This is a genomic window from Stenotrophomonas sp. YJH_SMC_37 (genome assembly GCF_059370035.1).
The window spans coordinates 110347-166752 of record NZ_JCAFTG010000001.1 but is presented as its reverse complement, the minus strand read 5'-3'; the positions used below and the strand labels follow the sequence as shown (position 1 = coordinate 166752).

The window sequence follows — 56406 nt, the reverse complement described above, 5'->3', positions numbered from 1 at the left end:
TCAAGGTCACCTTCGCCGACGTCGCCGGCTGCGACGAGGCCAAGGAAGAAGTGGGCGAGCTGGTCGACTTCCTGCGCGACCCGTCCAAGTTCACCAAGCTGGGCGGCAAGATTCCGCGCGGCGTGCTGATGGTGGGCCCGCCGGGTACCGGCAAGACGCTGCTGGCCAAGGCCATTGCCGGCGAAGCCAAGGTGCCGTTCTTCTCGATCTCCGGTTCGGACTTCGTGGAAATGTTCGTCGGCGTCGGCGCCAGCCGCGTGCGCGACATGTTCGAGCAGGCCAAGAAGCATGCCCCGTGCATCATCTTCATCGATGAAATCGACGCTGTCGGCCGCCACCGTGGCGCCGGCCTGGGCGGCGGCCACGACGAGCGCGAGCAGACCCTGAACCAGCTGCTGGTCGAGATGGACGGTTTTGAAGGCGGCGAAGGCGTGATCGTGATCGCCGCGACCAACCGTCCGGACGTGCTGGACCCGGCGCTGCTGCGCCCGGGCCGTTTCGACCGCCAGGTCGTGGTCGGCCTGCCGGACGTGAAGGGCCGCGAGCACATCCTGAAGGTCCACATGCGCAAGCTGCCGCTGGCCGACGACGTCGAGCCGATGGTGATCGCGCGCGGTACCCCGGGCTTCTCCGGCGCCGACCTGGCCAACCTCTGCAACGAGGCCGCCTTGTTCGCTGCGCGTGGCAACGAGAAGGAAGTCCGCATGGACCACTTCGACCGTGCCCGCGACAAGATCCTGATGGGCGCCGAGCGCCGCTCGATGGCCATGAGCGAAGAGGAGAAGACCCTCACCGCCTACCACGAAGCCGGTCACGCCATTGTCGGCCGTCTGGTACCCGAGCATGATCCGGTCTACAAGGTCACGATCATTCCGCGTGGCCGTGCGCTGGGTGTGACCATGTACCTGCCGGAAGGCGACAAGTACTCGATGAACCGCGTCGCGATCCAGTCGCAGCTGTGCTCGCTGTACGGCGGCCGCGTCGCCGAAGAGCTGATTTTCGGCGAGGACAAGGTCACCACCGGTGCCTCCAACGACATCGAGCGTGCCACCAAGATGGCCCGCAACATGGTCACCAAGTGGGGCCTGTCCGAGCAGCTCGGTCCGATCGCCTATGGCGAAGAGGACGATGAGGTGTTCCTGGGCCGGTCGGTTACCCAGCACAAGAGCGTGTCCAACGACACGGCGCGCCGTATCGACGAGGAAGTGCGCAATATCCTCGACAAGGCCTACGCCCGTACTACCCAGCTGCTGACCGAGAACATCGACAAGCTGCACGCGATGTCCCAGCTGCTGCTGCAGTACGAGACCATCGATGCGCCGCAGATCGACGCGATCATGGAAGGTCGTGATCCGCCGCCGCCGGCGGGCTGGAGCAAGTCGAACAAGGACGGTGGCAACGACAAGGGCGGCGACGCCCGTCCGCTGCCGCCGATCGCGGGCCCGGCCGAATCGCACTGACGGTCCCCTGCAGGTGCACCAGACGAGGCCGGGGCAACCCGGCTTCGTCGTTTCCGGGCCACTGGCCCATCCCGAAGATCCGATCTGACGCTGGAGCCCGCATGTCCGCCCCGAAGCCCGAACCGATTTCCCACACCGCTGAAATGGTCATCGCCACCGTGGTCGGCGTGGGTGTGGGCCTTGGGGCCGACAACCTGCTGCTGGGCTGCGTGGTGGGTATCGGTGTCGGCATTGTGCTGAGCATTGCCAGGACCCTGTACGTGGATCGCAAGCGCCGCCGCCGTTGAGGGGTGTTGGCAGGGCTGCGCCCTGCACCCGTGGTAGTGCCGGCCGCTGGCCGGCAACCTCAACAGCAACAGCAACAGCGGGCTTTCCGTAGGATGGCGGGGCGGTGTCGGAGTGCGGGGACGCCGTAAATCCGTCCATGGAGGCTTGGCAGCCGCATCCATGCGGCTGACACCCCGCACTCCGACACCGCCCCACCTCTGACAGATTCCGGGAGCTGTTGGTAGGTGTCGACCTTGGTCGACACGTAGATCCACGTCATGCATGGATGAATCTCTGTCAGATGTCGAAATCAATATGGGGTCAGATCCGTTTTCCGGAGGAAAACGGATCTGACCCCAATAGTCGTTCCAACAGATCGCGGAAATCTGTCGAAGGCGGGGTGGGTCCGGTTGCGGGGGCGTGAGCCGCATGGATGCGGCGACCGAGCTTACATGGACGTACTTGCAGCGGCCCCCGCAACCGGACCCACCCCGCCATTCTTCAGTGAACCCGCTGTTGCTCCGGCTGTTGCTGTCGCTCTGGCCTCTGCGGGTGCAGGGCGCCGCCCTGCCGAACTAAACTACCTGCCGTTGTCCCAGCAGGATTGCCCATGTTCGATACCTCGCCCCAGCTCGATTGCGCCGGCCGCATCCTGCGCCTCGACCGTGCCCGGGTCATGGGCATCGTCAACGTCACCCCGGACTCGTTCTCCGATGGCGGCGCGCACGACACCACCGAGGCCGCGGTCGCACATGGCCTCAAGCTGGTCGAGGAGGGCGCGGACCTGCTGGACATCGGCGGCGAATCGACCCGCCCGGGCGCCGCGCCGGTCTCGATTGAACAAGAGCTGCGCCGGGTGATTCCGGTGATCGAGCAGCTGGCCGCACGCACCCGGGTGCCGATCAGCATCGACACCTTCAAGCCGGAAGTGATGCGCGCGGCGGTGGCGGCTGGCGCCGGCATGATCAATGACATCTACGGCCTGCGTCAGCAAGGGGCGCTGGACGCCGCCGCTGCAACCGGCGTGCCGGTGGTGCTGATGCACATGCAGGGCGAGCCGGGCCACATGCAGGCCGATCCGCAGTACGACGACGTGGTCGCCGAGGTGCACGGCTTCCTGGTCCAGCGCCTGTTCGCTGCCGAGATGGCGGGTATTGCGAAGAAGAACCTGCTGATCGATCTCGGTTTCGGTTTCGGCAAGACCACTGCCCACAACATGACCCTGCTGGCACGCTCCGAGCGGTTCCTGGAGCTGGGCGTGCCGATGCTGGCTGGCCTGTCGCGCAAGCGCAGCCTGGGCGAACTGACCGGTCGCGACACGCCGTCCGAGCGCGTGGCCGCCTCGTTGGCTGCGCACCTGATCGCGGTGCAGCGTGGCGCACGCATCGTGCGCGTGCATGACGTGGCCGCCACCGTCGATGCGCTGAAGATCTGGCAGGCCGTCGAGGCCGTGCCAACGCCGCGTGCCGACGCCACGCCGTCGATCCGCTGGCCGGACGAAGACTGATGGGCATCGACCGGCGGCCGCTGGCGATCGCCGTGATGGGTCCGACTGCCAGTGGCAAGACCGCCACCGCGATCGCCCTTGCGAAGCAGCTGGATGGCGAGATCGTCAGCGTCGATTCGGCGCTGGTCTATCGGCATCTGGATATCGGCTCGGCCAAGCCGGATGCGGCCGAGCGGGCGCAGGCGCCGCACCATCTGCTGGACCTGCGCGATCCGTGGCAGACCTATTCGGCGGCCGAGTTCGCCGCCGATGCCGGCCGCGTCGTGGCCGACATCGTGGCACGCGGCAAAACGCCGATCCTGGCAGGTGGCACGGGGCTGTACTTCCGGGCCCTGCTGCAGGGCCTGTCGCCGATGCCGGAGGCCGACCCGGTGATGCGCGAAGCACTCAGCACCGAGGCGGCCGAGCGGGGCTGGGCGGCACTGCACGCCGAGCTGGCCAAGGTCGACCCGGCCGCCGCCGCACGTATCCATGCCACCGACCCGCAACGCATCCAGCGGGCGCTGGAGGTCTATCGCCTCACCGGCACGCCGATCAGTGAATGGCAGCGCCGGCCGGGCGTCGCGCCGTTGCCGGTGCGCACCCTCAAGCTGATCCTCGCCCCGCGTGACCGCGCGGTACTGCACCAGCGCATCGAGGCGCGCTTCGACGCCATGCTGGCGCAGGGCTTCCTGGACGAGGTGCGGGCATTGCGTGCAATGCCGGAAATGACCGCCGTGGCGGCGCCGCTGGACCTGCCCGCGGTGCGCGCGGTTGGCTATCGCCAGGCCTGGGAATACCTGGACGGGGAGGGCGATGCTGCCCGTTTCCGGGACAAGGCCATCTTCGCCACCCGGCAGCTGGCCAAGCGCCAGCTGACCTGGCTGCGCGGCGAGCTTGATGCGCGCTGGTTCGACCCCCATGTCGATGGGGAGCGCCTGGCCGGCGCGGTGTCGACCTTCGTCGCACGCTGAACCCCCGCCAGCCGTGTAACATCATCGGTCGGCGGGCGGCTCGGGGGCCGTGGCAACCGTCGGCAACCCAATAAGAACAATAATCAGGAGTGTGCAATGTCCAAGGGGCAATCGCTGCAGGATCCTTTCTTGAACGCACTTCGGCGCGAGCGCGTGCCGGTTTCGGTGTACCTGGTCAACGGCATCAAGCTGCAGGGCACGATCGAGTCGTTCGACCAGTTCGTGGTCCTGCTGCGCAACACGGTCAGTCAGATGGTCTACAAGCACGCCATTTCCACGGTCGTTCCGGCACGTAACGTGAAGGTCGGTCCGGGCGGTGGTTACGTGCAGTCCGGTGAAGGTGGTCAGGCAGGTGATGAAGCAGACGAGTAAGACCGGAGCGGTGAATGTTTGACCGCTCGAAAAAGGGCGAACACGCCCTGTTGATCCAGCCCCATTTCGGCAAGCTGGAAGACGATGTGCTGGAAGAATTCGGTGATCTGGCCCGCTCGGCTGGGGCCAGCATCGCCGCGACGATCACTGCGCGCCTGGACCGACCGAATCCGTCGACCCTGATCGGCAGCGGCAAGCTGGACGAGATCAAGGCTGCGGCCGACGCCAGCGGTGCCGACCTGATCCTCGTCAACCATGCGTTGAGCCCGGGCCAGGAGCGCAACCTGGAACGGTTCCTGGAGCGCCGGGTGATCGACCGTACCGGCCTGATCCTGGATATCTTCGCCCAGCGTGCGCACAGCCACGAGGGCAAGCTGCAGGTCGAGCTGGCGCAGCTGCGGCATCTGGCCACGCGGCTGGTGCGCGGCTGGACCCACCTGGAGCGCCAGCGCGGTGGTTCAATTGGCCTGCGCGGCCCGGGTGAAACCCAGCTGGAAACCGACCGCCGCCTGCTGCAGAAGCGGGTCGAGCAGTTGCAGAAGCGCCTGGAAAAGGTGGAAGTGCAGCGCACCCAGATGCGTCGTGCGCGTGTGCGCAGCGAGCTGCCCCGTGTGGCACTGGTGGGCTACACCAACGCCGGCAAGTCGACCCTGTTCAACGCCATGACCGGCGCCGAGGCCTATGCCGCCGACCAGCTGTTCGCAACGCTGGATCCGACCGTGCGCCGCATCGCGGTGCCGGGGGGCAGCGTGGTGCTGGCCGATACCGTCGGTTTCGTCCGCGATCTGCCGCATGATCTGGTCGCGGCGTTCCGCTCGACCCTGTCCGAGGCGCGCGAGGCCGATTTCCTGCTGCACGTGGTCGATGCTGCCGACCCGCACCGCGAGGAGCGCATCGCCCAGGTGGACGAAGTGCTGACTGCAGTCGGTGCCGGCGATCTGCCGCAGCTGCTGGTGTTCAACAAGATCGACCGCATTGACGGCGCCGACGTGCGCCACGACGGCCAGGACGGTATCCCGGACGAATCGCGTCGCGAGCGGGTGTGGATTTCCGCGCGTGACGGTCAGGGCTTGGAGCTGTTGCAGGCGGTGCTGGGCAAGCGCTTGGGCCTGCAGCATGTCACCGGCGAACTGCGTCTTCCCCCGGATGCAGGCCGCCTGCGCGCGCGCCTGCACCAGCTGGAGGTGATCCGCAGCGAGCAGGCCGATGAGGATGGTTGGCTGCTGCAGGTCGACCTGCCGATCGCCGAAGCCGAAAAGCTGGCCGCCAGTGCCGATGGCGCCCCGATCCGCGCGCTACTGCCGGAAAAACTGCCGGAGTGGTGAGGTAGCGACCGGTGCCCGGTAGTGCCGGCCGCTGGCCGGCAACGCAACCGTGCCGGAGGGGCGCGACATCCGCCTGTCATCTGCGGTACAACGTGTTCTTCACCCCACCGTCATGCCGATGTCCATCCCCACCGACGCCGATCTCAATGCCCAGTCCGCCGCGCTCGGACAGCGCCTGCAGCAGGCCTCGCTGCAGCTGGTGACCGCCGAAAGCTGCAGTGGTGGCTGGATCGCCAAGTGCATGACCGACATTGCCGGCTCGTCGGCGTTCTTCGACTGCGGCATGGTGGTCTACAGCTACGAAGCCAAGCAGCGCCTGCTCGGCGTGCGCGCGCAGACCCTGGAGCAGTTCGGTGCGGTCAGCCGCGAAACCGTGCTGGAAATGGTCTCCGGCGCGCTGGTCAATTCCGGTGCCGGCATCGCCGTGGCGGTGACCGGCATTGCCGGCCCCGGTGGCGGGAGCCCGGACAAGCCGGTCGGCAGTGTCTGGATTGGCTGGAAGCGCCGTGGCGGCTATGCCCGCGCCGAGCTGTTCCAGTTCGACGGCGACCGCGAAGCCATCCGCCGGCAAACCGTGGCGGCGGCATTGCGCGGTATCGACGCCCAGCTGTGACATGCTGCTCCGGTAATCGTCCGGAGCACGCATGATGTGGGAGACGCTGGGTACTGTCCGTGACCTGGGCCGACTGCAGGAAATCGCCGTCGTCCTGATCCGCTATGGCTTCGGCGACGTGGTGCGGCGCATCGGCTTGGCCACCACGCTGGAGCGGGCAGGGCGCCTGCTGCACTGGAACGAGGACCGCCAGGAACTGCTGCGGATGACCGCGCCGGTGCGTGTGCGCAGCGCTATGCAGGATCTGGGTCCCACTTTCGTCAAGCTCGGGCAGGTGCTGGCGACGCGCGTTGACCTGCTGCCGCCGGAATGGATCGCTGAACTGTCCGAACTGCAGAACGCGGTGCCGGCGCTGCCGTACGCGGATATCCGCGAGCAGCTCGAAGCCGACCTTGGCGCCTCGCCGACGGAGGTGTTCGCCTTCCTCGATGAAACCCCGATGGCCGCCGCCTCGCTGGCGCAGGCCCATCGCGCCCGGCTCCACGATGGCCGTGAGGTGGTGCTGAAAATCCGGCGGCCCGGCATCCGCGATGTGGTCGAGGCCGATCTGCGGCTGCTGGCCCGCCTGGCCGAGATTGTCGAGGCGCGGCTGCCGGACCTGCGCCGCTATCGTCCGGCCGAGGTCGTGCAGCAGTTCACCGTGTCGCTGCGACGCGAACTGGATTTCGCCGCCGAATGCCGTAACGCCGAACGCATCGCGCGCAACTTCAGCGGCCGCGACGACATCCTGATTCCCAGCGTGCACTGGCAGTGGACCTGCGAAAGCCTGAACGTGCAGGACTTCGTCGACGGCATTCCCGGCCGTAACCTTGCCGGTGTCGATGCGGCCGGGCTGGACCGCCGCGAACTGGCCCGGCGCGGCGCCGGCATCGTGTTGAAGATGGTGTTGGAGGACGGCAGCTTCCACGCGGATCCACACCCGGGCAACATCATCTACCTGCGCGACGGCCGCATCGGCGTGATCGATTTCGGCATGGTCGGCGCGCTGTCCGAGGTGCGCCGCTTCCAGGTCGCGCAGCTGCTGCACGGGCTGGTCGAGCAGGACCCGCAGGGCGTGGCCGACGTGTTGCTGGACTGGGCCGGTGGCGTGGAAGTGGACGAGAACCGGCTGCAGCACGACATCAGCCAGTTCGTCGACCAGTACCGCGGCGTGCCGCTGAAGGACCTGCGTATCGGCCTGATGCTGGGCGATATCACCCAGCTGCTGCGGAGCTACAGTCTGACGTTGCCGGCCGATCTGGCGCTGATGATCAAGGCCTTCCTGACCCTGGAAGGCATGGGCCGCCAGCTCGACCCGGATTTCGACATGGCCAGTGCCGCGCGCCCGTTCCTGGAGCGGGTAGTGCTGCAGCGCTATGCGCCCAGGGCGCTGCTCAAGCGTGGCCGCCGCAGCCTGCTGGGGTTGGTCGACTTCGCCGGTGAGCTGCCGCGCGACCTGCGCAAGCTGGTGCAGGCGGCGCGCCGCGGACGACTGCAGCTGAAGGTCGAAACCACCGCGCTGCAGGGCTTCGGCGAACAGGTGAACCGTGCGGCAAACCGGCTGGTGGTAGGCGTGATCACGGCTGCCCTGATCATCGGCTCGTCGATCGTGATGCACAGCGTCGGCGGGGTTTCCAGCCGCTGGCTGCTGGCGCTGGGCGTGTGCGGCTTCATCGGCGCCGGCTTCTGTGGTGTGTGGATCCTGTTCTCCATATGGAGGAGCGGCAAGCACACATAGTGTGCTTGCCGCAGCGGTTCCCCATCGGAACCGTGGAATCGCTGCGCGATTCCTGTAGGGCCGACCGCTGGTCGGCTGCTCTTGCTTTTGCCTTTGCCGCCCGGCCATTGGCCCAACTGCCGAGCATGGCTCGGCACTACAGATCCCCATCACCTGTTTGTCGTACCCGGCACTTGCAGTTGTGTGCGTTAGTAGTAATACTACTAACCATGGACCTGACCGACACCCAGCAGGCGATCCTGCAGTTGATCGCCGAGCGTATCGAGAGCGAAGGCGCACCGCCCTCGCAGACTGAAATCGCACGTGCGTTCGGCTTCAAGGGCGTGCGCGCGGCCCAGTACCACCTGGAAGCCCTGGAGCAGGCCGGTGCGATCCGTCGCATCCCGGGCCAGGCCCGCGGCATCCGCCTGGTGCAGGCGCCGCCGGTCGAGAAGCTGGCCGAGCCGGGCCTGCCCGACAGTGTGCTGCGCCTGCCGGTGCTGGGCCGGGTTGCGGCCGGCCTCCCGATCGGCGCCGACATCGGCTCGGACGATTTCGTGGTGCTGGACCGGGTGTTCTTCTCGCCAGCGCCGGACTACCTGCTGAAGGTGCAGGGCGATTCGATGATCGACGAGGGCATCTTCGACGGTGACCTGATCGGTGTGCACCGCACCCGCGACGCCCATTCCGGGCAGATCGTGGTGGCCCGCATCGATGACGAGATCACCGTCAAGCTGCTGAAGATCGCCAAGGACCGCATCCGCCTGCTGCCGCGCAATCCCGATTACAAGCCGATCGAGGTGCTGCCGGACCAGGATTTCGCGATCGAGGGCCTCTATTGCGGCCTGCTGCGGCCTAACCGTTGACCCGTTCCATAGCGCATTACCCCGCGGTCTTTTGTGGCGATTCTCTGGTTCCACTGAGGTTGGTACGGATGTCCGATAATTCTTTTCAGAGCGCCGGGCAGAATCTCAGCCTGTGCGATACGTCCGACTTAAAGTGAACCCATGGCAAAGAAGACCCCCAAAGACAGCACCCCCAACGACATGACCTCTGCAAGGACCAATACGATGGACGAGAACAAGAAGCGCGCCTTGGCTGCTGCTCTGGGCCAGATCGAGAAGCAGTTCGGCAAGGGCTCGGTGATGCGCATGGGTGACCGCGTGGTCGAGCCCGTCGAAGCCATCCCGACCGGTTCGCTGATGCTCGACATCGCACTGGGCATTGGCGGTCTGCCGAAGGGCCGTGTCGTTGAGATCTACGGGCCGGAATCCTCGGGCAAGACCACCCTGACCCTGCAGGCCATCGCCGAGTGCCAGAAGATGGGCGGTACCGCAGCTTTCATCGACGCCGAGCACGCGCTGGACCCGATCTATGCCGCCAAGCTGGGCGTGAACGTGGACGACCTGCTGCTGTCGCAGCCGGATACCGGTGAGCAGGCGCTGGAAATCGCCGACATGCTGGTCCGTTCGGGCTCGGTCGACATCCTGGTGGTCGACTCGGTCGCCGCACTGACCCCGAAGGCCGAAATCGAAGGCGAGATGGGTGACCAGCTGCCGGGTCTGCAGGCCCGCCTGATGAGCCAGGCGCTGCGCAAGTTGACCGGCAACATCAAGCGCTCCAACACCCTGGTGATCTTCATCAACCAGCTGCGCATGAAGATCGGCGTGATGATGCCGGGCCAGAGCCCGGAAACCACCACGGGCGGCAACGCGCTGAAGTTCTATGCCTCGGTCCGCCTGGACATCCGCCGTATCGGCGCGATCAAGAAGGGTGACGAGATCATCGGCAACCAGACCAAGATCAAGGTGGTCAAGAACAAGCTGGCGCCTCCGTTCAAGCAGGTCATCACTGAGATCCTGTACGGCGAAGGCATCAGCCGCGAGGGCGAACTGATCGACATGGGCGTGGATGCCAAGCTGGTCGAAAAGGCCGGCGCCTGGTACAGCTACGGTGAAGAACGCATCGGCCAGGGCAAGGACAACGCCCGCGGCTACCTGCGCGACAACCCGACCGTCGCTGCAAAGCTCGAGGCAGAACTGCGCGAGAAGTTCCAGCCGGCCGAAGCGGCCCGCGAGGATGGTGACGACGAAGGCGACGACGAGTAAGGCTTGCTGTGGGGCAGGGCGGCGCCGTCAGTGACGTCGCCCTGTCCCGCAGGTTCGAATCGCCCATGGATGGGCTGGGTGCCACGGATGGCGCCACCCTTGGAGTACCCATGTCCGACGCCGAAGACATTCCGACCGGCCGCAAGCGCCGACCGCGTGAGCAGACTCCCGTGCAGCGGGCGCTGGGCCTTCTGGTCCGCCGCGAACACTCGCGCAAGGAACTCACCCGCAAGCTGACCGCCCGTGGCATTGAAGACGAAGCCGCGCAGGCCGCTGTCGCCAAGCTGACCGAGGCCGGCTGGCAGGACGACACCCGCTTCGCTGAGAACCTGGTGCGGATGCGCGCCAACACCGGCTATGGGCCGATCCATGTCCGCGCCGAGCTTGGCACCCACGGCCTGGACAGTGCCGCGATTGCCGTAGCAATGGACAGCTACGAAGGCGACTGGCAGGAAAATGCTCGCGATCTGGTCCGCAGGCGCTTTGGCGAGGCCGGCCCGCAGGACCTGGCGCAGCGGCGCAAGGCCGCCGATCTGCTGGCCCGACGGGGCTTCGACGGCGACAGCATCCGCCGCGCGACCCGCTACGACCCGGATGACTGAGACTGGCGGCGCCGGGCCTGATACCCTTTAGGTTTTCGGCGGTCCCTCGCGACCCTGGCCAACGCGGCCGGTGGTCCGGGTCCGCCGGCCCGCAGACTGCCAGCCCCCAATGAACGCATCCGCCAAATTCACGACTTCCCAGATCCGCAGCGATTTCCTTGAATTCTTCAAGGGCAAAGGCCACACCATCGTGCCGTCGGCGCCGCTGGTGCCGGGCAACGATCCGACCCTGCTGTTCACCAACTCCGGCATGGTGCAGTTCAAGGACGTGTTCCTCGGCGCGGAAAAGCGCAGCTACGTGCGCGCGGCCGATGTCCAGCGCTGCCTGCGCGCGGGCGGCAAGCACAACGATCTCGACCAGGTTGGCTACACCGCACGCCACCACACCTTCTTCGAGATGCTGGGCAACTGGTCGTTCGGCGATTACTTCAAGAAGGACGCGATCGCCTGGGCCTGGGAGCTGCTGACCCAGGTCTGGAAGCTGCCGGCCGAGCGCCTGCTGGTTACCGTGTACCAGACCGACGACGAAGCCTACGAACTGTGGCGTGACATGGTCGGTGTGCCGGAAGAGCGCATCGTGCGCATCGGCGACAACAAGGGCGCACCGTTCGCCTCGGACAACTTCTGGCAGATGGCCGACACCGGTCCGTGCGGCCCGTGCACCGAGATCTTCTATGACCACGGCGACCACATCGCCGGTGGCCCCCCGGGTTCGCCGGATGAAGACGGCGACCGCTTCATCGAAATCTGGAACCTGGTGTTCATGCAGTTCGACCGCCAGCCCGACGGCACCCTGGTGCCGCTGCCGGCGCCGTGCGTGGATACCGGCATGGGCCTGGAGCGACTGGCGGCGATCCTGCAGCACGTTCACACCAACTACGAGATCGACTTGTTCCAGGCGCTGATCCGCAAGGCCGCCGAGCTGACCGGCACCGCCGACCTGGAAAACAAGTCGCTGCGCGTGATCGCCGATCACATCCGCGCCTGTTCGTTCCTGATCGTCGATGGCGTGCTGCCGTCCAACGAAGGCCGTGGCTACGTGCTGCGCCGTATCATCCGCCGCGCCCTGCGCCACGGCTGGATGCTGGGCGTGCGGCAGCCGTTCTTCAGCAAGCTGGTGCCGACCCTGGTCGAGCAGATGGGCGAGGCCTATCCGGAACTGCCGGCGGCGGTGGACACCGTCACCCGTGCGCTGCAGGCCGAAGAAGAGCGTTTCGCCGAAACCCTCGATGCCGGCATGAAGATCTTCGAGGACGTGGCCGGCAAGGCCAGCAACGGCGTGATCCCGGGCGTTGACGCCTTCCGCCTTTACGACACCTACGGTTTCCCGCTCGACCTGACCCAGGACATCGCCCGCGAGCGCGACCTGACCGTCGACATCGCCGGCTTCGACGCCGCAATGGAGCAGCAGCGCGAGACCGCACGCGCAGCCGGCAAGTTCGGCGGCGGCGTGACCCTGCCGGCCGAGCTGGTGGCAACGCTCAGCCCGACCCTGTTCCTGGGCTATGACCGCCTGCAGGCCGACGGCCTGAGCGTGCTGGCCCTGCTCAAGGACGGCCGTCCGGTGCAGTCGGCCGATGCCGGTGATTCGGTCATCGTGATCACCAACCAGACCCCGTTCTACGCCGAATCCGGCGGCCAGGTCGGTGACACGGGCGTGCTTGCCGGCAACGGCGTGCGCCTGGTGGTGGAAGACACCCAGAAGTTCGCTGGCCAGTTCCATGGCCACGTCGGCACCCTGTCCGACGGCGGCCTGAAAGTGGGCGATGTGCTGTCCGGCCAGGTCGATGGCGCGCGCCGCGGCGCCACCATACTCAACCACTCGGCAACGCACCTGCTGCATGCCGCCCTGCGCGAAGTGCTGGGCACCCACGTGCAGCAGAAGGGCTCGCTGGTCGCGCCGGACCGCCTGCGTTTCGACTTCTCGCACTTCCAGCCGATCAGCGCGGAAGAACTGGCGCTGATCGAGCGCAAGGTCAACCAGCAGGTACGCGCAAACAACGCGGCCGAAGTCCACAACATGGGCATGCAGGAAGCGCTGGACTTCGGCGCGATGGCCCTGTTCGGCGAGAAGTACGGCGAGCACGTGCGCGTGCTGAAGATGGGTGACTACTCCACTGAGCTGTGCGGTGGTACCCACGTCAACCGTACCGGCGACATCGGCCTGTTCAAGATCACCTCCGAGGGCGGTGTCTCGGCCGGCGTGCGCCGTATCGAGGCGGTCACCGGCCAGGGCGCCCTGGATTACGTGGACGCCGAGGAGGCCCGCCTGGCCGAAGCCGCTGAACTGCTCGGCGGCAGCGCCGCCGACGTGGTCGAGAAGATCCGTGCCCTCGGCCAGCGCCAGAAGCAGCTGGAGCGCGAACTGGAGGCCGTGAAGGCCAAGGTCGCCACCGGCGCCACGGCCGACCTGTCCGGCCAGGCCGTCGAGGTTGCCGGCGTGAAGGTGCTGGCCGCCCGCCTGGAGGGCTTCGACGCCAAGGCCCTGCGTGACGCCATGGACCGCCTGAAGCAGCAGCTGGGCGATGCGGTGATCGTGCTGGCCGGTGCCCAGGACGGCAAGGCTGCCCTGGTTGCGGGTGTGAACGGCAGTGCAATGGGCAAGGTCAAGGCCGGGGAACTGTTGTCCCATATCGCCAGTCAGATCGGGGGCAAGGGCGGCGGACGCCCGGACCTCGCCCAGGGTGGTGGCGAGGACGGGCCCGCCCTTGCCACTGCGCTGGCTGCAGTCGTCGAATGGGTCAGCCCCCGCCTGTGATGAACCTGGCCGTCCCCCTCCTTGTAGGAGCGGGACGGCTGACGGTACCATTGCGAATCTTTTCCCTTTGTCGTGGTAGCGCTTCTTGACGGAGCGTCAAGCCGGTGGGGGATACCCTTCCACACGGTTCCATGGAGACTTACAAAAATGTTGATCCTGACTCGCCGCGTCGGCGAAACCCTGATGATCGGTGACTCGGTGAGCGTCACCGTGCTTGGCGTCAAGGGTAACCAGGTGCGTATCGGCATCACCGCGCCGAAGGACGTCGCTGTGCATCGCGAAGAGATCTATCAGCGCATCCAGCGTGGTGATGAAGCCGGTGGCACCGGTAGCGAAAATTCTGCCGAATAACGCTTTACCTTCGCACTCGATTAACGTTATGATTCACGCCCCGCTGAGGTGCAACGCACCAGATGCGGAGAAAACCCCGGAGTGATGCCCGAGTGGCCGAAGGGGCTCCCCTGCTAAGGGAGTATAGGGTCAAAAGCTCTATCGAGGGTTCGAATCCCTCTCACTCCGCCAGATATAAAGAAGCGCATGCAGATCCTCGATCTGCAGGCGTCTTTCTTTGTTCAACGCGGTAACACACGGCCGCGCCGCACGGGCGTTGTGCAGGCCTAGTGGGTGGTGCCAGCCGCGTCCTGCCCGACTTCGGGCGAGGAATAGAGCCTGGGCTCCGGCACCGCATGACCCGGATGAGCGGGCGGCGCAATGCCGCTTGGCGTTTCGCGCCAGAGAATTGCCAGTGTGCAGTCATTGGCACGTTGCCTGCACATTCTTTCCGCTTTGCGTTGTGCGGCGTCCGCCGTCTTTTCCCCAAGTGCAAAGCCCATGGCGACGGTGCCGGTAGCGATCGCCGAATATCCCACCGCGGTAGTCGTGGCAGTCTGCGCGCAGTTGCGGGACCGAACGGCGCAGTGCTGCAGTGCGCGCTGCATCGCAGCCGACAGCGTGCTGTGGTTCATGGCGTAGCCGTAGCGGCCATCGTCGTCGTAGACGATGGCGGAGGCCGCGTTGGCGCCGGATGACAGGCACAGCAACAGGCCAAGTGACAGGGGGCGCATCCAGTTCATTCCCATCTCCATTTTCTGCTGATGGTGGATCAGACCGGGTTTGAAGCGCAACGTTGCCGCCACTACGCCGAGCCCGCAGTTCATCGAACCGCGGGCGGCGCCATCGGTTGACCGTCAGAGCCTCACCGTCACCCCCACCTGGAAACCACGCCCCGGCAACGGCGCGATGTACTTCAACGGCGAGTTGTGCGGGCGTGCTTCTTCATTGAGCAGATTGCTGCCGTTGACGAACACCTCCATGCCGGCGATGTAGCTGTTGCGTACCGGCAGCTCACGGCTGACCTGCAGGTCGACCAGGTTGAAGGCATCCAGTGGCACTTCCTCGCTGACGTTGCGGCCGAGGTACTTCTGCGTGTCGTAGTAGGTGCTGGACAGCTGCGCCTTCCAACCCTCGCGTTGCCACTGCAGATTGGCGCCGTAGCGGTTGGTCGGCATGTTCGGCAGGTACTCGCCGTCGTTGTGGGCACGCAGCGAATCGGGGTGATCGGCCTTGTTCTTCACCAGGTCGGCGAAGGCGGAGATGTTCAACGTGCCATAGCGGCCAAGGTCCAGGGCCTGCGATGCGTCGATCTCGAAGCCCTTCACCGTGGTGTCGGTCTGCTTCCAGTATTTCAGCGGCAGGCGGTTGGCGGTCTGCACGCCCGAGTAACCCAGGTACAGATAGTTCTCGTACTTCATCCGATACGCGGTGGCCGACAGTTCGAACCCTCCGACATGGAACAGGCCGGTCAGCTCCAGGTTTTTCGCGCGCTCTGGCTCGAGGTTCTGGTTGCCTTCTTCCTGGGTCATCACCGAGTAGTGCGCGTTGCTCGCATACAACTCATTGATCTCCGGTGCGCGCTGCGAGGACGAGTAGCGCACCTTGGCGGCGAACAACGGACCGAGCTCGACATACGATCCCAGGCTGTAGCTGTTGAGCCGGTAGTCGCGGTCCTGCAGTTTCGTGTTGGCGGCATTGCGCGCGGTCTTGAAGCGGCTTGGTTGCAGGTCATGGTCAACGCGCTCGTGGCGCACGCCAGCGTCGAAACTGGCCCAGCCGAAGTCCAGCGTCTCCTTCAGGAACATCGCGTTGCTGCGGGTGTCGACGTCAGGCAGGTAGCGCAGCGAGCCGCTGCCGGTGACATCACGCGACTGGTGGCTGTAACCGAGCAGGCCGCTGAGCGGACCGACACGCTGATGGCTCAACAGCAGTTCGGCCTGGGTGCTCTCGAAATCGTAGTCGTTGGCCCGGGTGGCACCCAGCCGTTCGCCCGAGGTGCTGTCCAGCTTCGAAACACGCAGTTCAGCGCGCTCGAACCACGGCAGCGGGTCGCGCAACAGGGCTTCCAGTGCGTAGCGTTCCTGCTTGATCACCACGCCCACCGGCAATGCGTTGGCGTAGTTGGAACCGAACGACAGGTTCTGCATCGAGAACCCGGGCACGCCGTATTCGCTGTCCTTGGCATCGATGCTGACACCCACGTAACCACGGTCGAAGAACAGGGTCGACCCGAACGCCACCTGCGAATTGCGCGCGTAACTGTTGCCCAACCGGTGATGGTAATCGGGCGTCACATCATTGTTGATCTGCTTCTGTACGTATGACGGCGCGCCGGCGACATAGGCCGGATTGACCGGATTGATATAGGTACGGCGTTGCCAGACCGAAGTCGGGTTGTTGGTGTAGAACGAGAAATCACCATCGGCCCAGTCCGGGTTCTCGGTCATGAACTGGTCGATGTAGGGCTGCGAGGCCTTGTTGTAGATCTGCTGGACGCGCGCCTCCTTCTGGCAGCTGTCGGCCAGCGCCGAGTTGACGCCGCCGGTGGGCGGGAACAGCGCGGCGTTGCAGACACTGGCTTTGCTGTTGCCGGGGATGTCGTAGTGCGAGATGCGCTGCCGAGAGACCTGCAGGTTGGTCGAGACGTTGCGCTGGTTGTTGAAGTTCATGCGGAAGCCCTGCGCGTCCGCAGCATTGAAGCCCTTGCGCAGGACCAGTTCCATCGACTGGTCCTTGTCTTCCATGCTGCGCGAGATCAGGCCCGGATCGATCTCCACGCTGCCTCCGATCGCATTGCCGCCGTAGCGCACGGTGTCGGAGGACTTGTTGACGGTCACACTGCGTACGAACAGCGGATCGAACGGAATGTTGATGTCGCCGCTGATCGCGTTCATGCCGAGGATGGACTGGCCGTCCTGCAGGATCTGCACGCGGTTGCCGCTGAGGCTGCGGATGACCGGAGCGCCCGCGTTTGGCCCGAAGGCGCTGCTCTGCACGCCGGAGACGTGTTCGAGCAGGCCGCCGAGGGTGCGGTTCTGCGCATGTGGGTTGTCGACAGTGACCCGGGTGTCGATGCGCGAGGGCTGGGAGGCCTGGACCTGGAGGGTGGGGAGGGTGGGTTCGTCTGCGGCCTGGGCGGTGTGGCCGGCGAGCAGAATGGCAGCAGCAAGCAGATGGCGACGCATGGCACGCTCCGTGAAGATTACGTGAAATGTTATAACGTAACTATTGCGGGCAACAAGGGCGTTTTGGCTCTAGTCGCGAGGCCGAACACACGGGAGGCGCGAATGAGGTTGCCGGCCGTTCAGCGCTCTGCCTTGTGCGGGGCGCCGATGCTGTGCACGATCCGGATGCTGCGCCCCACAGCGCTTCACGCAGCATCTTCTTCACGGAAACGGAGCAACGTATGAAGCTGCTGTCCGCTGTGTTGTTGTCTGCGCTTTCGCTGGCCGCCGTTCCGGCGCTGGCCGTGGAGGCTTCGCCCTCACCGGTGCTGGGACGCTGGTCGCTGGACATTGCCACCTCGGCGCTGCCCGAGGCGCAGCGCCCGAAACAGGTGGTGCTGGAATTCAAGGATGCCGGGGGTGGACGCTGGAGTTCGCACGTCGACATCGTGCTGCACGACGGCAGGACCATGAAGTCCGATGGCACGCTGTCCCTCGACGGCACGCCGGGGCCTTTGTCCGGCACCTACGGCGCGGACAAGGCCAACCTGAAACTGCCGGCGCCGAACACCCTGGTGATGCAGCTGGTGGACCACGGCACGCCGGCCTCCACCCGCATCTATACCGTGGCGGCCGACCGTACGACGATGACCGAGACCAAGGCGTTCTACGGTCACGACGGTACGCCGATCCTGCAGACCAATCTGTTCAAGCGAATACCGTAGCGGCGCCGCCTGCACCACGCCCGCACAGCGGGCGTGGTGAATGCAGCAGCCTTACACCGCGGCCGGGTCGCGCTTGCCGGCGTCGATGCCGTACCTGTCGATGGCCTCCTGCATCCGCGAGCGTTCGATGCGACCTTCGTCGGCCAGCGACTTCAGGGCCGCCAGCACGATGAAGTGGCGATCCACTTCAAAGAACGTGCGCAGTGATTCACGCGTGTCGGAGCGGCCGAAGCCATCGGTGCCGAGTGCGATGAAGCGGCGATCGTTGATGAAGGGACGGATCTGGTCACCGACGATCTTCATGTAGTCGGTGGCCACCACCACCGGGCCTTCATGACCCTGCAGGCATTGCTGCACGTAGGGCACGCGCGGGGCCTCGGCCGGATGCAGCAGGTTCCAGCGCTCGGCGGCCAGCCCGTCGCGGCGCAGTTCGGTCAGGCTGGTCGCGCTCCACACATCGCTGGCGATGCCGAAGTCCTGCTGCAGCAGGTCTGCCGCGGCTTCCACTTCGCGCAGGATCGCGCCGCTGCCCATCAGCTGCACGCGTGGCTGCCGAGCGTTGCCGGCGGCTGCTGGATGCAGCAGGTACAGGCCCTTCAGGATGCCGGCCTCGGCGCCCTCGGGCAGTGCCGGCTGCGGGTAGTTCTCGTTGAGTACGGTGATGTAGTAGTAGATGTCTTCCTGCTCGACATACATGCGGCGCAGGCCGTCGTGGATGATCACCGCCAGCTCGTAGTTGTAGGTCGGGTCGTAGGACACGCGGCTCGGGATCACCGACGAGAGCACGTGGCTGTGGCCGTCATCGTGTTGCAGGCCTTCGCCCATCAGCGTGGTACGGCCCGACGTGGCACCGAGCAGGAAGCCCCGGGTACGCGCATCGGCTGCAGCCCAGGCGAGGTCGCCGACGCGCTGCAGGCCGAACATCGAGTAGAAGATGTAGAACGGAATCGTGGCCAGGCCGTGGTTGCTGTAGGCGGTGCCGGCGGCGATCCACGAGCAGATCGCACCGGATTCGTTGATGCCTTCCTGCAGGATCTGGCCGTCCTTGGCTTCCTTGTAGTAGCTCAGCTGGCCCGCATCCTGCGGCGTGTACAACTGACCCAGGTACGAATGGATGCCGATCTGGCGGAACAGGCCTTCCATGCCGAAGGTGCGCGATTCATCGGGCACGATCGGAATGACCAGCTTGCCCAGCTCCGGGTCCTTCAGCAGGCTGGTGAGGATGCGCACGAAGCCCATGGTGGTGGATTGGCCGCGATCGCCGCTGCCCTGCAGCTGGGTGTTGAAGATCGACAGCGGCGGCAGCGGCAGCGGATCGACCTTCGCCAGCCGCGCCGGCAGCTGGCCGCCCTGGATGCGGCGGCGCTCGGCGAAGTAGGCCGCCTCGGGGCTGCCCGGCTCCGGTCGCAGATACGGCATGTCCTCCAGCTGCTCGTCGCTGACCGGCAGGTTGAAGCGATCGCGGAAGGCACGCACCGCATCGGCGCTCATCTTCTTCAGCTGGTGGTTGATGTTCTGGCCTTCGCCGGCTTCGCCCATGCCGAAACCCTTGACCGTCTTGGTCAGGATCACTGTCGGCCGGCCGCGGGTGTTCACCGCCTGCTGGTAGGCAGCGAAGACCTTCTGCGGATCATGGCCGCCAAGCGCCAGCGCCCAGATGTCGTCGTCGCTCATATGCGCGACCAGTTCCAGCAGCTCAGGGTAGCGGCCGAAGAAATGCTCGCGCACGTAGGCACCGCTCTGCGACTTGAAGGTCTGGTAGTCACCATCCACGCATTCCATCATGCGCTGGCGCAGCAGGCCGCTGTGGTCGCGGGCCAGCAGGTCGTCCCAGCCACTGCCCCAGATCAGCTTGATCACGTTCCAGCCGGCCGCGCGGAAGGTGCCTTCCAGTTCCTGGATGACCTTGGCGTTGCCGCGCACCGGCCCGTCCAGGCGCTGCAGGTTGCAGTTGACCACGAACACGATGTTGTCCAGCCGCTCGCGGCCGGCCAGCGAGATCGCCGCCAGCGATTCGGGCTGATCCATTTCGCCATCGCCGAGGAAGGCCCAGACCTTGCGGCCCTGGTGCTCTTTCAGGCCGCGGTATTCCAGGTAGCGCATGTAGCGCGCCTGGTAGGCAGCGGTCAACGGGCCCAGCCCCATCGACACGGTGGGGAACTGCCAGAACTCCGGCATCAGGCGCGGGTGCGGATATGAGGACAGGCCTTCGCGGCCGGCTTCGCGGCGGAAGTTGTCCATCCGTGCCGGATCGATGCGGCCTTCCACGTACGCGCGGCCGTAGATCCCTGGCGCGGAGTGGCCCTGGATGTAGATCATGTCGCCGTCGAAGGTGTCGGTACGGCCACGAAAGAAATGATCGAAGCCCACGTCGTACAGCACTGCCGCCGACTGGTAGGTGGCGATGTGGCCGCCGACGTTGGAATGCTTGCCGGCACGCAGCACCATCACCATCGCGTTCCAGCGGATCATCGCGTTCAGGCGGCGCTCGATGGCCAGGTCACCCGGGTAGGCCGGCTGGCGCTCGGGCGGGATGGTGTTGACGTAGGCGGTCCAGGCACGGGTATGCAGGTCGCCGTGCTGCCGGGCGTCCAGATCGCTCAGCTGGTCGATCAGGTAGTGCGCGCGCGGCCGGCCGCCGGCCGGCATCACCGCCTCCAGCGATTCACGCCACTCCTGGGTTTCCAGTGGATCGGTATCGAAGGGAATGAGGGCTTGGTTCATGGCTGTCTCCAGAGGGCGCCGGTCGGACGTCTGCCTGGGCGACAACACCGGCAGGGCGCACAGCACTGGAGCGGGGTCGCAATGGCGGGCGCCGTGACGCGAAGGGCGACCGTGGCGGCCACCGAGAAGACAAGCGTATGCCTGCCCCCCACGCCTCGATAGGCGGGCGGGGCTTGGGTCTCTGGCAAGCAAGGGTTGGTGCCGCGCGCCGTATCATGGGCCGATGCGCTGGGCGCGGCCGCTGATCAGGCCGGGGGCAGCCCCGACAGGAACACCGGGATGATCGCCACGCCGACGCCCAGCAGGCACCAGGCGACGACGGGCAACCAGCGCGCCAGGCATTGGGCGGGTTCCGGTGCACGACGACCGCCGATCCACAACAGCAGCGTGAGCACACCTAGCGCATAGGCGAGGACGACGATCACCGGATGCACATGGATGACCCGGCTGGGCGGCCACATCTGCTGCTGGTAGGCGGTGGTGTGGGCGACCAGCAGCAGGAACAGCAGGCTGCTGAGGGTGTTGATGGCGGTGCGGGCGTTCATTGCGGGGCACTCCTTGTGCCGGCTGCCGGGACATTGCAGGGGCCGCATTCTAGCGGCGCCTGCCGGTCGTTGAAACGCCACTGTCATCGATGGCGGTCACCCTGCGGGGCTTTCCAGCCTCGGGGTGGTTGGCCGGCCGTGAACAGCGTGAGGATCTGGGAGAAAAGCTACGCGCTGCGGCGCCGGCTGCTGCGTGGCTTCTTCCTGCGTCGCGGTTCGGCCAGCGAGGATGCCGAAGACCTGGCGCAGGAGGTCTACCTGCGCCTGCTGCGCAGCACCGGCGAAGATGCCGATGCGGTCGAGAACCCGGAAGCCTACCTGTTCACCGTGGCGGCCAACCTGGCGCGCGAGCATGCGCGCGCGCGGTCGTCGCTGCCGCCGCTGGAAGACGTCGACCTGCTGGCCGAAGTGCTGAAAAGCGAAGAAGACATCGAAGGTGATTTCGAGCGTGCGCAGCGCTGGAACGATATCCGCAGCACCATCGCACGACTGCCGGCAACCACGCGGCGGGTGATGGAGCTGCACTACCGCGACGGGCTGGACTGCCCGGCAATCAGCCAGCAGCTGCAGGTGTCGGTGCACATGGTGCGCAAGCACATCGGCAAGGGGCTGGAGGCCTGCAGGAAGGTGCTGGGCGCCAGGGAGCTCACATGAACCGGACCTCATCGCCCGTGGCCGACGACACGATCGCCTGCGAGGCCATGGACTGGTTCCTGGGCAACCGCGAGGGGCCGTTGGATGAGGCCGGGCGCCTCGCGTTCCTGGACTGGATGAAGCGCTCGCCGGAGCATGTGCGCGCCTACTTGCGCGTCCTCTCGTTGCACCGGCAGGTGGGCGAAGCGCTGCAATCGTCGTTGGCTGACGAGGCGCCGCCGCTGCGGGAGGCGACGTCGGCCAAGGTGGTGCCGCTGTTCGGTGGCGTGCACGCGCCGCCGCGCGCTGTGCCGCGGCGCGGTCGTGCGCGCTGGTGGGTGGCAGCTGCCACAGCCTGTATCACCTTGCTCGGCGTGGGCCTGGTTCCGCAGGTGATGCCCACCGAGCAGCTTTACAGTGCCGGACAGGGTGAACTTCGCGACCTGGTGCTGCCCGACCAGACCCAGGTGCAGCTCAACGCGGACAGCCGCCTGCGGGTACGCATGGGCTGGTTCAGCCGCAAGGTGGAGCTGCTGCAGGGTGAGGCCACGTTCGACATCGCCCGCGACCGCCGTCCGTTCGAGGTGCAGGTGAACGGCCTGGAGATCCGGGATATCGGCACGGTATTCGATGTATCGCGACGGCTGCAGAGCACGCGCATCGGCGTGGTCTCCGGCGAGGTGGAGGTATGGAGCCAGGGTGCGGACGCCCGGCGTCTTGCGCAGCTGGGCGAAGGCCGAGTGGTGCAGGTCGACGCGGGCAGCCATGCGGTCGAGTCCTTGGACCTGCCATTGTCGATGCTGCTGGATTGGCAGCAACGCAAGGTGTCCTTCCTGGATGAGCGGCTGGACGAGGTGGCCGCTGCCTTCAACCGGCACAACCAGGTGCAGGTCCGCGTGCTGGACGAAGGCGCGGCATCGGCACGGTTGTCGGGCAGTCTCGATGCGCATCGCATCGGTGCGCTGCAGGCCTTCCTCGAACGCGACCCGCGTTTCGTGGTGAGGCGCGAAGGCGACACCGTGCGGGTTGGCAGTCGCTGAGGCCGAAATGGCCGTGGACTGTCAAAAAAAATTCATCGAATCCGCGTTCTCCACTTCGGTGGATGCGGGCTCTTACTTGGGAGAAGCCGCTGCCGAGCCACGCAGCGGCGCCTGCTGCCTTCTCTCTCTTCCAAGGACCCGTGATGCGCAACACGCTCTACCTGTCGATCATCCTCGCCCTGTCTCCCTGCAGCGTGCCGCTGGCCTTCGCCGCCGGTGCCGATGGCCTGGAGGCGCGTGTATCCACGCCGATCGCGGCGCAGCCGTTGGCGCGTGCGCTGGAGCAGTTGTCGCGCAGTTCCGGGGTGCAGTTCCTGTACTCGGCCGGCGGTGATGCCCGCATGGCCGGTGCGGTGCCGCGCGGTGCCACCGTCAGGCAGGCGCTGGACGCGCTGCTGGCCGGTACCGGCCTGGGGTACACCGTGGTCGATGGCAATGTCATCGCCATCGATCCGGCGCCAGCACGCAACCAACCGAAGCCGGCCGCGCCGAAGCCGCGCGAGGCCGAGGCAATGGTGGCGCCGACCCTGGACACGGTGAAGGTGATTGCTGCACATGAGGTCATCGACCAGAAGAAGCGCTCACCGGTGATCAAGGATTCGGTGGTGTACGACGAGATGGACAGCTACGGCGACGAGACCCTGGCCGAGAGCCTGATGGCCGCTCCAGGCCTGAGTGCGGTGGAGGATGCCGGCGAGCCACGTTACGTGACCGTGCGCGGCGTACAGGCCAACCTCAACTACACCACCATCGATGGCATCGCGATTGCCAGCGTGGGAGGCAGTGGCTCCGGCGAGCGAATGAACAACCTGCAGCTGATTCCCAGCGACATCGGCACCCGTACCGACATCTACAAGAGCTTCAGTGCGGAGCAGGCACCGGATGCGATCGGCGGCGTGATCGACATCATCAGCCGCAGTGCTTTCGACCGGTCCGGCAAGTACGTGTTTGCCGATGTGGCGGGCATCTATTCCACCGCCGAGACCAACGTCGAGCGCAGCGCAGGCGGCAACCACGAGACTCTGGGCCACTTCGGCAAGAGCGCCAAGATGGTGTTCTCCAACCAGTTCGGCGCCGACCAGGAGTTCGGCATCGTTGCGGTGGCACGCTACGAGCAGCGTTCACGCAACAGCGTCAAGCGCTGGGTGGAGTCGAACTACTACTACAACGACGCTGGCAAATACCTCACCGACGGTACCACCGGTCCGGACGAGGCCAAGGGCTGGAACGGGCTGCGTGCGCCTGGCAACTTCAGCACCGGCACCTATACCAACTTCATCACCAACTTCGGTGGCTCCGCCAAGCTTGAGTGGAAGCCCTCGGATGATCCGTTCTACGCATCGCTGCTGCTGTACTCGTACCGGTTCTACGAGAACTCGACGATGAACAAGACCGATCTGTACGGCAATGCCAAGTTCCCGATCCGCAACCAGACCGAGGACAGCGGCACCACCCAGATCAACAGCATCTACATCAAGAACCGTCACGACCGCTGGGACCGCAGCAACCGTGGTGCCATCGCCAGTTTCAACTGGGACATGGGCGACCGTTCGCGGCTGACCCTGCGTGGCGGCCATACCGAAGAGACCTTCCACAACAACCAGGTCTACTGGGGTGTGCGCGCCTACCCCAGCAATCTGTTCGTCGACTACGAGAACGACAGCCACGGGTTCCCCAACGCGGTGGCGGTTTCCGATTCCAGCCTGCTGACCAGTTCCGCATTCAAGCTCAATCCGGCGCAGGCCTACGTCTCCCCGCGCGATGCCAAGGAGAGCATCGACAACCTGCGCGCCGATTTCAGCTACAACATCGACGCCGATGCGCGTGGCTTCGGCCTGGCCACCGGCGCCGAGTACCGCCACCTGAAGATCTGGCAGGACATCGACTTCGACTACTTCAAGAGCAGCGCCACGCTCAACGACTACCTGTATCCGGGATCGACGCTGTTGGGCAGCGTGCCCGGCTTCCCGCTGATCGACAACCGCAAGTGGACCGAGGAACTGCTGCCGAAACTGGGCAGCAACAATGCGGCGTATCCGAATGCCAACTTCACCAGCGACTACAAGTACGTGGAGGACATCACCAATGCCTATGTATCCGCGCACTACGCCTGGGACCGGCTGCTGCTGATCGGCGGCCTGCGCTACGACCACACCCGCTTCGATGCCTACAGTCCGTTCAGCGATGATGGCGGCGCTACCTATACCTCTGCGTTCCGCAACACGAGCGGTGGCTACAACAACCTGCTGCCCTCGTTGAACGCAACCTTCAAGCTCACCGAGGACCAGCGCCTGCGCTTCTCCGCCAGCCGCACGCTGGGCCGGCCGACGCCGAGCAACATCGCCCAGGCCACCAGCACGAGCTGTGGCGATGACGAGGAGGGCAGGGGCTTCTGCACCATCAAGCAGGGCAATGCCGATCTGCAGCCGCGCCGTTCCACCAACATCGACCTTGCATGGGACCTGTACTTCAACGGCAACAACGGCTTGGTCTCGGTGGCGTTGTTCGACAAGGTGATCAAGGACGACATCTACACCCTGACCACCTTCGAGAACGTGGGTGATACCCGCTATCGGGTCACCCAGCCGATGAACACCGATGAGTCGAAGCTGCGCGGTGTCGAGTTCGCGGTGGCCAACCGCAACCTGCAGTGGGGCCGCCAGCGCTTCGACATGTACTTCAACGCCACGCGGCTGGAAGGGCAGACCGACTACCGCATCAGTGATGGCACCGCGCGCCGCCTGGATCGCCTGCTGTACCAGCCGGACTGGTCGCTCAATGGTTCGTTGATCTGGCGCATGCCGTGGAGGAGCGCGCAGCTGCGTCTTTCCGGAACCTACCGCAGCCGGATGCTGGTCGACTTCGGTGACACCGAATGGCTGGATTCGTACTACGACCCGTACATGACGTTCAACATGGCCTTCAGCCACAAGGTCGGCAGGCACGTGACGCTGAAGTACGAAGCCAAGAACCTGTTCAACACCCAGCCGACCTACAGCACCGGCCCGAATGGGCGCTTCCGTACCGAGATCGACGACTACGGCCGCTTCTTCTACTTCCACATCATCTACAACTGAGGGCAGCGCCGTGGATACGATCAATCGCAGGCGATTCCTGGCCCTGGCCGGCCTGTCTGCTGCCGGCGCCTGGATGGGCACGGCACACGCGCTGGCCGCGCAGGCCGATGCCACCGCGCTGAACCTGCGCAACCTGCTGGCCAAGCCGCGCTTTGCCAGCACGCCCTTCACCCTGGGCGTGGCCTCGGGTGATCCCTCGGCCGATGGCATGGTGCTGTGGACACGGCTGGCGACCGAGCCGCTGGTGTTCGGCGGTGGCATGCCGGCCCGGCCGATGGTGGTCGAGTGGCAGCTGGCAGCAGACGAAGGCATGCGCAGAGTGGTACGCCAGGGTTCGGCAATGGCGCATCCCGAACTCGGCCACGCGGTGCACGTGGAGCTGGACGGGCTGGCGCCCGGACGGCCCTACTGGTACCGCTTCACCGTAGGCGGCCACGCCAGCGCAGTGGGTTGCACGCGCACGCTGCCGGCAGCCACGGCAGCGGTGGATCGCGTTCGCTTCGTGGTGGCCGGTTGCCAGCATTACGAAGAAGGCCACTACACCGCGTGGCGACGCATCGCCGAGGAACCACTCGATTTCGTCTTCCACTACGGTGACTACATCTACGAAGGCGAAAGCCAGCCGGGCCTGCGGAAGATGAACGGACAGCCGTTCACCAACCTGCGCAACCACGTCGGCCCGCAGATCTACACGCTGGATGATTACCGCCGCCGCTACGCCCAGTACAAGAGCGATGCCGACCTGCAGGCCGCGCATGCGGCGGCACCGTGGTTCGTCACCTTTGACGACCATGAAGTGGACAACAACTGGGCCGGCGCCGAAGACCAGGATGACACGCCCAGCGAAGTATTCCTGCTGCGCCGCGCACAGGCGTTCCAGGCCTACTACGAGAACATGCCGTTGCGCCGTTCGGCATTCCCGCGCGATGGCCACATGCAGATGTACCGACGTGCACGCTACGGCACGCTGATGGACCTGCACCTGCTCGACACCCGCCAGTACCGCAGCAAGCAGGTGAGCATGGCGCTGCGTGAGGAAGTGGAATCGCCGGAGCGCAGCATTGTGGGGGCGAAGCAGGAGCGCTGGCTGTTCGACGGCCTGGCCGATGCCGCACCGCGCTGGCACACCATCGCCCACCAGGTGGCGCTGGGCAACTACATGCGCGAGAAGGATGGGGTGGTGCAGTCGTCCGACGATCAGTGGTCGGGCTATCTGGACAGCCGCCGGCGCCTGCTCGACCACATCGAGAAGGTGGGCTTCGGCAACGTGGTGACCGCCTGCGGCGACGCGCATCGCCACTATGCCAGCGATCTGGTGCAGGACCACCGTGACTCGGGCGTGGTCTCCAGCGAGTTCCTCGCCACGTCGATCACCTCCGGCGCCGATGGCCAGGGTGTGGACGCGTATGCCAGGAATCAGCTTGCCCACAGCCCCTATCTGAAGGCGACCACCGACAAGCGTGGCTACGTGCTGTGCGATGTCACCCGCGATGCGTGGATCGGCGACATGAAGACGCTGGATACGGTGATGCGACCGAACGGTACCATGCAGAGCTGGAAGCGCTACGCGGTGGAGCACGGCCGGCCGGGGCTGCAGGAGGCCTGAATCTACCGGTCTGCGCTGTAGAGCCGAGCCCACGCTCGGCTGCTTTTTTCGGGGCAATGCGACCAGGGCGAAAGCAGCCGAGCATGGGCTCGGCTCTACACGGATTCTTCAATCGTGCTCGAACCGCAGCGGCTCGGTGCCCATCGCCGGGTCACTGGTGCCGGGGCGCCCATCCTCGGCGCGGCCGGCCAAACGCAGCACACTCCCACCCGCGCTGACGCGCAGGTCATACCAGCCGGCGGTAGGCGTAGCATCCCACGCCAATGAAGTCTGCGCATGTGCGGGCAGCGCCAATGTCTGTTCGGGCATGTGTCCTGCATAGGTGCCGCCGTGCACGCGCACCTGCTGTGCACTGTCACCCAGATTGCGCAGGCGGAGCCGCAGTTGGTCATCGACGCGATCGATTGAAGCCTGCACGGCAGGACCCGTGGCCGCTCCCTGGAAGTGGCGGTGGAAGCCGTTCGGGCCGAGCAACCACAGGTCATAGCGGCCCTGGGCATCCAGCGGCCAGCGCTCGCGCAGCGGCCTACCGGGCAGCAGCGTGTAGCGGCGTGGCACCGCATCCAGCCGCAGCCGGTCGTAGACATGCAGCACAGCCGCTGCGCCTTCGCAGGACAACGTCAGGTCCACGCCCGCAGCGTCGACCGCAGCGATCGATGCCTGCGGCCGGTAGGGCAGGGCACGCGCCGGGCGTACACCGCTTTCCTGTTTCGCTGGTTTCAGCCCCTCTGGCAGCGTGGGCACGGTGCGTCCCGGCAAGGCAGCGGCGCGTGCGGCAACCGCACTCATGTCCGGCAGGCCGCGGACGAACGGGCGGGTATCGCGCTGGGCAAAGTCGAACGCATTGCTGAGGTCGCCGCAGACCGCGCGGCGCCACGGCGAGATGTCCAGTGCGGGCACGCCAAAGCGGCGCTCGATCAGCCGTATGACCGAGGTGTGGTCGTACACCTGCGAATCGACCCAGCCGCCGCGACTCCACGGCGAGATCACGTACAGGGGCACGCGCGGTCCCAGACCGTACGGGCGCCCGCGCAGTTCGGCGAGATCGTACTTTTCGTCACCCGGTGCCGGGTGCCGGTGGTACTCGCCTTCGGTGCTGACCGAGGACACACCCGCCCAGCCACCGTCCACCGGCGAAGGCGGGGCAGGGGGCGGCATGTGGTCGAAGAAGCCATCGTTCTCGTCGAACATCAGCAGCAGGGCGGTGCGGCTCCACACGTCCGGATCGGCGGTCAGTGCATCCAGCACGCGTGCGGTATAGGCCGCGCCCTGTGCCGGGCTGGACGGGCCGGGATGTTCGCTGCCTGCCGCGTCGGCGATGATGAAGCTGACCTGCGGCAGGCGCCCGTCAATGACGTCCTGACGCAGCTGCGTCAGGCCCCGCGTGCTGACCCCGCGCGCGCGCAGCTGCGGGTCATGCCCTGGCGCCGCGCGGTGGGCCTGGCGGAAGGCCTCGAAACCCGCCAGCGGGTTGTCGGTGAAGTTGTCGGCCATGTCCTGGTAGATCTGCCAGGAAACGCCAGCCTTCTGCAGACGCTCGACATAGCTGGTCCAGCGGTACGACGCCGGGTGCCCACCCTGTTCAGGGAAATTGTCATGCGAGTTGGCGATTACCGGGCCACCGGCACGGGCCTGTGCATCGTTGTGGCCGGTCCACAGGAACACCCGGTTCGGGTTGGTGCCGGCCTGCATGGCGCAGTGGTACGCATCGCAGATCGTGAAGGCATCGGCCAGCGCGAACTGGAACGGCAGGTCGCTGCGCTGGAAGTAGCCCATCGAGTGGTTCTGCTTGGCCTTCGGCCATTGCCCCATGCGGCCGTGGTCCCAGGCGCGCTGCGCATCGGGCCAGGTATGCGGCGTACCTTCCACGCGCATGTAGCCGAAGTGCGCGGCGGTATCCAGCGGGAACGGCGCGATCGCCCGCGTGCCGCTGGCATCGGGCTGCAGCCACAGGCTGCGGGTGCGGCCACCGGCTTGCAGCGCGGCGGCCGGGGCGACGAACCGATCACCGAAGCCACGTACCCCCGGCAGCGTGCCGAAGTAGTGGTCGAACGAACGGTTCTCCTGCATGAACACCACGATGTGCTGCAGGTCTTCCAGGCTGCGCGTCTGCGCGGCAGGGGCGATCGCTGCGGCCCGGGCGATGCTGGGCAGCAGCGGAGAAAGGCCGGCGGCAACGCCGGCCTGCAACAACCGGCGTCGGCCGATATCGGTCACGGGCTCACTCACAGGTCCACGCGGAAGGAGATGCCGACGGTGCGCGGAGCGCCGATGAAGGCGTTGTCGCGGCCGTCCACCCCTGCAAGATACCGCTTGTCGGTGAGATTGCTCACCACCAGGTTGGCACCCATGCCCTTCAGACGCGGCGACAGCCCCTGCAGGTCGAAGCCGATGTTGGCGTTGAACACGGTGGCCGAGGGCAGCGTCTTGACGTTGGCGGCATCAAGGTAGCGCGTGCCCAGGTAACGGCCGGACAGGCCGAAGTTCCAGTTGGCGCCCTGCCAGTCGGCCGACAGCACCAGGGTGTTCTCCGGCTGGCCGATCACCTTGGCGCCGTCGACGATGCCCAGCTGGGCATCACGCGCGGCATTGCCGCTGCCCAGGTACTTGGAGCGGTTGTAGGTGTAGGCCGCGTTGATCCGCCAGCCGTTGTTCCACCCATAGCCGAACGCGGCTTCCAGGCCGTTGCTTTCCACGCCGCCGAAGTTCTCGTAGACACCATCGGTCTCGCCCAGGTAGTCGATGCCACTGACGAAACCTGCCGGCAGATAGACGATGCGGTTGTCGAACTTGATGTTGTAAAGCGTGACCGAGGCGGTCAGCGGCCAGCGGCTGATGCGCATGCCCACTTCAATGTTGTCGGCGGTTTCGGGCTCGACGTTGCGGAAGCGCTGCGGGTCGGTCTCGCCAAGCACGCCGGAGGGGATGGCGGCGAAGTTCTGCGAGAAGCCGGCGAACAGCTCCATGCCTTCCACACCCGGTGCCCAGGTGACGCCGGTGGACAACAGTGGATCGGACCTGGAATCGGATTTGACGTGCTCGCTGGCACCGATCACGCGGCGGCGCGACTGGTCGACGAAGAACTGCTTCACGCCCAGGCGCGCGCTGAACGGACCGAAGCGGGCCACGTCCTCGACGTAGTACATCTGCTCGTTGACCTTGTACTTGTCCTCGAACTGCACCCAGTACGGCTGGTGGTCGAAGGCGATGTCCTGGCCGACGTTGAGCAGGCGGTGCCAGTCACGGCGTGCCGAACGGTCCAGCTTCTCCACCCAGAGGCCGCCACGGATGGTGTTGTCGATCGCACCGAAGGTCTGCCGCCATTCGACGTCGGCGGTCACGCCCATGCGGTCGTTGTCGTAGTGGGTGTGGCGGTAGGACTGCGCGCCCAGCACGTTGCCCGCGTAGCAGTTCGGATCGTACTCGGCGGTGAAGCCCAGGCGCGGGGTGCAGCTGGCCAGGCGCTGCGCGGCGCTGCCATCGGTATTGACGAAGAAGATCTGGCCACGGTTGCTGCCGCCGTACACGGTTTTGCCACCGAGATATTCCGATTCGGGGCGGCCCGCACCCTCATCGCTGACCTGCGCCAGGTAGGGTGGAAGCCAGTCGCCACGACCTTGCATGCGGTGCCCGTAGGCGGCCACCGAGGCCTTGAACCCGTTGCCGCCGTCGAAGGCCGCACGCAGGTAACCGAAGGTGTTCTCGCGCAGCGCACGCGAGCCCGAACGGAAGTTCTGGTCCAGATAGGGAATGCCGGTGAGGGTGCCGACCAGGTTGTCGCGATCCGGATGGGTGGCAAAGCCCCTCGGTGAGACGCTGGTGTATTCCGGCTCGTCGGCATCGTTGTAGGACAGGTAGCCGGTCAGGGTCCAGCGATCCAGTTCGGTGATGAACTTGCCGGCGATGTGGTTGTTGCTGGCGTGGCCGGTGCCGTCGATCCAGTCGTGCACCTTCGACGAGGAGGCGCTGACCCAGGCGCGGGTGTGGCCGCCGAGCAGGCCGGTGTCGTAGCGCACGTAGTACTTGCGCGCCTCGTTGTCACCGGCACCGACCACGAAGCGCAGGCGGCTGTCCTGCAGCGGGTCGCTGGTAAGGAAGTTGAGCGTGCCTCCCAGTGCTTCGTTCGAGCGCGAGGAGATGTCAGCGGTGCCCTGGCTGACTTCCACCGTCTCCAGGTCGAGGGTGTCGATGTAGCGGTTGGCCAGCGAGCCGCCGCCGTAGCCGGAGCCGCCGTTGGGCAGGCCGTCGATGGTGGTGCCGATCTGCTGCGTATCGCGGTTGGTGACGAAGCCACGCATGCTGATCTGCGTGCCCCACACCGACGAACCGGTAGCGTCGGCCTCGCTGACCACCACGCCCGGCACTTCGTTCAGCGCATCGTTGACGCTGCTCATCACCGTCTGCCGGTTCAGTGTCTCTGCGCGCACCGACGTCTTGGCGTAGCTGGTGGCCTGGCCGATCACCTGTACCTGGTCCAGGGTACGGGCATCGCTGCTGTGCGCTTCGCCCGTATCGCCCTGCGGTGCTTCTGCGAGGGCGTCCAGGGCGGGGGCGATCAGCACGGCAAGCAGCGAGACACGGGGAAAACGCGCAAACGTTCGCATTGAAACCGGACCTTCAGGGGAGGGAAGCCCCGGAGTGTCGGCAGCGCCCATGACATCGGCATGACGCGGCGAAGCAGGAACCGTGTTGTGTGACGGCCGGTTCCAATGGCTTCTGCTCAGTACCGCGCGTCCTTGGGTTTCGGGTCGCGCGGCCAGTCCTTGGCCTTGTTGGCGAAGTCCGGGCGTGGCTGGTTGATGAAGTAGCTGGCGATGTCCACCGCATCCTGGTCGGGCATCACCTGCTGGCCCAGTGGCGGTTCACGGGTCACTGCCGGCGGCATGTTGTGTTTGACGAAACCGGCGGCCTTGTACAGGCGCGCCATGCCGGCGCCGATGTTGAAGCTGTGGTCGCCCCATAGCGGCGGGAACGCGATGTCACCGCTGGCGTCGCGCCGGCCTTCGCCATTGTCGCCATGGCAGGCAGCGCACTGCACGGCGTACAGCGCCTGGCCACGGATCGGGTCCGGGACCAGCGTGCTGTCGATGGGCCCCTCACTGGGGGCAGCCACCCTTGCACCCACTGGCACAGGGCTGCTCAGCCACGCCATGTAGTCGAGCATCGCACGCATCTGCGGCGAGTCCTTCGGCAGCGGCTTGCCGTTCATTGAACGCTGCAGGCAGCCGTTGATGCGCTCGGTCAGCCCGATCACCTTGCCCGGACGCGGCATGTAGCGCGGATAGGCGCCGCCGCCGGTGTTGAAGTAGTGATTGCCGAACGGCCGCTTGCCTTCGGCCATGTGGCACGAGTTGCAGTTCAGATCGTTGCCGACGTTGTCCGGCAGCAGCCGTGCGGTCTCGTTGAGGAGGCGGCGGCCGAGCATCACCGACTCGGCATTGCCGAGCCCGGCGATTTCTTCGGCGCTGGGTGCACGGTAGTGGCCGACCACCTTGCCCTGTGCATCGAGGATATCGATCGTGCTGGCCACGGCGGCATCCAGATCCGGGTACAGATGGCGGTAAGCGAGGGTACCGGCGCCGGCCAGCAGCACCAGGGTGATCGCACTGCCGATCAGCAGGCGGGAGCGTTTGCGCGAACGTTTCATCGTGCGGCCTCCTGCGGAACGTAGTGCACCGGCTTGTCGCGCACCACCCGGCGCATGCGCGCCACGTCGACCTCGCTCACTGCGCTGGCCTGGTTGCCCCAGCTGCTGCGGATGAAGGTCAGGATCTGTGCCAGCTGCGCGTTCGGCAGCTGTTCGAAGCCGGGCATGGTGAAGGCCATGCGGTCGTGCGGGGTATGCGGCGTGCGGCCACCGATCAGGGTCACCTGCACCAGCGAGCTGGGATCGTCAGCGAACACGATCGAGTTGCCGGCCAGGGCCGGATAGACGCGCGGCATGCCGCGCCCGTCGGCGCGGTGGCAGGCCTGGCAGTGCTCGGCATAGGCCAGCGAACCGGCCACGCGGTAGTCGCCGCTGCGCAGTGCGGCGGTGGTCGTGTCGCTGCCGGGCGACCACTGTGCGCTGCGTCCTTCGCGGGCGGGCAGCTGCTTCAGGTAGCGGGCCATCGCCAGCAGGTCAGCGTCGGACAGGTACTGCGTGCTGTGCTCGACCACGTCGGCCATGCCACCGAAGGCCGCCGACCGATCGGTGCGTCCGGTGCGCAGGAAGTCGACGATCTCGCCCTCGCTCCAGCTGGCCAGGCCGCTCGCTTCATTGCGCAGGTTCTTCGCATACCAGCCTTCCAGCACCGAGCCGGACAGGAACTGGCGGCTGCCATCGTCGGCCATGGCCTTTTCCTGGAAGGCCAGGCCGCGTGGCGTATGGCAGGCACCGCAATGGGCCAGGCCTTCAACCAGTTCAGCGCCGCGCTGCTGGCCGGCATCCAGTTTCGGATCCGGGCTGAAGCTGCGTGGGCGCGCGAACAGCAGCTGCCACCAGGCCAATGGCCAGCGCATGTTGGCCGGCCACGGGATGGTGCTGTCGGCGTTGTTCTGCTTCACCGGTTGCACCGAGCCCATGAAGTAGGCGTACAACGCCTTGACCTCGGCATCGCTGGCGATTACATACGAGGCGTACGGCATGGCCGGATACAACGGCTGGCCATCGTGGCGGATGCCACGGCGCACCGCGCGCTCGAAGTCGGCGTAGTCGTAGGCACCAATGCCGGTGTCCGGATCGGGTGTGATGTTGGTCGAGTAGATCGTGCCCATCGGCGTCTGCATGCCGAGGCCACCGGCGAACGGCTTGCCACCCGGTGCGGTGTGGCAGGCCGCGCAGTCTGCGGCGCGCGACAGGTATTGTCCCTGCGCGATCAATGCCGGATCGTGGATGTCGACCTGCGCGGTCTGTCGCGGTGCGAACCAGTAGGGCGTGGTGCGGGCGACGCCGTAGGCGGCGGCCAGCGTGGCGACCAGGGCAATGGCAAGCTTGAACGAGGTGCGCATGGCGGCACTGTGGGCAATCGTGCCGGCGTATTCATTGATCCGGATCAATGCCGAGGTCAATCGCGCCATTGTGACAACCTGAATCGTTCCTGCGTTGTCATCAAGCCGTCATCCATGCGCGATAGATGGCCCACGCGCGCGTCGCTAACCTGCCACGCTGTCGCACCTTTTCCCTGATTGCCCATGAAGCGCCTGCTGCTGTTGTCGCTGGCGTGCGCCGGCCTGTGGCTGGCTGCATGCTCGTCCTCGATCAATGCCTCGTCCACCTCGCTCGCCGATCGGCTGATCGCGCCAGGTGGCGTGTCGACCCTGCTCGATCGCCCGCGCATCGCCGCGGCCATCGCCGAACTGCCCAACCGCCACGGCTTTGCGCGGGGCCGCGATGGCGTGCCGATCTTCTGGCGTGTGTTTGATCCGGGCGATTACGGCGCGCGTTACCACTACCTGCCGCAGCGCCACGAGAACGGCCTGCCGCTGGATACCGGTCTGAGCCTGGCGGTACCGCGGCCGTTCCGCGCGCAGGCACCGCGCGGTACCGTGGTGCTGCTGCACGGCTGGATGATGAACGGTGATTCGATGCTGCCGTGGTCGTTGCAGCTGGCCGAATCCGGCTACCGCGTGGTCACGCTCGACCTGCGCAACCATGGACAGTCCGGTACTGGGCCGTCGGGCTATGGCACCTATGAATCGGACGATGTGGTGGATGTGATCGGCGAGCTGCGCGCACGCGGTGAAGTGACCGGCCCGCTGTACCTGTTCGGCGTATCCTACGGCGCCGCCACGGCAGTGTTCACCGCCGACAAGCTGGGCGATCAGATAGCAGGCGTGGTGGCGATGGAGTCTTTCGCCAACGCCGGCGTGGCCATCCGCACGATGATCCCGCACCTGATGGGGCTGCAGCCGGAAGGCCTGAAGGCGCAGGCGATGGCGTCGTACGCGCGCTGGCGCTACGGCGGCCAGGACATCAACCAGGTGATCGCCGACGCCAGCCGTCGCATCGACGTCGATCTGGACCGCGTCGACGTCGCGCGTGCGCTGGCCGATACCCGCGCCTGCGTGCTGCTGCTGCACGGGCAGGGCGATCAGCACATACCCGTCAGCCAGGGCCGCGAACTGGCCCAGGCCAACCCGCGCGCGCACTACATCGAGATGCGCGGCGAAGACCATATCACCCTGCCGCTGCGGCTGGATCTGCTGGCCGGAGTGGTTGACGACTGGATGGCGCGCGACGAGCACCACCCGCAGAGCGCATGCCCGGCGCCGCAGCTGCCGGCCCAGGCCGAATGGCTGGCACACGGCTGAAAAAGGGGACGGAGGGGATTAAGTCGTTTGCAGCACACCCGTGGCAGATGCGACTTAATCCCCTCCGTCCCCTTTTTTTGTCAGGCCACCCGTCGTGCCAGTGCTCGCGCGGATGCGGCTACGCCCAGCAGCAGCGCGGCCACGCAAAGGAAGGCGAATCCGAGGCTGGTGCCGTGTGCCAGTGCACCGATCGCCGCCGGGCCGGCGAGGATGCCGGCGTAACCCAGTGTGGTCACTGCAGTGATGGCGATGCTCTCCGGCATCACCCGCTGCTGGCCGGCCATCGAGAACAGTGCCGGCACGATGTTGGCGCAGCCCAGCCCGACCAGCACGTAGCCGGCCAGCGCCACCGGGAACGAGGGCACCAGCGTGGCCAGGGTGAAGCCTGTTGCGGCGGTGATGCCGCCGAAGACCAGGGTACGGGTCCGTCCGAGGCGCTCGACGATGCCGTCGCCGAACAGGCGCATCGCGGTCATTGCCAGCGTGAACAGCGCGAAGCCGGCGCCGGCCTGGTCACGCGGCACCTGCCGCACTTCGGCCAGGAACACCGCGCTCCAGTCCAGCATCGAGCCCTCGGCGAGGAACACCACGAAGGCCAGCACGCCGATGAACAGCACCACGCCGTGCGGCAGCGCCAGCAACGGTCCTTCATGCAGGATCCGTTGTGGGCGCCAGTGCGGCGCCGACAGAACCGCAACCAGCAGCAGTGCTGCCACTGAGGCCAGCGCGGCCAGCCACAGCGGCGTGCCCAGAATCAGCAGGCCGGTCATGCAGCCGGCGCCGACGAAGCCACCGATGCTGTAGAAGGCGTGGAAGCCGGACATCATTGCGCGCCCGGCGTCGCGCTCTACCGCGACCGCCTGCATGTTCATCGCACAATCCAGTGCACCGACGCCGGCGCCGAACACGAACAGCGCCGCGCCCAGCGCCACCGGCGAGGGCGCCAGCACCAGCAAGGGCAGGGCGCACAGCATCATCGCGCAGGTGATCACCATCACCCGGCGGCAGCCCAGCCGCCCGGTCAGCGCGCCCGCCAACGGCATCGCCAGCAGCGAGCCGAGCCCGAGGCACAGCAGCACGGCGCCAAGGCTGGCGTCGGACAGCCCGGCCTTGGCCTTGGCGTAGGGCACCATCGGCGCCCACGCGGCGGTGGCGAATCCGGGAATGAAGAAGGCGGCACGGGTGGCGTGCTGCTGGGCACGTGGGGATGAAGGCGTCATGCGCGATGCGAAGCTCCAGGGGACTTTTATGAAAACGCTTTCAGGCCGGAGCGGCAAGTGCCATGCGTGACATCGGGCGACGCATACGATTGCAGTGACCCGATCGCGTCACCAGCGATTAACGTCGCCCACGGACAGTGGCTGCACGGTCGGCACCCCGCCGGCCGCTGCCGGAGATCCGTACATGAGCACGACACCGACCATTCTCCTCGTCCATGGATTCTGGGGCGGGGCCGCACACTGGGCCAAGGTGATCCTGGAACTGCATCGCAACGGCCACGACCGGGTGCAGGCGGTGGAATTGCCGCTCACGTCGCTGGCCGACGACGCAGGACGCACCCAGAAAATGATCCGGCAGATCGACGGTCCGGTGCTGCTGGTCGGCCACTCCTACGGCGGTGCGGTGATCAGCCAGGCCGGTAACGAGCCCAACGTGAAGGGCCTGGTTTACATCGCTGCCTTCGCGCCTGATGCCGGCGAGAGCCCGGGTGGCATCACCCAGCAGCACCTGCCGGAGGCGGCGCCGAATCTGGCACCGGACAGCGATGGCTACCTCTGGCTGCGTGCGGACAAGTTCCATGAGAGCTTCTGCCAGGACCTGAGTGCCGACGAGGGCCGGGTGATGGCGGTGACCCAGAAGGCGCCGCTGGCCAGCACTTTCGGCGACACGGTCAGCGATCCGGCGTGGAAGCACCGGCCGAGCTGGTACCAGCTGTCCCGCCACGACCGCATGATCGCGCCGGAAAACCAGAAAGCCATGGCCGCAAGAATGCAGCCCAAGCGCCTGCTGGAGCTGGATGCCAGCCATGCCTCGCTGGCCTCGCAGCCGAAGGAAGTGACCGCGCTGATCCTGGAGGCCTGCGCCGCCATCGGTGGGTAACACTCCTCCTGTAGCACGCCTGGCGCAGGCCGGGCTCTACGAAAAGGCCCCCGATGCTCAGCAGCATCGAGGGCCTTGTGGTTACAGCGGCAGGTCGAACACCAGCACTTCGGCATCGTTGCCGTTTTCCAGCGTCAATTGGGCTTCGTCGCTGACCTGCAGTGCATCGCCGGCTTCCAGGGTGATGCCGTTGACCTGCAGCTGGCCACGCGCCACCTGCACATAGGCGCCACGACCGTTGCCGAGGGCGTGATGCAGCTTCTGGCCGCCATCAAGAATGGTGGCGAAGATGCGGGCATCCTGGTGGATGCGCAGCGAACCGTCGGCACCGTCCGGCGAGGCGATCAGGCGCAGCTGGCCGCGCTTGGCCTCCGGCGCGAAGTGGGTCTCCTCGTAGGACGGCGCGATGTTCTCGGTGTCCGGGAAGATCCAGATCTGCAGGAAGTGCACGGTCTCGTCGGCCGAGTGGTTGAATTCGCTGTGGGTGACGCCGCTGCCGGCGCTCATGCGCTGCACGTCGCCATAGCGCAGCACCGAACCGGTGCCCATCGAGTCCTTGTGTTCCAGCGCACCGCCCAGCACGTAGGAGATGATTTCCATGTTGCTGTGGCCGTGGGTGCCGAAGCCCTGGCCGCCGATCACCTTGTCTTCGTTGATCACCCGCAGCGGGCCGAAGCTGACGTAGCGGGGGTCGTAGTAGTTGGCGAAGGAGAAGGTATGGCGCGAGGACAGCCAGCCATGCTCGGCCAGGCCACGGGTAGCGCTCTTGCGGATCTGCAGCATGATGGAATCTCCTTGTTCGATGGTTTCGATGGGGCGGGGTGGACCGGTAGTCGCTGTGTTTCCCCGTTGGAGAGAAGTATCCGCTTGCGCCCGGGGTTTTAAAAACGGATAGTTTTGACAGCCATCATCGAAAAGTTCGAATGCTCAAGCTCAGCCTCGATGCCCTGCAGATCCTGGATGCCATCGACCGCCGCGGCTCGTTTGCGGGCGCTGGCAAGGCGCTGCACAAGGTGCCCTCGACCATCTCCTACACCGTGGCCAAGCTGGAGGAGGACCTGGGCGTGCAGCTGTTCGACCGGGTTGGCCCGCGCGCCGAGCTGACCGCAGCTGGCCGCGCGCTGCTGGACGAGGGTCGGCACCTGCTGCGTGCAGCCCGCGAGCTGGAACTGCGGGTGCGCCGGGTGGCGTCGGGCTGGGAGACCGAGCTGACGCTGGCGGTGGACTCGGTGTTTCCGACCTGGCTGCTCGGCCCGGACATCGCCGCGTTTCGTGAGGCCGAGGCACCGACCCGGCTGCGATTGATCGGCGAGGCCCTGTCCGGCACCTGGGAGGCCCTGCTGGACCGCCGTGCCGACCTGCTGGTCGGCGCGCCGGGCGAGGGCCCCAGCGGCGGTGGCTACGTCGTCGAGCCGCTGGGTACGGTGGCGTTCGTGTTCGCGGTCGCGCCCGGTCATCCGTTGGCGGCAGTGCCAGGCGTGCTCGGTCGCGAGCAGCTGGTCGAACACTGCGCGATCGCGGTCTCCGATTCCGCGCGCAGGCTTCTGCCGCGCACGGTCGGCCTGTTGATGGGGCAGGAGATGCTGACGGTGCCGGACATGGCCAGCAAGCTGAAGCTGCAGTGCGAAGGCGTGGGCTTCGGCTTCCTGCCCGAGCCGTGCGCGCGCGCTGCGGTGGCGCGTGGTGAGCTGGTGATCCGCGAGGTGGAGGAGCACAAGCCGGAAGAGACCTTCTGGCTGGCCTGGCGCACCGGCGAGGACGGCGCCGCACTGCGTTGGTGGCGCGAGCGCTTGCGCAGGCCGGAGCTGCTGTCGCAGTGGTGGCAGGCAATGGCCAGGGGGTAGGGGTTTGGCAGGGCTGCGCCCTGCACCCGCTGAAGCAACAGCTATGGCCGAAGCAACAGCAACAGCAACAGCAACAGCAACAGCTGGTTTCCTGAGGGATGGCGGGGTGGGTCTGGTTGCGGGAGACGCCGTAACCCCGTCCATGGGGGCTTGGCCGCGGCACCCCTGGCGCGGACACTCCCGCAACCGGACCCTCCCCGCCTTCGACAGAGTCCCGCTGCTGTTGGTAGGTGTCGACCTGGGTCGACACGGTAGATCCACGCCATGCGTGGATGCTCTTCGATCAATTATCGAAATACTCGAACTCGATGGAGATTCATCCACGCATGGCGTGGATCCATCAGATCGCGGAAATCTGTCAGAGGTGGGGCGGCATGGGCAGGCAGGACCGTTGGCGGCATGGATGCCGCCATCGAGCCCCCATGGATGGGTTTACGGCGTGTCCTGCCTGTCCATGCCGCCCCGCCAACCCACGGAACACCAGCTGTTGCTGTTGCTGTTGCTTCGGCCATAGCTGTTGCTTCGGCGGGTGCAGGGCGCAGCCCTGCCGAAAAACGCACATAAAAAAACAGCAGGCCGAGGCCTGCTGTTTCGGTGTAATGGTGCGCCCGGAGAGATTCGAACTCCCGACCGCCTGGTTCGTAGCCAGGTACTCTATCCAACTGAGCTACGGGCGCCAATTACATAAACTTGTTGTGTTGACTGTGTATGGTGCGCCCGGAGAGATTCGAACTCCCGACCGCCTGGTTCGTAGCCAGGTACTCTATCCAACTGAGCTACGGGCGCGCGGTACACAATCAAATTTTACTGCATTTCCAGCGGCGGATGCCGGAAACCTGTCGAGTGGTGCGCCCGGAGAGATTCGAACTCCCGACCGCCTGGTTCGTAGCCAGGTACTCTATCCAACTGAGCTACGGGCGCCCTGCGACAGGAGCGGAATTATGCGGATGTCGGCGCGGACCGTCAACAGTTTTGTGAAAATTTTCATCCAACTGAATGAAAAAGCTGTCAGCCACGGCGTCCGGCGCCTTCAGCCACGCGAAATGATCGGCGCGCGTGCCCAGTTCCTGCGCGGACAGCACGCGCAGCTGCGCGTCCACATTCGGCAGCTTCGCCAGCAGCGTCTGCATCGATCCGGTGGGGGCCAACCAGTCGTGCTCCATCAGCACCGCCTGTGCGCTGCCATGCACGCGCGCCATCTGCGCATCAAGGTCTTCGTCCATGCCGGACGCGGCGTAGTGGTTGTTCAGGCCCACGCGCGCCCAGTCGGCAATCAGGCCGCGCGCTTCGGTGCCACCAAAGCCGAGGCGACGGCCATGCAGGACGCCCTGGCGCCGCGCGATCCACGGCAGGAAGCGGTAGACCAGTGGCAGCAGCCAGCCACGGGGTGGCGGGAACCCGCGCCAGAACGGTGAGCCACTGGCGGCCAGCCATAGCCGGTTGAAGTAGTGCGGGTTGCGGCCGGCATGCACGCAAGCCAGCTGCCCACCGAGACTGTGTCCACCGATGATCCAGGGCAGGGCGCCGGCGTCGTCATCCGCTGTGGCCAGGACCGCCTGGCTGGTTGGCAGATCCTGTTCGAGTACCTCGCGATAGCCCCAGTCCTGCGTGCGCGACGGGCGCAGTGAACTGCTGCCGTTGCCGCGCCACTCGTGCAGGTACACCGCCACGCCCTTCGCAGCCAGCGCCTGCGCCAACGGCAGGTAATGGCGCGCGGCCACGCCCAGCGCGGGCAGCCACAGCAGGCGCGCGACGGGATGTGCAGGCACGCAGGCGATCACTTCGTAGCGATGGCCGTCGTTGCACTGCACGGCGAGGATGCGTGGCGTCAGGCTCATGCGTGCGGTGCCGCGCCGAAATGGTCGAGCACCCGCACTTCGCTGCGGCCCGGCGCATAGCCTTGCTGCAGCCCACGTGCAACGTAGTCGATGCCGGCTTCGCAGGCATTGGCCAGGCTCAGGCCATTGCACAGCTGCGCAGCAATGGCCGAAGCCAACGTGCAGCCGGTACCGTGCGCGTCCAGTGGCAGGCGCGCATGGATGAATTCTTCGCTGCTGACGCCGTCGAAGTAGCGGTCGATTACGCGGTTGCCTTCCTGCAGGTGGCCACCTTTCAGCAGTACGGCGCCGGCACCGAGATCGAGCAGGGCTGACGCCGCGCGCTCAGCGTCATCGCCATTGCTGATCTTCCGTCCGACCAGCAGTTCTGCTTCCGGTGTGTTGGGGGTGATCAGCGTGGCCAGCGGGATCAGGCGCTCACGCATGGCCTGCAATGCGCTGTCTTCCAGCAGGCGCGCCCCACTGGTGGCGACCATCACCGGGTCCAGCACCACGTGCGGCGGACGATGCTTCTCCAGTGCGTCAGCAACGGCGTTGATCACGCCGGCGTTGGCCAGCATGCCCAGCTTTACCGCGTGAATGTCGAAATCGTCGAAACAGGCATCCAGCTGCGCGCACAGGAAGTCGATCGGCGGCACATGCACGGCGATGACGCCACGCGTGTTCTGTGCGGTCAGTGCGGTGATTGCGGAGAGGCCGTGCACGCGATGCGCGGCGAAGGTTTTCAGGTCGGCCTGGATGCCCGCCCCTCCACCGGAGTCGGAGCCGGCGATGGTGAGAGCGGAAACGGGAGTGGTCGGGCTCATTCCGCGATTGTGCCGTGGTCGCGCAGGGGAAGGTAGATCCACGCCATGCGCCGATGTCCTTGATTCAATGCCGCCAACGTGCCCATTGCTGGTACAGCACATAGCCCAGGCCCGTCAGGCCAGTCAGCAGGGCAGGGGCGAGCAGGGCGTCATATTGCCAACGCATGAACAGCCAGGCGCCGAGGATGCCGCCGGCGAGGAAGCCGCTGATGATCAGGCCGCTGAGGGTCAGGCGTCGTACCTGCAGCGGCAATCCGCGCAGCAGGTGGCCCAGGCCGATGCCGAGGTCGGTGAACATGCCGCTGAGATGGGTGGTGCGTACCACCGCGCCGCTGAAGGTGGTGGCCATCGCGTTCTGCAGGCCGCAGGCCATGGCGGCGGCCAGTGCGCCCCAGATCTGGTGGCGTTCGAACAGCGGAATGGCCACCAGCAGCAGCGCGGACTCCAAGGCCAGCGCCACGCCGTAGCGTCGGCCCAGTTGCAGGGTACTGTCCTGGATCAACAGGCCGCTGAGCATCGCACCCAGTGAGAACGCGATCAGCAGCCCCCACAGATGGCCGACCGCGCGCCAGTCGCCCTGCGCCAGCGCCATGCCCAGCTGGCTGGTGCTGCCGGTCATGTGGCTGACCGCCTGATGCTCGAAGCCGAGGAAGCCGACCACGTTGACCATGCCGGCCACGCACGAGAGCGCGACCGCACCAATCCAGACCCAGGTGGGCAGGCGTATTCCCATCGGCAAGGCCCCTCAGGGCCCGCCGAAGCCGCCGTTGAACTGCAGCTCGCTGAAGGTATTGCTGGAGGGGTCGAACACCGCGCCCCAGAACTGCGTGCCGCCGTCGCAGACGCGGATCGCTTCCCGTGCCGGATTGATGCCGCTGCCATCGGGCAGATGGAAGGCGTTGACGTAGATCAGCCGCTTGCCGGCGCTTTCGATGCCGACGTACTGGCGGTCGAAGTCCAGCACCTTCGGGACCTGTGCCTGCAGCGACGAGAGCTGTGCTTCCAGTTGGTCGATCTGCTGCCGGCTGGGTGCCCAATAGCCGCTGACCCGGCCCGCCTCGCGGCCTGGACTGGGCCGCGAGCAGGTGTCGAGCACCTGCGCGGCGATGATCGGGCGGGTGACCACCCAGGATTGTCCGGTACGTTCGGCGGTCGGCACGCTGGCCGGGCCGCGCGTGGTGGTGCAGGCGCCGAGCGCGGCTGCGAGGGCGATCGCAGCCGTGGGCAGCAGCAGGCGGGTGCAGCGGTTCACAACACCTCCGACGCGTAATCGGCCAGGCGCGAGCGTTCGCCACGGCGCAGGGTGATGTGCGCACTATGCGGCCAGTTCTTGAAGCGATCCACCGCGTAGGTCAGGCCCGAGGTGGTTTCGGTCAGGTACGGGGTGTCGATCTGCTCGACGTTGCCCAGGCAGACGATCTTGGTGCCGGGGCCAGCACGGGTAATCAGCGTCTTCATCTGCTTGGGGGTGAGGTTCTGCGCCTCGTCCAGGATCAGGTAGCGTGACAGGAACGTGCGGCCGCGCATGAAGTTCATCGAGCGGATCTTGATGCGGCTGGCGAGCAGGTCGTTGGTGGCCTGGCGGCCCCAGGTGCCGCCTTCCTGGTTGTGCGTGAGCACTTCCAGGTTGTCGGTCAGCGCGCCCATCCACGGCGTCATCTTCTCTTCCTCGGTGCCCGGCAGGAAACCGATGTCCTCGCCAACGCTGACCGTGGCGCGGGTCATGATGATCTCGCGGTAGCGCTGCTGGTCCATGGTCTGGGCCAGGCCGGCGGCGAGTGCCAGCAGGGTCTTGCCGGTACCGGCGGTGCCCAGCAGGGTGACGAAGTCGATCTCCGGGTCCATCAGTGCGTTGAGGGCGAAATTCTGCTCGCGGTTGCGTGCGCTGATGCCCCACACGGCATGGCTGCCGTGGCGGAAATCATCGACCAGCGACAGCACTACCTTGCCGTCGCCGACCACGCGGCTGACGCGCAGTTCGACTTCGTCTTCGCCGGGCAGGTAGACGTACTGGTTCGGGTACCACTCCTCGCCATCCTGCGCCTGGATCTCGTAATGGCTGCGGCCCTTGTCGCTCCAGCTGCGCAGATCCTCGCCGTGGCGCTTCCAGAAGTCTTCGGGCAGCTCGGTGGCACCGGTGTAGAGTAGGCTGAAATCGTCCAGTGCGCGGTCGTTCTCGTAGTCCTCGGACACGATGCCGGCGATGGCGGCCTTGATCCGCAGGTTGATGTCCTTGGAAACGAACACCACCGGCAGGTCCGGCGTTTCTTCCTTGAGGGCCAGGATCGCGCCGAGGATGGCATTGTCCGGAATGACCTTGCCAAAGCTCTTGCCCGCGTCGAAATGGCTGGTCTGGAAGCGCAGCTTGCCGGCGCTCTGCTTGCCGCGCAGCTGCAGGCCATTGGGACGCTGCAGTGGAATGCCGTCGGCCAGGTTGTCCAGGCCGGATTCCTGCACCAGCTCGTTGAGGAAACGGCTCACCTGGCGAGCGTTGCGGCTGGCTTCGGAGGTGCCCTTCTTGCCGTTGTCCAGCTCCTCGATCACCTGCATGGGCAGGTAGATGTCGTGCTCCTCGAATTTGAACAGCGCGGTGGGATCGTGCATCAGCACGTTGGTATCCAGCACGTAGATGCGCTTGCCTCGGGTCATCGTCGATTCCTGGTTACGGGCAGGGAAAAACCACCACGGCCTGCAGCGGGGCAGGGTGATGGCAGACACGGTAGGCAGTGGGACTCACTTGGACTGGGAGGCCTTCAGTTCGGCGAGAACGGCATCGGCATGGCCGGCAACCTTGACCTTGCGCCAGGACTGCACGATGCGGCTGTCGGGGGAAATCAGGAAGGTGCTGCGTTCGATGCCACGTACCTGCTTGCCGTACATGTTCTTCATCTTGATCACGTCGAAGGCGCCGCACAGCGCTTCGTCGCCATCGCTGACCAGCGCGAAGTTGAAGCCCTGTTTGGCGCAGAAGTTGTCGTGCGACTTCACCGAATCGCGCGAGACGCCCAGTACCACCGCGCCCGCCTTCCTGAACTTCGGCAGCAGGGCGTTGAAGTCGATGCCTTCGGTGGTGCAGCCCGGCGTGCTGTCCTTGGGATAGAAGTACAGCACCAGCCATTGGCCGGCATAGTCGCCGAGGGTGGCGTGGTCGCCGCCGGACAGGGCCAGCGGCAGGGAGAGGGTAGTGCTGTCCAGGGTGTCGCCGTTGTTCATGAGGTCCTTCTGTCGAGCCTGGGTTCTTGCCATTACAGCTACATGAAACGCCACGCGCGCGTGAGAGACGCGCGAAGAATCAGAACTTCATGGGATCCATGATCGCGTCCAGGTTCAGGTGGTCGCAGAACTCAAGGAAATCGTCGCGCAGCGCGGCAATATGCATGTTGGCCGGCACGCCGATGGTGACCTGTGCGCTGAACATTTCCGCACCGGTCTGCATGGCGCGGTAGCGCGTGCTCTGCAGGTTCTCGATGGTGATGCCCTGGCGGTCGAAGAAATCGGCCAGCTGGAACAGGATGCCCGGCTTGTCGGCGGCGATCACCTCGACGATGTAGGGCAGCAGGTTGGACTGCGCCTGCTTGGCGGCGGTGCGGTACCAGACCAGCTTCAGCCCTTCCTCGCGCTCCAGCCGGGTCAGCATCGCCTCCAGCTTGGCCACCGAGTCCCAGGAGCCGGTGGCCAGGGCGGTGACCGAGACGTCGCGGCCGACCGTGGCCAGGCGTGCGTCCACCAGATTGCAGCCGCTGTCGGCGATGCGGCGGGTGACGGGCAGCAGGGGGGACTCCGGATGCGTCGTGTAGGCGTTGATCAGGAGGTGGTTTTCGCTCGGCGCGGGGCGCGGGGTGGTGTCGGTCAAGGCGATTCCGGGTAATGCATGCGTGAGTCTGAATGCCCGCCAGAGGCGGGGATCCACCGGTGTCCAGCATACTTGCCCGTGCTTTCGCGCCGCAAGTAACATTCAGGTCGCCCCCGGCCTTTCGTGGCGGGCGTTTTCCCTTTCCAGCCAAGAGCAGCACGTCCTTGTCCCTTTCCGGCCTCATCACCGCGCTGGCGACCCCGTTCCGGGCCGACGGCGCCCTCGATCCCGACGGTTGGCAGCGCCTGCTGCACCTGCAACTGGAAGGTGGCGTCCATGGCGTTGTCGTTGCCGGCTCGACCGGCGAAGCGGCAACCCTCACCGATGCCGAGTACGACCTGCTGCTGGCCAGCGCGGTCGAACGCATTGGCGGCCGCATCCCGGTCATGGCCGGCACCGGCCTGTCCGGTACTGCCAAAACCATCGAACAGACCCGTCGTGCGGCCGCGCTTGGCGCCAGCCATGCACTGGTGGTCACCCCGCCTTACGTAAGGCCGACCCAGGCCGGCCTGATTGCCCATTATCGTGCGGTCGCCGACCAGGGCGGGTTGCCGGTCGTGCTGTACAACGTGCCCGGCCGTACCGGTTGCGACATGCAGCCGGAGACCGTGGCCGAACTGGCCAGCCACCCCAACATCGTCGGCATCAAGGAGGCGGTGGGCGACACCGGCCGGGTGCAGGCGCTGCTGGCGCTGCGCAGCCCGAAGTTCGCGGTCCTCAGTGGCGATGACGGCACCGCCGCGCGCTCGATCCGGGCCGGCATCGATGGCCTGATCTCCGTGGGCTCCAACGTGCTTCCGGGTGCCTACCGCCGGATGTGCGAACTGGCCGCCGCGCACGACCATGCAGCCACCGAATCCTGGGACGCGCGCCTGCAGCCGTTCCACGATTTCTGCGGCGTTGAACCGAACCCGATTCCGGTCAAGGCGCTGCTGCGCCGCATCGGTGTCGGCCATGACCTGCGCCTGCCGCTGCTGCCGCTGTCGGCGCCGCACCATGCGGCCGCCGACCACCTTGCCGGCGACATCGCCGCCCTCGAAGCCCTTTCCAGCCACTGACCTTCCGTCTTGGTCTGACCCAGGAGATTCACATGCGTCAATCCGTTTCCACCGTCCGCGTGCTGTCCTATGCCCTGCTTGCTGTGGCGGTCGCTGCCGGCACCACCGGCTGCTTCAAGCGCGGCGTCAAGGGCGACTACGCCCTGGCCCCGGAAATGCGTCCGCTGGAAGTGCCGCCGGACCTGAACCTGCCGGCCACCACCGGCGACAACAAGGTGCCGACCCTTTCCTCGGCGACCAAGCCGGCGGCCCCGGTGGCTGCGGCCCCGGCCGTGGGCAACACGGGTTTCACCATCGCCGGTGGCAAGGATGAGGCCTTCGCCAAGGTCGGCACCGCGCTGGAAGGCGTGGAAGGCGTGACCATCGCCAGCCGCGCGCAGCTGCTGGGCTCGTATGACGTGGCCTACGAAGGCAGCAACTTCCTGGTCCGCGTGGTGGCCGTCGATGCCGGCGCCTACATCTCCGCGGTGGACCCGCGCGGCCTGCCGGCCACGGCCGAAGCGCCGGTAAAGCTGATCGCCGCGCTCAAGGCGAAGCTGGCGCAGTAAGGGCTGGTCGGGTGGATGCGGGCCTTGGTCCGCACCTGCCTTGGGTAGCGCCGGGCCATGCCCGGCGAGCTTGAAGCGCGGCCCAGGATCCGCCGGGCATGGCCCGGCGCTACCGGAAATGGAAAAGGGCGCCCAAGGCGCCCTTTTTCGTTGTCGCAGCAGGCGCTTCTCAGCGTTCCAGCAGCTTCAGCTTGTCCGGCTTGCCATCCCATTCGCCGGCGTCGGCAGGCGGGTCCTTGCGCACGGTCAGCACCGGCCACTCCTTCGCCAGCTCGGCGTTGAGGGCGACGAAGCTCTCCTGGCCGGCAGGAACATCGTCCTCCGGGAAGATCGCGTTGACCGGGCATTCCGGTTCGCACAGGGTGCAGTCGATGCACTCATCCGGATCGATCACCAGGAAGTTCGGGCCTTCGTGGAAGCAATCCACGGGGCACACTTCCACGCAATCGGTGTGTTTGCACTTGATGCAGTTTTCGGTGACGACAAAGGGCATGGGCTGGGGGCGGATCGATTCCTGAACCCGCCAATTCTAGAACAGGTTGGCCCCCAGTGTCGGCGCGGGGCGGAAATCGGGCGCCTGGCAGGCGCGGCCGTGGCGGACATTGGCGGCAGGGCAAGGCCTGTGCGACGCTGCGGGTCAGCCGGCTGCGTCGGATGGCCGGCCTCCCTTCCCAACAGGTTCATCCATGTCCCAGCGCCAACCCGGCATCGCCTCCCACGGCGGCGAAAACACGGCATTCATCGTCCTCATCAGCTGCGTGGCCACCCTCGGTGGATTCCTGTTCGGCTTCGATAGTGGTGTCATCAATGGCACGGTCGACGGCCTTCGCCAGGCCTTCAACTCCAGCGAGGCGGCGCTCGGTTTCGAAGTCGCTTCGATGCTGCTGGGGTGTGCGGTCGGTGCCTTCCTGGCAGGCTGGCTGGGGGATCGCCTGGGCCGCCGAGGCGTGCTGATCGTGTCGGCGCTGATGTTCCTGGTTTCGGCGCTGGGCGCCGGTGCCGCTCACGCTTCCTGGCTGTTCATCGCCGCGCGCGTGCTGGGCGGTTTCGCGGTGGGCGCGGCCAGCGTGATGTCGCCGGCCTACATCGCCGAGGTGGCCTCGGCGCGCTATCGCGGGCGCTTGGCCACGGTGCAGCAGATGGCGATCATCTGCGGCCTGTTCGCCGCCTTCCTCAGCAATTACCTGCTGGCCCGTGCCGCTGGGGCGTCGACCGAGCCGCTATGGCTGGGCCATGAGGCCTGGCGCTGGATGTTCTGGATGCAGGCGCTGCCATCGGGGCTGTTCCTGCTGCTGTTGCTGGTGATTCCCGAAAGCCCGCGCTTCCTGGTCGTGAAGGGGCGCCCGGAGCAGGCGAGGGCGGTGTTGGCGCGGCTGTACGGCGAGGCCGCAGCCACGGCCAAGCAGGCCGAGATCGAGGCGAGCCTGGCCCAGGACCAGCACAAGCCACGCTTCGCCGACCTGCGCGACAAGGTCACCGGCAGGCTGCGCCCGATCCTCTGGGTCGGCATCGGCCTGGCGATGTTCCAGCAGCTGGTCGGCATCAACGTGGTGTTCTACTACGGCGCGGTGCTGTGGCAGGCGGTGGGGTTCTCGGAAAGCGACGCGCTGCTGATCAATGTATTGTCCGGTGCGCTGAGCATCGGTGCCTGCCTGCTGACGGTGCTGCTGATCGACCGCATCGGGCGCAAGCCGCTGCTGTGGATCGGCTCGGTCGGCATGTCGGTAGCGCTGGTACTGATGGTGGTCGCGTTCGCCAGTGGCAGTCTCGCCGACGGTCGCCTGCAACTGTCCGACGGCATGGGCCGGCTGGCGCTGGTGGCGGCCAACGTCTATGTGGTGTTCTTCAACATGTCCTGGGGCCCGGTGATGTGGGTGATGCTGGGTGAAATGTTCCCCAACCAGATCCGCGGCCCGGCATTGGCCGTCGCCGGTGCGGCGCAGTGGACGTCGAATTTCGCGATCACCGTGACGTTCCCGATGCTGCTGGCGGGCATCGGCCTGGCCGGGGCCTACGGGATCTATACGGTGGCGGCCATCCTCTCGATCTTCTTCGTGGTCCGCTACGTGCGCGAGACCAAGGGCAAGGAGCTGGAGCAGATGGAAGGCTGACGCTGCCCGGCTTCGGTTGCATTCCGTTGGCGCCTCGGTGTCATCGAGGGCGAAGGCGGGGCAGCCCAATCCGGGACACGCCGTGAACCCATCCATGGGGGCTCGATGGCGCCATCCATGGCGCCAACGGTCCCGGCTTGAGCTGCCCCGCCTTCGCGTCAGGCATTGCGGTTCTGGCGGACGCAGGTCTGCGCGTCGGGATTGAATTGGCTGCGGAGGAGCGAGGCTGTTCGTGCCGCCGTCGCGGGAAACTGTCAGGGTGGCCCACCCCCTCCCACGCAGGAACAGGAAGGCGCTACTGCGACCAGGCCGACCGATGCCGATGCAAACCCCGGAAAACAGAAAAGCCCGCACAAGGCGGGCTTTTTCGGTTCCTGCTGCGGCGACTGGCGCTCCCTAGGGGACTCGAACCCCTGTTTTAGCCTTGAGAGGGCCACGTCCTAACCACTAGACGAAGGGAGCGTAACTGTGTCGCTGCCGAGGCAGGAGCGCTAGTATATGCACCTCGATGCCATTGGGCAATCCCGAAACTTCAACCGGAAGCGCCAACATCATTTCCCCTGCTACATCACCGTTCAGCCTGCGCGTCATCCCGCGCGACCAGCACACGATCTCCCGCAAGGACATCAGCCCGAACGCCCTGCGCGTGCTTTATCGCCTGCGCGATGCCGGCTTCGGCGCCTACCTTGTCGGCGGCGCGGTGCGCGATCTGCTGGTCAATGGCCAACCCAAGGATTTCGACGTGGCCACCGACGCCACGCCCGAACAGGTCAAGCAGCTGTTCCGCAACTGCCGACTGATCGGCCGCCGGTTCCGCCTCGCCCACGTTGTGTTCGGCCGCGAAATCATCGAAGTCGCCACTTTCCGCGCCAACAGCGATGACGGCAGCGGCGACCGCGAGATGGAAAACGGCATGCTCGTGCGCGACAACGTGTACGGCACCATCGAAGACGACGCCATCCGCCGCGACTTCACCTGCAACGCCCTGTACTACGCCATCGAGGACTTCTCGGTGCGCGACTACACCGGTGGCTTCGAGGACGTGCAGGCGCGCCTGATGAAGCTGATCGGCGACCCGGTGCAGCGCTACCAGGAAGACCCGGTACGCATGCTGCGAGCGGTGCGCCTGGCGGCCAAGCTCGGCTTCCAGATCGAGGAGGGTACTGCCGCGCCGATCCCGCACCTGGCCGGCCTGCTCAACGAAGCCGCGCCAGCGCGCCTGTTCGAGGAAGTGCTCAAGCTGTTCCTGTCCGGACACGGCGTGGCCAGCTTCGAAGGCCTTGAGCGTTACGGCCTGCTCGACGTGCTGTTCCCGGAAAGCGCCAAGGCGCTGAAAGCCAACCGCACCGGCGCGCTGCGCCGCATGCTGGTCGAGGGCCTGGCCAATACCGATGCGCGGGTGGCCAACGACGAACCGGTCTCGCCGGCGTTCCTGTTCGCGCTGCTGCTGTGGCCGGCGTTCTGCCGTGCACAGGCGACCCTGCTCAAGCAGGGCGTGGCACCGGAAGAGGCGCAGCGCCGCGCCGCCGACCGCGTCACCGTGCAGCAGTTGAGCACCATCGCGCTGCCGCGCCGCTTCTCGCTGCCGATGCAGGAAATCTGGCTGCTGCAGTCGCGCTTCAGCTCGCGCCAGCGCAAGCGCGTGTTCCGCACCCTGACCCATCCGCGCTTCCGTGCCGCGTTCGATTTCCTCAGCCTGCGCCAGGTGGCGTCGTCCGAGCACGCCGCCGATGTCGAGTTCTGGCGCGAAGCGCAGGCGCAGTCCGGGCGTGAGCTGGAGTCGTCGCTGGATGCGATGCACAGCGAAGAAGGCGATGACGAGAGCGGAGCGCCGCGCAAGCGCCGCCGTCGCCGCCGTCGTCCGGGTGCCCCGGCCGGTGCAGCGGGCGAGTAGGCGATGACCCCTGCCTGGATCGGCCTCGGCGCCAACGTCGGCGACGCGGCCGCCACCGTCGGCGCGGCGATTGCCGCGCTGGACGGCCTGCCCGGGACCCGGCTGCGCCAGGCCTCGCGGCTTTACGCAACGCCGGCCTGGGGCAATGAAGACCAGCCGCCGTTCGTCAATGCGGTGGCCTCGGTCGAAACCACCTTGCCGGCCGATGAGCTGCTGCAGGCCATGCTGGCGCTGGAGCAGCGCTTCGGTCGCGTGCGCGATCCGGCAGTGCACTGGGGCCCGCGCGCGCTGGACCTGGACCTGTTGTTGTACGGCGTGCAGGAGCTCGACCAGCCCGGGCTGAAGGTGCCACACCCGTACATGCACGAACGGGCCTTCGTGTTGGTGCCGCTGGCCGAAATCGCGCCGGATCTGGCCATTCCCGGCCACGGCCGCGTGCGGGACGCAGTGGTGCGGGTGGACGCCTGCGGGATTGCCCCGATAGGGTGATAATGCCCGGGTTATCTCCCCCGGTTATCAGCACATGAGCACCCACGCAGACAGCAAGCCCTGGACCGTTCCCGCCCTGGCCGAGGCCAAGCGCAATGGCCAGAAGCTGGTCATGTTGACCGCCTACGACGCCGGCTTCGCCCGCACTTTCGACGCCAATGGCGTTGACCTGATCCTGATCGGCGATTCGCTGGGCATGGTGGTGCAGGGCCATGATTCGACCCTGCCGGTGACCGTGGCCGACATGGTCTACCACACCCGCGCCGTGGCCCGCGTGCTGCAGCGTGCGCTGCTGGTGGCGGACCTGCCCTTCGGCGCCGATGCCACCCCGGAGCGCGCGCTGGATGCCTCGCTGCAGCTGCTGCAGGCCGGTGCCGAGATGGTCAAGATCGAAGGTGCCGGCTTCAAGGTCGACATCATCCGCTACCTGGTCGAGCGCGAGATTCCGGTCTGCGCGCACCTGGGCCTGACCCCGCAATCGGTGCTGCGCCTGGGCGGCTTCAAGATCCAGGGCCGCGGCGATGCCGCGCGCCAGCTGGTGGAAGATGCCAGGGCCGTGGCCGCTGCCGGCGCCAGCATCATGGTGCTTGAGTGCGTGCCGACCCCGGTTGCCGCCGAGGTGACCGCTGCGGTGGAGGTGCCGACCATCGGCATCGGTGCCGGCCCGCACTGCGACGGCCAGGTGCTGGTGCTGCACGATTTCCTCGGCCTGGACAGTGGCCATCGCCGCCCCAAGTTCGTCAAGGATTTCCTTGCCGAAGGCGGTTCGGTGGCCGGTGCCACCCGCGCCTACGCCGACGCCGTGCGCGACGGCAGCTTCCCCGACGAACAGCACGCTTACGCCTCATGATCCAGACCTTCAACGAGCTTGGCGCATTGCGCGAGCAGATCGCCCACTGGAAGCGCGAGGGCCTGCGCGTGGCGCTGGTGCCCACCATGGGCAACCTTCACGGTGGCCATCATTCGCTGGTGACCCTGGCCCGCCAGTACGCCGACAAGGTGGTGGCAAGCATCTTCGTCAACCCGACCCAGTTCGGGCCGAACGAGGATTTCAGCCGCTACCCGCGCACGCCCGAGGCCGATGTGGCCGGGCTTGAGCAGGTCGGCTGCGATGCGGTGTGGCTGCCCAGCGTCGAGGCCATGTACCCGCTGGGCGTGGACAAGACCACGCGCATGCACGCGCCGGGTGTCAGTGAAGTGCTTGAAGGTACCAGTCGCCCGGGTCACTTCGACGGCGTGTGCACGGTGGTAGCGCGCCTGTTCCTGCAGGTGCAGCCTGACGTGGCCGTGTTCGGCCGCAAGGACTACCAGCAGCTGGCTGTCATCAGGCAGATGGTGGCCGAACTGTCGTTCCCGATCCAGATCGTCGGTGCCGAGATCGTGCGTGACGAGGATGGCCTGGCCAAGAGTTCGCGCAACCAGTACCTGAGCGCGGAACAGCGCCCGGTCGCGACCGCCATTCACCGCACCCTGCTGGGCATGCGCGAGGGCTACGTGGCCGGTCACCCGCGCGAACGCATCGAGGCCGATGCCACCGCCGCACTGCAGGCGGCCGGTTTCCAGGTCGACTATGCGGTGCTGCGCACCCCGGAGCTGGCCGAGCCGACCTTCGACGGCGGTGGCCGCGTGGCGCTGATCGCCGCGCGACTGGGTACGACCCGGCTGATCGACAACCTGGAATTCTGAGCTCCGGCGGCGCCGCGCGATGCATGGGGTCAGATGCCTTTTCCAGGGGAAAGGGTTCTGACCCCGGTTTCACCGCCTACCTGAACAGGTTGCCGGCCGTGATGCCCCGCGCTGTGCGGGTGCTAGAATCCGCTCTTTCCTTTGCCGTTGCAGCGCCCCCATGCACCTGTCCCTGCTCAAGACCAAGATCCATCGCGCCACCGTCACCCATTCCGAGCTGAACTACGAAGGCTCGATCGCCATCGATGACAACCTGCTGGCTGCCACCGGCATCCGCGAGTTCGAGCAGGTGCACATCTGGGACGTGACCAACGGTGCGCGCTTCTCGACCTATGCCATCCGCGCCGAGGCCGGCAGCGGTGTTGTCTCGCTCAACGGTGGCGCCGCGCGCCACGTGCAGGTCGGTGACATCATCATCATCGCCGCGTTCGCCAGCATGACCGAGCAGGAAGCCGACAGCTTCAAGCCGAAGCTGGTGTACGTTGATGGCAAGAACCAGATCACCCACACCAACGACACGATCCCGACCCAGGCCGCATGACAACGAACAACGGATTCGACTCGCTGCATTCCCACGCCCAGCGCCTGAAGGGCGCAAGCATTCCCAGCCTGCTCGCCGCCGAACCCGGCCGCGTGCAGGATCTGGCGCTGCGGGTCGGTCCGTTGTACGTCAACTTCGCGCGGCAGAAATACGATGCCGCCGCGCTGCAGGCGTTGCTGGCGCTGGCTGCCGAACGTGATGTCGGCGGCGCCATCACGCGCCTGTTCCGTGGCGAGCAGGTCAATCTGACCGAGGGTCGCGCCGCACTGCACACCGCATTGCGCGGCGACGTGGTCGATGCACCGGTTGCCGCTGAGGCCTATGCCACCGCGCGCGAGATCCGCCAGCGCATGGGCGTGCTGGTGCGCGCGCTGGAAGACAGCGGCGTAACCGACGTGGTCAGTGTCGGCATCGGTGGTTCCGACCTCGGTCCGCGCCTGGTCGCCGATGCGCTGCGTCCGGTCAGCGGTGCGCGCCTGCGCGTGCATTTCGTGTCGAACGTGGACGGCGCCGCCATGCAGCGCACGCTGGCCACGCTGGATCCGGCGAAGACCGCGGGCATCCTGATTTCCAAGACCTTCGGCACGCAGGAAACCCTGCTCAACGGCCAGATCCTGCACGACTGGCTGGGGGGCAGCGAGCGCCTGTATGCCGTCAGCGCGAATCCGGAACGCGCGGCCAAGGCTTTCGCGATCGCCGCCGATCACGTGCTGCCGATGTGGGACTGGGTCGGTGGCCGTTATTCGCTGTGGTCGGCCGTGGGTTTCCCGATCGCGCTGGCCATCGGTTTCGAGCGCTTCGAGCAGCTGCTGGAAGGCGCCGCGCAGATGGATGCGCATGCGCTGGATGCACCGCTGGAGCGCAACCTGCCGGTGCTGCACGGCCTGACCGACATCTGGAACCGCAACCTGCTGGGCCATGCCACGCACGCGGTGATGACCTACGACCAGCGCCTGGCGCTGCTGCCGGCCTACCTGCAGCAGCTGGTGATGGAAAGCCTGGGCAAGCGCGTGCAGCGTGACGGACAGCCGGTCACCACCGACACCGTGCCGGTGTGGTGGGGCGGGGCGGGCACCGACGTGCAGCACAGCTTCTTCCAGGCGCTGCACCAGGGCACCAGCATCGTTCCGGCCGACTTCATCGGCTGCGTGCACAGCGACGATCCCTACACGATCAATCATCAGGCCCTGCTGGCCAATTTGCTGGCGCAGACTGAAGCACTGGCCAATGGCCAGAGCAGCGACGACCCGCACCGTGATTACCCGGGCGGCCGCCCGAGCACGCTGATCCTGCTCGACGCGCTGACCCCGCAGGCGCTGGGCGCACTGATCGCCATGTACGAACACGCTGTGTACGTGCAGTCGGTGATCTGGAACATCAATGCCTTCGACCAGTTCGGTGTCGAGCTTGGCAAGCAGCTGGCCAGTGGCCTGTTGCCGGCGCTGCAGGGTGAGGATGTGGCGATTGCCGATCCGATGACCCGCGAGATACTGGCGCAGCTGAAGCGCTGAGCCCGGTCGTGGATGCGCCGGCGACAGGCCGGCCATCCCATGCCTTCCGTTCCTGCCATCCGGGGCCCTGCGGCGTTGCCCATGCAGCGTATTCGCGTGCCTGCGGCAGCGCAGCTTGACTACGCATGGCGTGCCAATGCAGTGTGCATGGGCGGCTGTACCTGTCACCCAGTATCGCTCGCAGCATGATGTTGATGCCAGGGACTGGCCGTATCCGAAGGGACGTGGAATCGATCCATGTCCTCAACGCCTCATGTTGTGAATGACAGGAGATTGCGAATGGATCTGAATGACGACGTTGTGTCCGGCTGGCTCAATGGCTCGGAC

At 66.3% G+C, this 56406-nt stretch carries 49 protein-coding genes and 5 tRNA genes (2 of these 54 cut by a window edge); 32 read left to right on the top strand and 22 right to left on the bottom strand.

Features of this window, described 5'->3' with window-relative positions; translation table 11 throughout:
* From ftsH to AC5P8J_RS00730, 14 genes are all read left to right on the top strand, one after another.
* Nucleotides 1-1460, top strand: the 3' portion of a protein-coding gene (gene ftsH, locus AC5P8J_RS00795; RefSeq protein ID WP_058980127.1) for an ATP-dependent zinc metalloprotease FtsH. The gene continues 475 nt to the left of window position 1, outside the view; only the last 1460 of its 1935 coding nucleotides appear in the window; its start codon lies off the left edge, out of view; the stop codon is at nt 1458-1460.
* A 101-nt stretch (nt 1461-1561) separates the two neighbouring features.
* Nucleotides 1562-1747 (top strand): hypothetical protein, encoded by a 186-nt coding sequence (locus tag AC5P8J_RS00790; protein WP_021202558.1) that lies wholly within the window; start codon nt 1562-1564, stop codon nt 1745-1747.
* 590 nt (nt 1748-2337) lie between these two features.
* Nucleotides 2338-3234: a dihydropteroate synthase gene (gene folP, locus AC5P8J_RS00785; RefSeq protein WP_134735948.1), complete on the top strand. Its 897-nt coding sequence runs from the start codon at nt 2338-2340 to the stop codon at nt 3232-3234.
* On the top strand, nt 3234-4187 hold the full coding sequence (gene miaA / locus AC5P8J_RS00780) for a tRNA (adenosine(37)-N6)-dimethylallyltransferase MiaA (RefSeq protein ID WP_058980123.1): 954 nt from the start codon (nt 3234-3236) through the stop codon (nt 4185-4187). Before folP ends, miaA begins: the two co-directional genes overlap by 1 nt.
* 96 nt (nt 4188-4283) lie before the next feature.
* The gene (hfq, locus tag AC5P8J_RS00775) at nt 4284-4559 is read left to right on the top strand and encodes an RNA chaperone Hfq (protein ID WP_004152891.1); all 276 of its coding nucleotides are present in this window, start codon (nt 4284-4286) and stop codon (nt 4557-4559) included.
* Between the two features lie 14 nt (nt 4560-4573).
* Complete coding sequence (gene hflX, locus AC5P8J_RS00770) at nt 4574-5884, top strand: ribosome rescue GTPase HflX (protein WP_134735947.1); 1311 nt, start codon at nt 4574-4576, stop codon at nt 5882-5884.
* A gap of 118 nt (nt 5885-6002) precedes the next feature.
* Nucleotides 6003-6497, top strand: coding sequence for a CinA family protein (locus AC5P8J_RS00765; RefSeq protein WP_005409020.1), 495 nt, complete (start codon nt 6003-6005; stop codon nt 6495-6497).
* Nucleotides 6498-6531: 34 nt separating this feature from the next.
* Complete coding sequence (ubiB, locus tag AC5P8J_RS00760) at nt 6532-8214, top strand: 2-polyprenylphenol 6-hydroxylase (protein WP_026346905.1); 1683 nt, start codon at nt 6532-6534, stop codon at nt 8212-8214.
* A gap of 209 nt (nt 8215-8423) precedes the next feature.
* Nucleotides 8424-9059, top strand: coding sequence for a transcriptional repressor LexA (gene lexA / locus AC5P8J_RS00755; protein ID WP_005412936.1), 636 nt, complete (start codon nt 8424-8426; stop codon nt 9057-9059).
* A 204-nt stretch (nt 9060-9263) separates the two neighbouring features.
* A complete protein-coding gene (recA, locus tag AC5P8J_RS00750; RefSeq protein ID WP_026346904.1) occupies nt 9264-10301 on the top strand; it encodes a recombinase RecA in 1038 nt (345 codons plus the stop codon).
* A 110-nt stretch (nt 10302-10411) separates the two neighbouring features.
* On the top strand, nt 10412-10903 hold the full coding sequence (gene recX / locus AC5P8J_RS00745) for a recombination regulator RecX (protein WP_019658864.1): 492 nt from the start codon (nt 10412-10414) through the stop codon (nt 10901-10903).
* Nucleotides 10904-11012: 109 nt separating this feature from the next.
* Nucleotides 11013-13661, top strand: a complete 2649-nt coding sequence (alaS, locus tag AC5P8J_RS00740) for an alanine--tRNA ligase (RefSeq protein ID WP_346473983.1) — start codon at nt 11013-11015, stop codon at nt 13659-13661.
* A 147-nt stretch (nt 13662-13808) separates the two neighbouring features.
* On the top strand, nt 13809-14012 hold the full coding sequence (csrA, locus tag AC5P8J_RS00735; RefSeq protein WP_004152909.1) for a carbon storage regulator CsrA: 204 nt from the start codon (nt 13809-13811) through the stop codon (nt 14010-14012).
* Between the two features lie 78 nt (nt 14013-14090).
* Nucleotides 14091-14183: transfer RNA gene (locus AC5P8J_RS00730), tRNA-Ser, on the top strand.
* A 95-nt stretch (nt 14184-14278) separates the two neighbouring features.
* On the opposite strand, the gene AC5P8J_RS00725 is transcribed toward AC5P8J_RS00730, so the two are convergent.
* Nucleotides 14279-14734 (bottom strand): DUF4189 domain-containing protein, encoded by a 456-nt coding sequence (locus tag AC5P8J_RS00725; RefSeq protein ID WP_032953406.1) that lies wholly within the window; start codon nt 14732-14734, stop codon nt 14279-14281.
* A 114-nt stretch (nt 14735-14848) separates the two neighbouring features.
* On the bottom strand, nt 14849-17179 hold the full coding sequence (locus AC5P8J_RS00720; RefSeq protein WP_495216577.1) for a TonB-dependent receptor: 2331 nt from the start codon (nt 17177-17179) through the stop codon (nt 14849-14851).
* A gap of 221 nt (nt 17180-17400) precedes the next feature.
* Here AC5P8J_RS00720 and AC5P8J_RS00715 point away from each other — a divergent pair, with 221 nt between their 5' ends.
* On the top strand, nt 17401-17883 hold the full coding sequence (locus AC5P8J_RS00715; protein WP_155029274.1) for a LuxR family transcriptional regulator: 483 nt from the start codon (nt 17401-17403) through the stop codon (nt 17881-17883).
* Nucleotides 17884-17934: 51 nt separating this feature from the next.
* On the opposite strand, the gene aceE is transcribed toward AC5P8J_RS00715, so the two are convergent.
* Together aceE and AC5P8J_RS00705 are read right to left on the bottom strand one after the other, a co-directional pair.
* Nucleotides 17935-20607 (bottom strand): pyruvate dehydrogenase (acetyl-transferring), homodimeric type, encoded by a 2673-nt coding sequence (aceE, locus tag AC5P8J_RS00710; protein WP_495216576.1) that lies wholly within the window; start codon nt 20605-20607, stop codon nt 17935-17937.
* A 245-nt stretch (nt 20608-20852) separates the two neighbouring features.
* Nucleotides 20853-21152 carry a hypothetical protein gene (locus tag AC5P8J_RS00705; RefSeq protein ID WP_134735412.1) on the bottom strand — a complete coding sequence of 100 codons (300 nt, stop codon included), beginning with the start codon at nt 21150-21152 and terminating at the stop codon, nt 20853-20855.
* A gap of 138 nt (nt 21153-21290) precedes the next feature.
* On the opposite strand from AC5P8J_RS00705, the gene AC5P8J_RS00700 reads away from it, so the two are divergent.
* From AC5P8J_RS00700 to AC5P8J_RS00685, 4 genes are all read left to right on the top strand, one after another.
* Nucleotides 21291-21806, top strand: coding sequence for an RNA polymerase sigma factor (locus AC5P8J_RS00700; RefSeq protein WP_019658857.1), 516 nt, complete (start codon nt 21291-21293; stop codon nt 21804-21806).
* Nucleotides 21803-22825, top strand: coding sequence for a FecR domain-containing protein (locus AC5P8J_RS00695; RefSeq protein WP_134730694.1), 1023 nt, complete (start codon nt 21803-21805; stop codon nt 22823-22825). The genes AC5P8J_RS00700 and AC5P8J_RS00695 overlap by 4 nt, the downstream gene beginning before the upstream one ends.
* Before the next feature lie 143 nt (nt 22826-22968).
* The gene (locus AC5P8J_RS00690; protein ID WP_227843928.1) at nt 22969-25902 is read left to right on the top strand and encodes a TonB-dependent receptor; all 2934 of its coding nucleotides are present in this window, start codon (nt 22969-22971) and stop codon (nt 25900-25902) included.
* Nucleotides 25903-25912: 10 nt separating this feature from the next.
* Nucleotides 25913-27508 carry an alkaline phosphatase D family protein gene (locus AC5P8J_RS00685; protein WP_346473986.1) on the top strand — a complete coding sequence of 532 codons (1596 nt, stop codon included), beginning with the start codon at nt 25913-25915 and terminating at the stop codon, nt 27506-27508.
* 108 nt (nt 27509-27616) lie between these two features.
* On the opposite strand, the gene AC5P8J_RS00680 is transcribed toward AC5P8J_RS00685, so the two are convergent.
* From AC5P8J_RS00680 to AC5P8J_RS00665, 4 genes are all read right to left on the bottom strand, one after another.
* Complete coding sequence (locus AC5P8J_RS00680; protein WP_134730688.1) at nt 27617-29725, bottom strand: phosphocholine-specific phospholipase C; 2109 nt, start codon at nt 29723-29725, stop codon at nt 27617-27619.
* Nucleotides 29726-29733: 8 nt separating this feature from the next.
* Nucleotides 29734-32112 (bottom strand): TonB-dependent receptor, encoded by a 2379-nt coding sequence (locus tag AC5P8J_RS00675; protein ID WP_134730686.1) that lies wholly within the window; start codon nt 32110-32112, stop codon nt 29734-29736.
* A gap of 116 nt (nt 32113-32228) precedes the next feature.
* On the bottom strand, nt 32229-33155 hold the full coding sequence (locus AC5P8J_RS00670) for a c-type cytochrome (RefSeq protein WP_019658851.1): 927 nt from the start codon (nt 33153-33155) through the stop codon (nt 32229-32231).
* Nucleotides 33152-34498, bottom strand: coding sequence for a c-type cytochrome (locus tag AC5P8J_RS00665; RefSeq protein WP_134730708.1), 1347 nt, complete (start codon nt 34496-34498; stop codon nt 33152-33154). Before AC5P8J_RS00665 ends, AC5P8J_RS00670 begins: the two co-directional genes overlap by 4 nt.
* Before the next feature lie 183 nt (nt 34499-34681).
* Between AC5P8J_RS00665 and AC5P8J_RS00660 the strand changes: the two genes are divergently transcribed.
* Entirely contained in the window at nt 34682-35800 is a 1119-nt protein-coding gene (locus tag AC5P8J_RS00660; RefSeq protein ID WP_134730684.1) for an alpha/beta hydrolase, read from the top strand.
* 80 nt (nt 35801-35880) lie between these two features.
* Here the strand turns inward: AC5P8J_RS00660 and AC5P8J_RS00655 are convergent, their stop codons facing one another.
* A complete protein-coding gene (locus AC5P8J_RS00655) occupies nt 35881-37020 on the bottom strand; it encodes an MFS transporter (protein WP_134730682.1) in 1140 nt (379 codons plus the stop codon).
* Between the two features lie 184 nt (nt 37021-37204).
* Between AC5P8J_RS00655 and AC5P8J_RS00650 the strand changes: the two genes are divergently transcribed.
* A complete protein-coding gene (locus tag AC5P8J_RS00650; protein ID WP_019658847.1) occupies nt 37205-37900 on the top strand; it encodes an alpha/beta hydrolase in 696 nt (231 codons plus the stop codon).
* 81 nt (nt 37901-37981) lie between these two features.
* Here AC5P8J_RS00650 and AC5P8J_RS00645 read toward each other — a convergent pair whose 3' ends face one another.
* Nucleotides 37982-38683 carry a pirin family protein gene (locus AC5P8J_RS00645; RefSeq protein WP_134730680.1) on the bottom strand — a complete coding sequence of 234 codons (702 nt, stop codon included), beginning with the start codon at nt 38681-38683 and terminating at the stop codon, nt 37982-37984.
* A 140-nt stretch (nt 38684-38823) separates the two neighbouring features.
* Here AC5P8J_RS00645 and AC5P8J_RS00640 point away from each other — a divergent pair, with 140 nt between their 5' ends.
* Complete coding sequence (locus AC5P8J_RS00640; protein ID WP_134730678.1) at nt 38824-39744, top strand: LysR family transcriptional regulator; 921 nt, start codon at nt 38824-38826, stop codon at nt 39742-39744.
* Between the two features lie 600 nt (nt 39745-40344).
* Here the strand turns inward: AC5P8J_RS00640 and AC5P8J_RS00635 are convergent.
* The 10 genes from AC5P8J_RS00635 to AC5P8J_RS00590 form a co-directional block, all read right to left on the bottom strand.
* A tRNA-Arg gene (locus tag AC5P8J_RS00635) sits at nt 40345-40421 on the bottom strand.
* A gap of 32 nt (nt 40422-40453) precedes the next feature.
* Nucleotides 40454-40530: transfer RNA gene (locus tag AC5P8J_RS00630), tRNA-Arg, on the bottom strand.
* 58 nt (nt 40531-40588) lie between these two features.
* Nucleotides 40589-40665: transfer RNA gene (locus AC5P8J_RS00625), tRNA-Arg, on the bottom strand.
* A complete protein-coding gene (locus AC5P8J_RS00620) occupies nt 40656-41582 on the bottom strand; it encodes an alpha/beta hydrolase family protein (RefSeq protein WP_134730676.1) in 927 nt (308 codons plus the stop codon). Before AC5P8J_RS00620 ends, AC5P8J_RS00625 begins: the two co-directional genes overlap by 10 nt.
* Complete coding sequence (gene thiD / locus AC5P8J_RS00615) at nt 41579-42388, bottom strand: bifunctional hydroxymethylpyrimidine kinase/phosphomethylpyrimidine kinase (RefSeq protein ID WP_134730674.1); 810 nt, start codon at nt 42386-42388, stop codon at nt 41579-41581. The genes AC5P8J_RS00620 and thiD overlap by 4 nt, the downstream gene beginning before the upstream one ends.
* A gap of 64 nt (nt 42389-42452) precedes the next feature.
* Complete coding sequence (locus tag AC5P8J_RS00610) at nt 42453-43121, bottom strand: YoaK family protein (RefSeq protein WP_019661173.1); 669 nt, start codon at nt 43119-43121, stop codon at nt 42453-42455.
* Between the two features lie 12 nt (nt 43122-43133).
* Entirely contained in the window at nt 43134-43640 is a 507-nt protein-coding gene (locus AC5P8J_RS00605) for a hypothetical protein (protein WP_019661174.1), read from the bottom strand.
* Entirely contained in the window at nt 43637-45037 is a 1401-nt protein-coding gene (locus tag AC5P8J_RS00600; RefSeq protein WP_019661175.1) for a PhoH family protein, read from the bottom strand. The genes AC5P8J_RS00605 and AC5P8J_RS00600 overlap by 4 nt, the downstream gene beginning before the upstream one ends.
* Nucleotides 45038-45121: 84 nt before the next feature.
* Entirely contained in the window at nt 45122-45601 is a 480-nt protein-coding gene (locus tag AC5P8J_RS00595; RefSeq protein ID WP_495216575.1) for a peroxiredoxin, read from the bottom strand.
* Between the two features lie 79 nt (nt 45602-45680).
* A complete protein-coding gene (locus AC5P8J_RS00590) occupies nt 45681-46241 on the bottom strand; it encodes a glycine cleavage system transcriptional repressor (protein ID WP_019661177.1) in 561 nt (186 codons plus the stop codon).
* Nucleotides 46242-46405: 164 nt separating this feature from the next.
* Here AC5P8J_RS00590 and dapA point away from each other — a divergent pair, with 164 nt between their 5' ends.
* Nucleotides 46406-47299 carry a 4-hydroxy-tetrahydrodipicolinate synthase gene (gene dapA, locus AC5P8J_RS00585; protein ID WP_019661178.1) on the top strand — a complete coding sequence of 298 codons (894 nt, stop codon included), beginning with the start codon at nt 46406-46408 and terminating at the stop codon, nt 47297-47299.
* Nucleotides 47300-47331: 32 nt separating this feature from the next.
* A complete protein-coding gene (locus AC5P8J_RS00580; protein ID WP_019661179.1) occupies nt 47332-47847 on the top strand; it encodes a hypothetical protein in 516 nt (171 codons plus the stop codon).
* Between the two features lie 169 nt (nt 47848-48016).
* Here AC5P8J_RS00580 and fdxA read toward each other — a convergent pair whose 3' ends face one another.
* Nucleotides 48017-48340, bottom strand: coding sequence for a ferredoxin FdxA (gene fdxA, locus AC5P8J_RS00575; RefSeq protein WP_004153066.1), 324 nt, complete (start codon nt 48338-48340; stop codon nt 48017-48019).
* Between the two features lie 193 nt (nt 48341-48533).
* Between fdxA and AC5P8J_RS00570 the strand changes: the two genes are divergently transcribed.
* Nucleotides 48534-49958 carry a sugar porter family MFS transporter gene (locus tag AC5P8J_RS00570; protein WP_019661180.1) on the top strand — a complete coding sequence of 475 codons (1425 nt, stop codon included), beginning with the start codon at nt 48534-48536 and terminating at the stop codon, nt 49956-49958.
* A gap of 387 nt (nt 49959-50345) precedes the next feature.
* Here AC5P8J_RS00570 and AC5P8J_RS00565 read toward each other — a convergent pair.
* A tRNA-Glu gene (locus tag AC5P8J_RS00565) sits at nt 50346-50420 on the bottom strand.
* 52 nt (nt 50421-50472) lie between these two features.
* On the opposite strand from AC5P8J_RS00565, the gene pcnB reads away from it, so the two are divergent.
* The 7 genes from pcnB to AC5P8J_RS00530 all read left to right on the top strand — a co-directional run.
* Nucleotides 50473-51852, top strand: coding sequence for a polynucleotide adenylyltransferase PcnB (gene pcnB / locus AC5P8J_RS00560; RefSeq protein WP_111098753.1), 1380 nt, complete (start codon nt 50473-50475; stop codon nt 51850-51852).
* Nucleotides 51853-51855: 3 nt separating this feature from the next.
* Nucleotides 51856-52341 (top strand): 2-amino-4-hydroxy-6-hydroxymethyldihydropteridine diphosphokinase, encoded by a 486-nt coding sequence (gene folK / locus AC5P8J_RS00555; RefSeq protein WP_134730670.1) that lies wholly within the window; start codon nt 51856-51858, stop codon nt 52339-52341.
* A 34-nt stretch (nt 52342-52375) separates the two neighbouring features.
* Entirely contained in the window at nt 52376-53191 is an 816-nt protein-coding gene (gene panB, locus AC5P8J_RS00550; protein ID WP_134730668.1) for a 3-methyl-2-oxobutanoate hydroxymethyltransferase, read from the top strand.
* Complete coding sequence (panC, locus tag AC5P8J_RS00545) at nt 53188-54027, top strand: pantoate--beta-alanine ligase (protein ID WP_021202011.1); 840 nt, start codon at nt 53188-53190, stop codon at nt 54025-54027. Before panB ends, panC begins: the two co-directional genes overlap by 4 nt.
* 160 nt (nt 54028-54187) lie before the next feature.
* Nucleotides 54188-54568, top strand: a complete 381-nt coding sequence (panD, locus tag AC5P8J_RS00540) for an aspartate 1-decarboxylase (RefSeq protein WP_005409061.1) — start codon at nt 54188-54190, stop codon at nt 54566-54568.
* Nucleotides 54565-56079 (top strand): glucose-6-phosphate isomerase, encoded by a 1515-nt coding sequence (gene pgi, locus AC5P8J_RS00535; protein ID WP_019661186.1) that lies wholly within the window; start codon nt 54565-54567, stop codon nt 56077-56079. The genes panD and pgi overlap by 4 nt, the downstream gene beginning before the upstream one ends.
* A gap of 279 nt (nt 56080-56358) precedes the next feature.
* Nucleotides 56359-56406, top strand: the beginning of a protein-coding gene (locus tag AC5P8J_RS00530; RefSeq protein WP_010484314.1) for a DUF6229 family protein. It continues 159 nt past the right edge of the window; 48 of the gene's 207 nt are visible here — the first part of the coding sequence; its start codon is at nt 56359-56361; the stop codon falls past the right edge of the window.

Bases quoted from the DNA above. Each gene is read 5' to 3' on its own strand.
- AC5P8J_RS00790 (WP_021202558.1), top strand. From the start codon at position 1,562: ATGTCCGCCCCGAAGCCCGAACCGATTTCCCACACCGCTGAAATGGTC.
- folP (WP_134735948.1), top strand. From the start codon at position 2,338: ATGTTCGATACCTCGCCCCAGCTCGATTGCGCCGGCCGCATCCTGCGC.
- miaA (WP_058980123.1), top strand. From the start codon at position 3,234: ATGGGCATCGACCGGCGGCCGCTGGCGATCGCCGTGATGGGTCCGACT.
- hfq (WP_004152891.1), top strand. From the start codon at position 4,284: ATGTCCAAGGGGCAATCGCTGCAGGATCCTTTCTTGAACGCACTTCGG.
- hflX (WP_134735947.1), top strand. From the start codon at position 4,574: ATGTTTGACCGCTCGAAAAAGGGCGAACACGCCCTGTTGATCCAGCCC.
- AC5P8J_RS00765 (WP_005409020.1), top strand. From the start codon at position 6,003: ATGTCCATCCCCACCGACGCCGATCTCAATGCCCAGTCCGCCGCGCTC.
- ubiB (WP_026346905.1), top strand. From the start codon at position 6,532: ATGTGGGAGACGCTGGGTACTGTCCGTGACCTGGGCCGACTGCAGGAA.
- lexA (WP_005412936.1), top strand. From the start codon at position 8,424: ATGGACCTGACCGACACCCAGCAGGCGATCCTGCAGTTGATCGCCGAG.
- recA (WP_026346904.1), top strand. From the start codon at position 9,264: ATGGACGAGAACAAGAAGCGCGCCTTGGCTGCTGCTCTGGGCCAGATC.
- recX (WP_019658864.1), top strand. From the start codon at position 10,412: ATGTCCGACGCCGAAGACATTCCGACCGGCCGCAAGCGCCGACCGCGT.
- alaS (WP_346473983.1), top strand. From the start codon at position 11,013: ATGAACGCATCCGCCAAATTCACGACTTCCCAGATCCGCAGCGATTTC.
- csrA (WP_004152909.1), top strand. From the start codon at position 13,809: ATGTTGATCCTGACTCGCCGCGTCGGCGAAACCCTGATGATCGGTGAC.
- AC5P8J_RS00725 (WP_032953406.1), bottom strand. From the start codon at position 14,734: ATGAACTGGATGCGCCCCCTGTCACTTGGCCTGTTGCTGTGCCTGTCA.
- AC5P8J_RS00720 (WP_495216577.1), bottom strand. From the start codon at position 17,179: ATGCGTCGCCATCTGCTTGCTGCTGCCATTCTGCTCGCCGGCCACACC.
- AC5P8J_RS00715 (WP_155029274.1), top strand. From the start codon at position 17,401: ATGAAGCTGCTGTCCGCTGTGTTGTTGTCTGCGCTTTCGCTGGCCGCC.
- aceE (WP_495216576.1), bottom strand. From the start codon at position 20,607: ATGAACCAAGCCCTCATTCCCTTCGATACCGATCCACTGGAAACCCAG.
- AC5P8J_RS00705 (WP_134735412.1), bottom strand. From the start codon at position 21,152: ATGAACGCCCGCACCGCCATCAACACCCTCAGCAGCCTGCTGTTCCTG.
- AC5P8J_RS00695 (WP_134730694.1), top strand. From the start codon at position 21,803: ATGAACCGGACCTCATCGCCCGTGGCCGACGACACGATCGCCTGCGAG.
- AC5P8J_RS00690 (WP_227843928.1), top strand. From the start codon at position 22,969: ATGCGCAACACGCTCTACCTGTCGATCATCCTCGCCCTGTCTCCCTGC.
- AC5P8J_RS00675 (WP_134730686.1), bottom strand. From the start codon at position 32,112: ATGCGAACGTTTGCGCGTTTTCCCCGTGTCTCGCTGCTTGCCGTGCTG.
- AC5P8J_RS00670 (WP_019658851.1), bottom strand. From the start codon at position 33,155: ATGAAACGTTCGCGCAAACGCTCCCGCCTGCTGATCGGCAGTGCGATC.
- AC5P8J_RS00665 (WP_134730708.1), bottom strand. From the start codon at position 34,498: ATGCGCACCTCGTTCAAGCTTGCCATTGCCCTGGTCGCCACGCTGGCC.
- AC5P8J_RS00660 (WP_134730684.1), top strand. From the start codon at position 34,682: ATGAAGCGCCTGCTGCTGTTGTCGCTGGCGTGCGCCGGCCTGTGGCTG.
- AC5P8J_RS00655 (WP_134730682.1), bottom strand. From the start codon at position 37,020: ATGACGCCTTCATCCCCACGTGCCCAGCAGCACGCCACCCGTGCCGCC.
- AC5P8J_RS00650 (WP_019658847.1), top strand. From the start codon at position 37,205: ATGAGCACGACACCGACCATTCTCCTCGTCCATGGATTCTGGGGCGGG.
- AC5P8J_RS00645 (WP_134730680.1), bottom strand. From the start codon at position 38,683: ATGCTGCAGATCCGCAAGAGCGCTACCCGTGGCCTGGCCGAGCATGGC.
- AC5P8J_RS00640 (WP_134730678.1), top strand. From the start codon at position 38,824: ATGCTCAAGCTCAGCCTCGATGCCCTGCAGATCCTGGATGCCATCGAC.
- AC5P8J_RS00620 (WP_134730676.1), bottom strand. From the start codon at position 41,582: ATGAGCCTGACGCCACGCATCCTCGCCGTGCAGTGCAACGACGGCCAT.
- thiD (WP_134730674.1), bottom strand. From the start codon at position 42,388: ATGAGCCCGACCACTCCCGTTTCCGCTCTCACCATCGCCGGCTCCGAC.
- AC5P8J_RS00610 (WP_019661173.1), bottom strand. From the start codon at position 43,121: ATGGGAATACGCCTGCCCACCTGGGTCTGGATTGGTGCGGTCGCGCTC.
- AC5P8J_RS00600 (WP_019661175.1), bottom strand. From the start codon at position 45,037: ATGACCCGAGGCAAGCGCATCTACGTGCTGGATACCAACGTGCTGATG.
- AC5P8J_RS00595 (WP_495216575.1), bottom strand. From the start codon at position 45,601: ATGAACAACGGCGACACCCTGGACAGCACTACCCTCTCCCTGCCGCTG.
- AC5P8J_RS00580 (WP_019661179.1), top strand. From the start codon at position 47,332: ATGCGTCAATCCGTTTCCACCGTCCGCGTGCTGTCCTATGCCCTGCTT.
- fdxA (WP_004153066.1), bottom strand. From the start codon at position 48,340: ATGCCCTTTGTCGTCACCGAAAACTGCATCAAGTGCAAACACACCGAT.
- AC5P8J_RS00570 (WP_019661180.1), top strand. From the start codon at position 48,534: ATGTCCCAGCGCCAACCCGGCATCGCCTCCCACGGCGGCGAAAACACG.
- folK (WP_134730670.1), top strand. From the start codon at position 51,856: ATGACCCCTGCCTGGATCGGCCTCGGCGCCAACGTCGGCGACGCGGCC.
- panB (WP_134730668.1), top strand. From the start codon at position 52,376: ATGAGCACCCACGCAGACAGCAAGCCCTGGACCGTTCCCGCCCTGGCC.
- panC (WP_021202011.1), top strand. From the start codon at position 53,188: ATGATCCAGACCTTCAACGAGCTTGGCGCATTGCGCGAGCAGATCGCC.
- panD (WP_005409061.1), top strand. From the start codon at position 54,188: ATGCACCTGTCCCTGCTCAAGACCAAGATCCATCGCGCCACCGTCACC.
- pgi (WP_019661186.1), top strand. From the start codon at position 54,565: ATGACAACGAACAACGGATTCGACTCGCTGCATTCCCACGCCCAGCGC.